Below are 56946 nucleotides of genomic sequence, written 5' to 3'. Positions count from 1 at the left end.
CGAGGATCTTGGGCGGGGACACGCGCAGCCTGGCGTGCATGGCGGCGCGCCCTAAGGCCAGGCCGTAGACCGTGAAACCGACCGCGCCGACCAGCCCGCCGACGAAGCCGCCGCCGGGTTCGTTGTGGCCGCGCCAGAGCAGGTACAGCGACACGGCGAGCGCGATCGGCAGGATCATGCGCGCGCCGATGCGAAAGATCGGCGAGGACAGGTTGGCGCCAGCCCGGCTGGACACCTCGTCGATGTGGTGTTTCATGGGGTGCCTCCGGGCGCGGGGGCCTGGGCTGCCGCAGCTTTGGCGGCGGGTTTGCGCCGGCGCAGCGGCGCGCTTGCCACGATGGCCGCGGCCGACAGCGCGGCCAGGGCCAGCACCGTGATCTCGCCCAGGGTGTCCAGGGCACGGAAGTCCACGATGATGACGTTGACCAGGTTGCGCCCGTGCGCGAGCGGCACGCTGGCCTCGCGGAAAAAGTCGGACAATCGCCCGTCGAAGGGTGCCGCGACGATGGTGGTGAGCACGAGGGCGAACGCGGTGCCCAGCCCGGCCGCGATGATGGCGTCGCGGCGCTTCTGGGCCGGCGTGCGCTTGTCGCGCTGACGGAACGGCATGTGCCCGATGATGGCGAGCAGGATCACGATGGACAGCGCCTCGACCGCGAACTGGGTGAACGCGAGATCCGGCGCGCCGTTGAAGAGGAACACGATGGCCAGCCCGAAACCCACCATGCCGGCGGCGACGATGCCCTTGATGAAGCTGTCGGCGCGCAGCACGGCATACGCAGCCAGCATCAGCAGCGGCGGCAGGACGGCCGCCGGCTGCAGCACCTCGCCCCAGGACGGCCAGGCGAAACCGCCGGTGGAGAACAGGGTGACGAGGATCGCCAGCGCGCTGAAGCCCAGGCTGAAGCCCGTGTAGCGGCGCAGGCTGCCGGACTGGATGGCGCGCGTCTGCCAGGCGGCGAACCGCATCATGCCGTCCAGCGCGCGGTCATAGGCAAGATCGGTGCTGCAGGCGTCGACCAGCCGATTGCGCGCCATCGCCTCGCGCAGCGGGTGCCAGCGCCACAGGCCGTAGACACCCAGGGCGAGGGTGAGGGCGGACAAGGCCAGCATGGGCGTGAAGCCGTGCCACAAAGTCAAAGAGAGTTCGACCGGCGCAGCGCGCAGCGCGCTCGCCGACGGCGCGAGCAGCGCGGCGGTGTGGCCGGGGGCCAGGCCGAAGTACAGGCCCAGGGCGGCGAGCACCAGCGGCCCGGCGAGCATGGCGGGCGCCGGGTCGTGCGGCTGCCCGTGCGGAGCGTCGCGCCAGTCGCGGGGCGCACCGAAAAAGCAGCGCACCGCCACCACGCCTGCAACCACCACCATGCACGCATTGGCGAGCAGCGCCACGGCCAGCATCAGCCAGGCATAGGAGGAACCGCCCAGCCCGGCCTCGTACATCAGTTCCTTGCCGAGGAAGCCGACGAAAGGGGGCAGCCCGCTCATGGACAGGGCCGCGGCCAGCGCCGCGACGCAGGTCACCGGCATCAGCCGGCCCAGCCCGGAGATCTGCGTGGCGTCGCGCGTGCCCGTTGCGTGGTCGATGATGCCGGCCACCATGAAAAGGCAGGCCTTGTAGAGCGCGTGTACCAGCAGGAAGACCACCGTGGCGACGGCGGCCAGCGGGTGCTGCATGCCGATCAGCAGCACCAGGGTGCCGAGCGATACGACGGTGGAATAGGCGAGCACGCGCTTCAGGTCGGTCTGGCGCAGGGCGAGCAAGGTGCCGACCAGCATGGTGGCCATCCCGGCCACGCTCAGCAGGACGACCCACAGGGTGTTCTCGCCGAAGACCGGGTCCAGCCGGCCGAGCAGGTACACGCCGAGCTTGACCATCGTCGCCGAGTGCAGGAACGCGGACACGGGCGTCGGCGCCACCATGGCGTTGGGCAGCCAGGCATGCAGCGGCGCCTGGGCCGATTTGGCGAAGGCGCCGATGGCGATCAGCACGATGATGGCGGGCGCCTCGGGCAGGGCCGCGATGGCCTCGCGCCGCGCCAGCAGTTCCGAGACGCTGTAGGTGCCGGCTGCGCTGCCGAGCAGGATCGCGCCGGCGAGCATGGCCAGGCCGCCGGCGACGGTGACGAGCAGGCCCTGCTGCGCCGAGCGGCGCGCCGGCGCACCCGTCGGGTCGTAGCCGATCAGCAGGAACGAGGTGAGGCTGGTCAGTTCCCAGAACACCAGCAGCGCGATCAGGTCGTCGGCCAGCACGGCGCCCAGCATGGCGCCCATGAAGAGCGTCAGGACGGCGTAGAAGCGCGGCAGGTCGCGCTCGCCCGCGAGGTAGCGCGAGGCGTAGAGGAAGATCCCGGTGCCAATGCCGGTGATGAGCAGGGCGAACAGCAGGGACCAGCCGTCCACCCGGAAGCCCAGGGCGATGCCGAGCGTGGGTATCCAGGGATGCGTTTCGAGCAGCGCACCCTGCGCCGCAACCTGCGGCAGCAGGAGCGCGAAGCCCGCAAAGAGGGCCGCGGGCGCGAGTGCGGCGAACGCCGGCAGCCGCGCGCGGGCACAGGCGTAGGTCGCGGGCGCCGCGCAAAACGCCAGCGCAACGAGAAGGGCAGCGGACATGTTCCGGACTCGTGTTCAGGGGGCCGGGCGGTGAGAGCCCGCCGGCAGCGACTTGTGACAAAGCTTTGTATTGTGAGCCGATACCCGGAGCGCGGGCAAGTCGCGGGAGTGGCCAGCACGCCGCATGGCCCGCTGCCGGCGCGTGTGCTTGCTGGCGACGCCAAAGGTGTGGGAAGCCGTCGTCCTCGCTGTTGGCACGGAGGTGCTGCTCCTCCGCGGGGCAACGCCCGCCTCGGGAGACTGCCCGGCAGCAAAAAAACAGCCCCGCGAAAGCGGGGCTGAGCGGGGCGCGGGGCAGTTCAGCGATGCTGATGAGACGAGCGCGAGGTCATGGACTGCGACCCGGGCGCGGTATCGGTCATGGCCGACTTGCTCGTGCTTCCCCGCATGCCGCCTGGCTGGCTGCTCGCCGCAGCCTGTTGCTGGGCCTGGCGCGCATGGCTGCGCGCGCCGGCGGCGCGGGCTTCTTCCGGGGTGAACTGGTGCGCGTTGCCGCTGGCGTGCGCCGCACGCCCCCCCATGCTTGCGATTTCTCGCTGGCGCTGCGGGTCCATCGACGCGAAACCGCGCTTGGAACCGGTCTTGGTTTCAGCCATCTCCATCTCCTGGTCAAGTGATACCGCGAGGATGCCGATGCTCTGGCGAACCGGACCGCGCAACTGTTGTGCCCATGCCCTTGGCCCCTGAGCGCTGGCGCTGCGCGTGCAGTTTCGTCCATCGCAGGTCAGCGAATGACTCATCCATATGCGCAGGCCGCAGGGGCGCCCGGAGGGCAGTGGGATAATGTCGCGGCCTGCGCGCGTCGATGTCGGCGCCCGGGGCGCTGTATTGACCTGGATCAAACAGCGTGTAGCATGGGTTTCAGAGCGCCTGCACGGCGCTACACTTTGGAGTTGCTTCATGCCCAATCCCGCAACAATCCGTGTCGCGTCGGAGCCGTTCGGCCTGGCGCAGGCGCGAGTGGCATGCTCGCAGTGCAATCTGCGCGAGCTGTGCATGCCGGTGGGCTTGAGCGAGGCGGAATCCAGCCAGCTCGACCGTCTCGTGGCGACGCGGCGCACGCTGCGCAAGGGCGAAGCTCTGTTCCGCCTCAACGATCCCTTCACTTCGCTCTACGCCATCCGGCTGGGCACCTTCAAGACGCGCGTGGGCACGTCGGACGGCCGGGATCAGGTCACGGGCTTTCAGGTGACTGGCGAACTGGTCGGGCTGGACGGTATCGGCAGCGGCCGCCACGCCTGCGACGCCGTTGCCCTGGAAGATGCCGAGGTCTGCGAGATCCCGTACGTCCGCCTGGACAAGATCGCGCGTGAACTGCCCGCCTTGCAGCGGCACTTCCACCAGTTGATGAGCCGCGAAATCGTGCGCGAGCATGGTGTCATGCTGCTGCTGGGCAGCATGCGGGCCGACGAGCGGGTGGCCGCCTTCCTGCTCAACCTGCTGCAGCGCATGCACACCCGGGGCTACTCCGGGCGCGAGATCGTGCTGCGCATGACCCGCGAGGAAATCGGCAGCTACCTCGGCTTGAAGCTCGAGACGGTCAGCCGCACGCTCTCGCGCATGGCCGACGAAGGGCTGATTTCGGTGAACCAGCGGCGCGTGCGCATCGAAGCGCTCGACCGCCTGCGCGCCATGGTCCAGGCCGGCGACGCCCAGAGCTGAAGCCAGCGCGCCGTGGGCTTCAGCGTGCCCGCTTGCCGGACAGTTCCTTAAAGACGCCCAGCCGTTGCAAGAGGGCCTTCTCGATTTCCAGGATCACCATGAACGCCACGCCCACGCAGATCAGCACCAGGCCGTCGGCCAGGGCGACCGCGCGCGTATCGAACAGCAATTGCATCCACGGCAGGTAGGTGAAGGCGAACTGAGCCAGTGCCACGAACGCGATGGCCAGCAGCACCGCCGGCGTACCGCGGGCGCCGTGCGGGGTGATCGAGCGGCCATAGAGATAGCGTACGTTGAACAGATAGAAGATCTCGAGCACGCAGATCACGTTGACCACCAGGGTGCGCGCCGCGGCCTCGTCCAGCCCGCGCATGTCGCGGGCCCACGCGAACACGCCGAGGGCGGCGATCACGAACAGGATCGAGACGAACACCACCCGCCACAGCATGAACGGCGAGAGCAGGGGCGCATCGGGCGCGCGTGGCTGGCGCTGCATGACGCCGGGCTCGGCCGGCTCGAAGGCGAGCGACAGGCCCAGGCTCACGGCGAGCACCATGTTGATCCAGAGGATCTGCACCGCCGTCACCGGCAGCGTCATGCCGAGCACCAGGGCCGCCGCGATGGCCAGCGTCTGGCCGCCGTTGGTGGGCAGCGTCCAGGCGATCACCTTGCGGATGTTGTCGTAGACCGTGCGGCCTTCGCGCACGGCGGCGACGATGGTGGCGAAGTTGTCGTCGGTGAGCACCACCTGGGCGGCTTCCTTGGCCGCCTCGGTGCCCTTGTTGCCCATGGCGATGCCGACATCGGCCTGCTTCAGCGAGGGCGCGTCGTTGACGCCGTCGCCGGTCATCGCGACCACCGACCCGTCGGACTGCAGCGCCCGGACGATGCGCAGCTTGTGTTCCGGCGTGGTCCGCGCAAAGACCGTGGTGCGCTCGGCCAGCGCCGGCAGGTCCGCGTCGCTGGTGGCCTGCACGTCGGCGCCCGTGACCACTGCGGGACGCTCGGCCATGCCGAGCTGGGCGGCGATCGCACCCGCGGTGGCGGCGTGATCGCCCGTGATCATCTTCACGTCGATGCCGGCCGAACGGCACTCGGCGACGGCGTCGATGGCCTCGGCGCGGGGCGGGTCGATGAAGCCGATCAGCCCGGCGAACACCAGGTCGGCCACGAGGGTGGCATCCAGCCTTTCGGGGGCCGTCTCGAAGCGTTGCCAGGCAAAGCCGAGCACGCGCTCGCCGTCGGCGCCCGCGGTGTCGATCGCGGCCTGCCACACCTCGGGCGCCAGCGGTTCGGCGTTGTCGTTGGGGCCCGCCTGGCGGCTGCACATGGCCAGCACGCGTTCCGGCGCACCCTTGACGAACAGCACGGCGCCGCCGTGCGGCGCAGCGTGCAGGGTCGCCATGTAGCGCGTTTCGGTGTCGAACGGGATCTCGTCGAGGCGGCGATACAGCCGGGCATCCGTCTGGCCGTCCAGGGCGCCGCGCGCTGCCAGGGCAAGCAGGGCCCCTTCCATCGGGTCGCCGTCCACCCGCCATTCGCCGGGGGCGGCCTCGTGCAGGCGGGCGTCGTTGCAGAGCAGGCCCACGCGCATGAGTTCGGCCGCGAGCGTGTCCGCCATGGCCGGCTGGCCGGCCGCATCGACCAGCCGGCCGGTCGGAGCGTAGCCCGTGCCTTCGGCGAACAGCACGCCGCTGCGCGTGATCAGCCGGCGTGCCGACATTTCGTTGCGGGTGAGCGTGCCGGTCTTGTCCGAGCAGATCACCGAAGTGGCGCCGAGCGTTTCGACCGCGGGCAGGCGGCGCACGATGGCGTGACGGCTGGCCATGCGGCGCACGCCGATCGCCAGGGTGATGGTGATGACGGCGGGCAGGCCTTCGGGCACGATGCTGACGGCGAGCGCCACCACGATCATCAGCCCTTCGGCCCAGCCGTAGCCGCGGCCATAGACCGCCACCAGCAGGAGGACGAGGGCGCCGCCGAGCGCGGCCCCGGTGAACCAGCGGGCGAAGCGGTTGATCTGGCGCAGCAGCGGCGTGGTCAGACTGTCCACCGAGCCGATCAGGCCGCTGATGGCGCCGATCTCGGTCCGGGCGCCGGTGGCCACCACGACGCCGCGGCCCTGGCCGGCCGCGACCAGGGTCCCCGACCATGCCATGGCGTGGCGATCGGCGAGCGCGGCGTCGGGTGCGACCGGTTCGCTGCGCTTTTCGACCGCCATCGACTCGCCGGTGAGCACCGATTCGTCGACGAGCAGGCCGCGGACCCGGGTCAGGCGCAGATCGGCCGGTACTTTGTCGCCGGCCTCGAGCAAGACGATGTCGCCGGGAACGACGGCTTCGACCGGCACGGTCACGCGCCTGCCGTCGCGCCATACGTGTGCCTGCGGCGCGAGCATGGCGTGCAGTGCCGACAGGGCGTCCTCGGCACGGCCTTCCTGTACGAAACCGACCACGGCATTGACGCCGACCACCAGCAGGATGACCACCGCATCGACGCGGTGGCCCAGGGCGAAGGCCAGGACGGCCGAACCCAGGAGGAAATAGATCAGTGCGTTGTCGAACTGGGCCAGAAAGCGCAGCAGCGGCCCGCGCCGCGTCGGCGCGGGCAGGGCGTTGGGGCCGTATTCCGAGAGCCGGTCGCGCACGGCCGCTTCATCGAGGCCGGCCTCGCCGCTGCGCAGCGTCGCCACTGCCTCGTCGGCCGACAGCGCGTGCCATGGGTTGCTCGGCGGTACGGGGGGCGCTGCCATGAGGGCTATCTCCTGTGTCGGGGTCACGTCATCGGATTGCAACGCATCGGTCTGGGCCGCGTATTGTCCGGAATCAACGCGGGGCATGGGCGGGCGGCATGCCGCCCGGCGCGGTCACGGACGCAACTGCAGCACGTGGCCTGCCCAGCCGGGACGGTCGGCGCGCGGCGGCTCGCGCAGGCGCAGCGGCCGGTATTCGAGGGCGGCCCATTCGTCGCGCATGTCACGATAGCGCGAGGAGAACACGACGCCGCTCTGGCCGGTCTGATAAATGAACAGCGAGGCGTCGGGGTCGCCCAGGTCGTAGATCGCGCGCAGCGAAGCGGCGTGGCGGTTGGCGAAGGGTTCGCCGTCCGCCAGGTTGTACTGCCCCACGTTGACCGTGTAGGAATCGCCGCCGGTGGGCACCCGCACGTCGAACACGCGATCCAGCGGCGGCACGTTGCCGAACGGGCGGTGGCTGCTGATCGCCACGTGCGCCTCGCCCCAGCGCCACTCGTCGACGCTGCCGCCATAGCGGTTGCGCAGGCGATCCAGGGCGCGCTCGAAGGCCTCGCGGACGTGTTCCCGGCAGTCGAGCGCGCCGCACCAGCCGGGCGTGCGGCCTTCCAGGGTGCTTTCCACCGTCGCGCGAAAGCTGCGCCGCCCGTACAGCATGTCGAAACGCGCCTGGCCGAGGTGGGGTCCGACCAGCCCGCGCGCCAGCTCGTCGGCCCAGGCAGCGAAGATCAGCGGCGCCGGGCTGTTCGCGCCCATGGTGCCGTCAAAGCCCGCCAGGGCGGCCAGCGCCTCGGCCGCGAGGGGGTGGCCGGATTGCACGTCGAGCAGAAAGGGCAGCAGCCGGGCCGTGGCCGGCGACCAGATGTCGCCCTGGATCTCGCGCATGCTCGCCACGTCGTGCTTGGGCAGGCGCTCGAGCAGTTCGGCGATGCGTTCGTAGCGATAGGGAACCACCCAGTCCTGGCCCAGGAAGTGCGGGTAGTCCGCCGGCATCACGCGCTGGTTGGCGGTGGCGAACCAGCCGTCGGGCACGTCGCTCTGCGGCGTGTCCTCATAGGGCAGCCAGCCGGCCCAGTCGTAGCGCGCCTCCCAGCCGGGCGCCGGCGCCACGCCGCGGATGTCGTTGTGCGTGCCGCGCAATGGAACCTTGCCCAGGGCCTTGAAGCCGACATTGCCCTGGCTGTCCGCCATCACCACGCTCTGCATGGGCGAGTGATAGTAGCGTCCGGCCTCGCGCAGCTCGGCCACGGTCTGCGCCTGGTTCATGAGCAGGCCGGCGAGGGCGGTGTGGTTGTCCGCGTCGAGCGCGCTCCAGCGCAGTGCGAGCACGTGGCGCGACAGGTCGAGCACGCGGGCATGCTGCGGCTGCGCGTCGCTCAGCACGGGCCCGTGGCGTGTGCTGCGCACGACATGGGTGACCGGATCGGCGCCGCGCACACGGATGATCTCGGTGCGCTTGGTGAATGCGGCCCAGCCGTCGGGCGTCCGGTAGCGGTCGGGGTCGCCGGGGTCGATCCGTTCCAGGTAGAGGTCCTGGACGTCGGGCCCGGTATTGGTGAAGCCCCAGGCGGCGCCCCGGGTACGGCCCAGCACGACGAAGGGCAGCCCGGGCAGGCTCGCGCCGATCACGTCCAGGCCGGGCGCGTGCAGGCGGGCGAAGTACCACAGGGCGGGTGCGCCCAGGCCCAGGTGCGGATCGTTGGCGAGCAGCGGCTTGCCGCTGGCGGTGCGGGTGCCGGCCACCACCCAGTTGTTGCTGCCCTTGCCGTCGACATTGCCGGCCGAGTCGGCCAGCGCGCGCGCCCAGGCGAGCAGGGGCTGGGCGGCCGGCTCGCGCAGGCTGGCGGCGGGACGCTGCGGCCCGGTGTCGGCCGCGACCCCTGACGGGGTGGACTGCGGCGCCGGCGTGTTCCGGTAGACGCCGAGTTCGCGGTAGAGGCTGGCGAAATCCACGTCCGAGGCGGGCGGCTCGCCCGGGTAGGGCGGGAACAGCTCCCACAACGCGCCGGTGTCGAGCACCTCGGCGGCGGTCAGGCGTGCGAACTCGGTGCCCCAGTTGCCGCCCAGGTCGAGCGCCATCATGAGCAGCCAGCCCACGCTGTCTTCCGGCAGCCAGGGCCCGGGCTGCACGCCCAGGATCAGGAACTCGGGCGGCAGGGCCTGGCCGCCGTTGGCGTGGAAGTCGTTGATGCCCTGGGCGTAGGCCTCGAGCGCGGCGCGGGCCTCGGCGGGCAGGCCCTGGTATTGCCGGCGCGCGGCCTGGACGATGCCCAGGGTGCGCATCAGCCGGTCCAGATCCAGCGTGGCGCCGCCCAGCACTTCCGACAGCTCGCCGCGCATGACGCGGCGCTGGGTCTCGAGTTGCCAGCCGCGCTCCTGGGCATGGGTCCAGCCCAGCGCGTACCAGGCGTCGCGCGGGCTGGCGGCGAAAATGTGCGCAATGTCGGCCTCGTCGCGAGCCACGGTGACGGCCGCCTGCAGGCCCGGCGCGCGTATCGCGCCGTCAAGCACCGGCAGGCTGCGCCAGATCCGGATGCCCGCGGCAATGCCCGCCAGCAGCACCAGGACGAGCACCAGCCAACCCAATCGCTTGATCCACTTCATGCCTGCCCTCGCCATGATCGCCCGGCAAGCCTGGCAAGCCGCCATCGTAGGGCACTGCGGGCGGCGTGCCTATACTGGACAATACGGGGGGCGACGCCGCCGCCCCGCGCGACCACCAGCGCGCACGCTCACTTTTCGGGTTTTCGACCATGACCTCCTCGCCTGCGCACGATTTCCATTTCTACGAACCCGCCCACGGCCACGGCCTGCCGCACGACCCGTTCAACGCCATCGTCGGGCCGCGCCCCATCGGCTGGGTCGGTTCGCGCAGCGCGGACGGCATCGACAACCTCGCGCCTTACAGCTTTTTCAATGGGTTCAACTATCGTCCACCCATCGTCGGCTTCGCGAGCCTGGGCTGGAAGGACAGCGTGCGCAACATCGAGGCGACGCGCGAATTCACCTGGAACCTCGTGACCCGGCCCCTGGCCGAAGCCATGAACCTCTCGTGCGCGGACGTCCCGCCCGACACCGACGAGTTTGCGCTGGCCGGGCTGGAGAAGGCCGCCTCGCGCCTGATCGCGGCGCCGCGCGTGGCGGCCAGTCCGGTCAGCTTCGAGTGCCGGCTCGCCCAGCTCGTGCAGTTGCAGTCGGCGGCCGGCGCTGCCGTGGACAGTTGGCTGGTGCTGGGCGAGGTGGTTGGCGTGCACATCGCCCGCAGCGCCCTGGCGGCGGGCGTCTACGATCCCGCGGCCACGCACACGGTGCTGCGCGCGGGCGGGCCGGCAGACTACTTCGAGGTGGTGCCGGAAACGCGCTTTCGCATGCATCGCCCGAAGCGCTGAGCCAGGGCCCTAGGCGGGGCCGGGCATCTACGCTAGAATCAATTGGTGGCTGCATCTGCCGATGCAGCCACGAGTACGTCTTCAGGGCGGGGTGAAAGTCCCCACCGGCGGTGGTCCATGCATTGCATGGCAAGCCCGCGAGCGCCCGCACCGGCCACGGTGCGGGGTCAGCAGATCTGGTAGCCAAGCCAGAGCCGACGGTCATAGTCCGGATGAGAGAAGATGTGCCACGCACGCTTGGCAATGCGCTCTTGCGCGTCCGTCCGCCGTGCACGGCTGTCGCTTAGCCCTGGAACGTTTTTCGCCCATTATCATTGCGAGAGCGTTTCCATGTCCTTCACGCCCAATACCCATTCCCGTTACCCGAGCATCACGGCCGCGCCGTTCGAGGCCCGTCTGCAGCGCGCCCTGCACCAGTTGCGCCTGGGCCGCCCCATCATCCTGATGGACGACTTCGACCGCGAGAACGAGGCCGACCTGATCGTCGCCGCCGACAAGCTCACCGTGCCCGTGATGGCCCAACTGATCCGCGACTGCAGCGGGATCGTCTGCCTGTGCCTGCCCGGCGAGGCGCTCGACGCGCTCGGCCTGCCGCAGATGGCGCAACGCAACGGCAGCCGCTTCAGCACGGCGTTCACGGTGTCCATCGAGGCGCGTGAAGGCGTGTCCACCGGCGTCTCGGCCGCCGACCGCGTGACCACCATCCGGGCCGCCATCGCCGCCAATGCCGCGCCGGCCGACCTCGTCAGCCCGGGCCACGTATTTCCGCTGCGCGCGCAGCCGGGCGGCGTGCTCACGCGGCGCGGCCACACCGAAGGCTCGGTGGACCTGGCCCGCCTGGCCGGCCTGAACCCTGCCGCCGTGCTGTGCGAGCTCATGAACCCGGACGGCAGCATGATGCGCGGCGAGCAGCTCGATCGCTACGCAGCGGTCCACGGGCTGAGCGCGTTGTCCATCGCCGAACTGGCCGACCATCTGCAGGCGCAGCGCGGCGAGCCGCTCGAGGCATGGGCGCGCGCGGCGTGATACCTTCCGGCGCATGACTGCTGATTCCAACCTGCCGGGCACCCCCGCGCCCGGCTTCACCGAAGACGACATCGCCCTGCTCGAGCGCACGGCGGACGCCCTGAGCGCCTGGTGGGGCAAGCCCGTCATGGCCGAACAGGGTGCAACCGACGGCGTACCCTGGGTCGTGTTCGGCCTCCCCTTGGGTACCGACGAGACCCCGGGCGAATACACTGTCTGGCAGATGGGCGGCGGCGGTGCGCACCGCCTGGGCAACGCCGGCGGCCTCGCCCCGGCGCCCGACGACGTGCACGACTGCCGCCTGCTCTGGGCGATCCAGGTCACGCCCACGCCGGGCGAGCGCTACCTCAAGCTGGATGACCATGGCCAGGTCGTGGCCTGGTCCGATCTTCTCGAAGAGCTGCTGCCGTTCGAGGTCGACCTGGCGGACGAGGACGACGAGGACTGGGAAGACGACGAAGACGACGCCGCCGATGACGACCGGCCTGGTGCATCGTCGCGCGGCGGCGGCTGAGCTTTCACCACCCCGGAAGATGCGCGGCACGGGCGCCCGAAGCGCCGCGCCGGCTGCGCGTGAACCGATCCCGTCGCTCGGACCCTGTTTGCTGAAACGAACGTCGGCCGGGTGCGCCGCTTGCTGAAACAACCGTCGCCCCCGGGCGCGGGCACTTCGGCGCGCCGCATTTGTCTTTCTCCCATGAGCGTACGATCGCATGCCGGCCGCGGTTCGCGGCTTTCCCCCTGGCTGTTGCCCGCGACGGTGCTGCTGTTGTTCGTGGCCATCGCCGCCGCCGTGTGGATGGGCACGCCGCTGCACGACATGACGATCGACGATTTCGTCGATGAGGCCGAACGGCTCGCCGAGGCGCCGCTGGCGCCTTTCGTGGTGCTCGGCATCTACGTCGTCGGCGTCTTTCTGCTCGTGCCGCTCACCGCCATCATTGCGGCCACCGGGGTCGTCTTCGGCGCCTGGCCCGGCGTGGCCTACGCCTTCATCGGCAGCATGCTGGCGGCGATCCTGAGCTTCGGCGTAGGCACGCTGCTGGGCGGCGACAAGCTGCGCCGGATCGCCGGCAGGCGCGTGGATGACCTGAGCCGCAAGGTGGCGCGCACGGGCGTGCGCGCCGTGCTGGCCATACGCCTGGTGCCGGTCGCGCCGTTCATCGTGGTCAACCTGGTGGCCGGCGCCTCGGCGATCCGTCTGCGCGACTACGCCATCGGCACGGCGATCGGTCTGACCCCCGGCATCCTCATCAAGGTGGTTTTCGCCGACCAGTTGGCGCAGGCGTTCGAGACTTCGGACGACGCCCTGCTCACTCAGCTCGGCATCGCCGCGGTGGCGTTGATCGCGCTGGGCTGGCTCCTGAAGCGGGGGCTGCGGCGCTGGGCCGCGCGGCAATCGGACGACGAGGGCGGCGAGCAGGAGGTTCGCGCGCTGGAGCGCGGCGAGCCTCGCCCGCCGGGGTGACGACAGGCCGGGCTCCGGCCTTCGCCCTTCGTGGGCAATCTTGAATAGACAAGGCGGCCCCAGGGGGCCGCCTTGGCGCGTGCGTCAGATCATTTCGGCGCCCGTGCGTTTCGCCTCGCGCCAGTCGCGCCACAGAGCGACGCAGAGCAGGGCGAGGATGCCGGCCGACAAGGCCGGCCAGACGAGGATGTACAACAGCAGCAGGGTCGTATTCATCGATTTTTCCTTGCAAGCCCCGGCCTGGGCCGGGGGGACGTAGGGTCAGCGGATCAGCGGGCCTGCGCGGCGGGCTGCGTGTGGTAGGACGTGACGCGCTGCGCCAGTTCGCGGAAGTCGAAGCGCGGCGCCCGGCTCGCGAGGCTCATGCCGATGCAGATCGCGGTGCTCACGCCATACGCGGTGAGCGAAGCCAGGAGGACCAGGTAGTCGCGCAGGAAGCCCACGCACAGGGGCAGCAGGACGACGGCGGCGACCACGGCGAGGACCACCGACACGCGCTTGGAGAAGAAGGCGAAAGCCATGAGGCCGGCCACCACGCCGCCGCCCACGGCCGCGCAGATCTCCAGCACCGTGCCGGCAAAGCCGTCCAGCGGCACCCAGCCGAAACGCACGCACACGAACACCAGCACCGCGACGGCCACGGAAGTGGTGAAAGCCGCATTGGTGACGCGATCCCAGTAGAAGCTCGCGATCACGGGGAACACGATGGCGCCCCAGAGCGCGCCCACGAACACCAGCATCACCAGGATGTCGAGCTGCAGGCTCGCCAGGATCACGCCGATCATGGTGGCCACGATCATGGTCATGCGGCCGATCCACAGCATCTTGCGCGGGTCGGGCTTGCCGCGCGCGAGGTTCTTGCCGTAGATGTCGGCCATGACGATGGCGGACAGGGCGGACAGGTCGGAATCGGCGGTGGACGAGAGCGAGCCCACGACCAGGATGAAGAACAGACCGATGGCGAACGGCGGCAGATAGGTGGAAGCCATCTGCGGGATGATGTTGTTCATGTCGCCATCGAGCGGCTGCAGGCCGGTGAACAGGGCGAGCAGACCCAGCATGCCCAGGCCGATCACCACGGCGCCGTAGCCCAGCGTGGCGGTGATGAAGGTGGGCTTGATGAGGTCCTGGCGCACGGCGAACAGGCGCTGCGCGATCGTCTGGTTGCCGATCGCATAGGCGAGCACCGCCACGAAGAAGGGCGCGCCCTGCTCCAGGATGGCCTGGCCGGAGAAGAAGTTGGCCTGCTCGGGCGTCAGGCGCTGCATGCCCTCGACCAGCAGCGTGGTGCCGCCGGCGTTGAAGAACACCAGCGGAATGATGATGGCCGCCGAGGCGATCATGGCGAAGAGCTGGGCGAAGTCGGTCATCACCGACGCGCGAAAGCCCGACCACAGGGTGTAGGACAGCACGCCCAGGCCGGCGATCAGCACGCCCTGCGTGAAACTGAGCGGGGTGAGCACGGCCACCAGGGCGCCGGCGGCGGTGAAGTTCACCATGAGGCTGATGCAGCTACCCACCAGGTTGGATACGGCCAGGATCATCTGGCTGGACGTGCCATGACGGGCGTGCAGCACTTCGGCCAGCGTGTGCGCATCGGGCGCGAGCGCGCGAAAGCGCCGACCGTAGGGGTAGATGAACAGAATCATCAGCGCGCCCCAGAGGCCGTAGTGGATGGGGCCGGACAGACCATAGGTGTAGCCCGAGGTGGCGCTGGCGTAGAACGACGCTGCCCAGATCCAGGTGGCGATCATGCTGGCGGCGGACATGCCGAAGCCCACGGCGCCGTTGGAGACCATGTAGCCGTCAGCGTTCTCGTGCTTCTTCCGGATGGTGAGCGACATCAGGAAGGTGAGACCGTAGAAGCCGACCAGCAGCAGCAAGGTCGCGGTAGTGGATAACTGGAACAGAGGTGTATCGGACATATGACGTTGGATTCTCCAGATAGGCGCGCCAGCGCGCCTCGCAGGCGGCGAGGCGGCATTGGGTGCGCGAGGCTCGCGCAGTGCCATGTCGCTCATCGGGATGGATGAAGCGGCAGCCCCGGCGCACGTTGGCCGGGCTGTTGACGGGCGTGCGGATGAGTTGTTCTGGGGCGCGCCAGGGCCGAAAGTCTATAGAAAATCGTTAGAGTTATAAATACTTTTATAGAAATGATGTGAGTCGATAGCTTCGCGGTGCGGTTGCGGAGGGCGCACGACAGCAGGCGAATGTCTGGGGCGAGGGGGCGTGCCGGCGCCTGAATGCGCACGCCCGAACGGCGTGGCAGAAAACTACCCAGGTATATTTGGCGGGGCATGTCCCGAGGCTGTCCGGCCGGACGAGCCAGGACGAGCGTCGAAGGCGCTTCATGGCCGAAGGCCGGGCCGTCAGCGCGAGAGCGGCGGCGGCTTGGTGCCGGGCGGGATGTCCATGATCAGCTCCACCCGCCGGTTGGTGGCGCGTCCCTCGGCCGTGCCGTTGTCGGCGATGGGGCGGGTATGGGCATAGCCGATCGCCCGCAGGCGATCCGAGGCGACGCCGCCGTGCATGAGCTGGCGCAGCACGCTGGTCGCCCGTGCGGTGGACAGTTCCCAGTTGGACGGGAAGCGGTTGGTCTGGATCGGGATCACGTCGGTATGGCCCTCCACCGAGACGGGATAGGGGTGCCGCGCCAGCGCATGGGAGAGCCGACCGATGACCTCGGGGCCGGCACCGGCGAGATCGGCCTGGCCGGAAGGGAACAGCAGCTCGTTGCTGATGCGAAAGCTCACCGAGCGTTCGTTGAGGATGACGTCGATGCCTTCGCCCAGGCCGTCCAGGCCGAGCTGTGCGAGGTCGGGCAGGGGCTCGGGCGCCATCGCAGCGGGCGCCGGCGCGGCCGGCTCGCCGGTGGCCAGGGCCGGACCAGGTGGCGCGCGCCTGCCTGCCAGCCGTTCGGCAAAGTCCGCAAAGCCCGGCAGGGTCCAGCGTTGCGGCGCGTCAGGCGCCTCGGGGGCGATGCTGCCCGCCAGTGCGACCGTATGCGGCAAGGTGTCGGGCAGGTCCATGGCCGCTGCGAGCGGTGCGCCGGCGTCGTCCGAATCGGCCGGCAGGCTCGCACCGTCAGCCGTGGCCAGGGCGGGCAGCGGCGCCTCGGCATGGCTTGCGACGGTCGGCAGGCCCGCGCCTTGGTCCGTGGCCTGGGTGACCACCGGCGCCCAGGCACCGTCCGCGTAGGCCAGCAGGCTCGTCGCGTCCTCGCCCGCAGCTTGCGCGGCTGGCGTGGCCACGTCGGGCGTTGCGGCATCCGCGCGGGACGAATCGCCGGCCACGTCGGCTGGCGCCGCCGCGGGCTCCAGTTGCGGGGGGCCGACGGCGCGCACGGCCGCCATGGCGGACGGATCGCCGGACAGCGTGGGAAGAAGTGCGGCCGCGCCGCCCTGCGCGCGGGCCAGGGCGACCAGGACCACCAGCAGCACGAGCATCAGCGTGACCAGGTCCAGATAGCTCAGCATCCAGCCGCCGCTTTCGTCGTCACCCACCGGTCCGGCCAGGCGCCAGCGTGCGCGCCGCGCGCGCTGTGCACCGCGTTCGAGCTGCTCGAGCCGCTTCAGGCGCTCGCGAAGCTCCGGGTGCAGCGAGCGCAGCGGGGCCGAGGGGTTGGCGCTCATCGCGGCGTGGCGGCCGGCCGGGCCGGCGCGCCCGCGGGGGTGCCGGCGTCGCGCTGCGCGAGGCGGCTGTCGTGCATTTCGTCTTCGTAGTCGGCCATGAAGGCCTGCAGCGTTTCGCGCAGCACGGCCGGGCTGCGGCGCTCGGCCATCAGGCCGATGCCGTACATGAGGGTGTTCATGGCGAGCACGCGCTGCTCGGTGCGGCGTTCCAGCTTGACGGCAATCGGCTTGCACACCAGGTTGGCGAGCAGGATGCCGTAGAACGTGGTCATCAGCGCGATGGCCATCTGCTGGCCAATGGCCTGGATGTCGCCATCGCCCAGCATGGTGAGCATGTTGACGAGCCCGACCAGGGTGCCGATCATGCCGAAGGCCGGCGCAAAGCCCGCCATGACGCGAAAGAGCTGGGCTTCGGCCTGCTCGCGGGCGCGCAGGCGGGCGATGCGCCATTGCAGGAAGTCGGCGACTTCATCGTCGGGCGTGTTGTCGATGACCAGTTGCACGCCGCTGCGCAGATAGGGGTTGTGCACCTCCTGCAGGGCTTGCTCGGCCTGGTGCACGTCGTGCCGGCTCCAGATCTGGGCGATGTGCGTGAGATCCTCGATGTCGCGGCCGGTCGTGCTGCGCTCGCGGCTGAACACCGTGCGCACCAGCGCGAAGATCCGCAGCACTTCGCGCAGCGGATAGGCGATGAAGGTCGCGGCGAACGTTCCCCCGAGCACGATGGCCAGCCCCGGCAGGTTGACGTACATGCTGGGGTCGTTGCTGGCGAACATCAGCACGATGGCCAGCAGCAGCAGGCTGGCGAAGATGCCGATCAGGGTGGAGGGGTTGAGGCGGGAGAGTTTCATGGCGACCGGCGGCGCGCGGGCCGAGGCAGGCGATCGGAGAAAAGCATCGGCCATTGTAGGTGTCGCCCGCGGCCCTCAAAGGCCGGGAAACAGGCGGGAAAACCGGCCAAAACCGGTGATCGGGCGGTGCGCCGGCCTGCGTCCATCCCGCGGTCAGTCCGCGGCGAGCCCGCGGTTCAGGCCGGCACCGGCCGCATGCCCGCCGGCGGCCGGGCCGCCAGGAACATCAGCGAGCCCAGCAGGGCCAGGCTGGCCAGCACGGTGAAGCCGGGGCGATAGTCGCCCATGCGGTCGGCCAGGACGCCGGCGACCAGCGGGCCGGCGATCTGCCCGATCGACACCACGATCAGCGACAACCCCAGGATCTTGCCGATGGCGAGCCGGCCGAAGTAGTCCGCCCGCACGGCCTGCATCAGCGGACCGCGCAGCCCCCAGGCCATGCCGTGCAGCAGGGCGAAGGCCGCGATGTGCAGCGGCGACTGGGCGTGAGCCAGCAGCAGCATGCCGCTGGCGTGCATCAGCATGCAGCCGGCGCACAGATAGCGCTTCTCGAAGACGTCGCCGATCAGCCAGCCCAGGCCGACCCCGGCGATCTGCGCGATGGTCATGAAGGTGATCGCCAGCGCGGCCTGGGCCAGGGTATAGCCCAGCCCGTGGTGGATGTGCGAGATCGCGTGGACGTTGACCGCGGTCACGATCAGCAGCGCGCTGCCGTGGCCGCCGGCCAGCAGCCAGAAGGCGCTGGTGCGCAGGGCCTGCCGGGCGGTCAGGCCCTGTCGGGCGGCAGCCTCGCCGTCCGCGGTCGGCTTGCCGGCGTCGGGCACCGGCGGCGGCAGGCCGTCCAGGGTCTGGCCGACGTCCTCGGGGCGGCGCTTGAAGAGCGAGGCCAGAGGCAAGCCCGCCGCAATGATCAACACGCCCGAGGCGAAGGCGGTCGGGCGCCACCCCCAGGTCTGGATCGACCAGGCGACCAGAGGCACGCAGGTGCCGCCCAGGGCGAGCCCGAAGCCGACCGTGGACAGCGCGCGAGCCCGCTTGCGCTCGAACCAGTTGATGACGCCCACGGTGACCGGGAAGAAGCCGGACAGGCTGGAGCCGATGGCGATGACGATGATGGCCCCGTAGAACGTGCCCAGCGATTGGATCGTGCTCAACAGCATGAAGCCCAGGCCGAGAATGGCGACGCCCAGCCTGATCAGCCCGCGCGAGCCGAAGCGGTCGACCAGCCAGCCCAGCAGCGGTCCGAGCAGGGCCGCCTCGGCGGACTGCAGCGCGGCCGCGCCGGACAGCGAAGTCTTGCTCCAGCCGCGCTCGTCGGAAAGCACCGATACGTAGGCCCCGAACGCCTGGTGCAGCAGGCCGGCCTGCAGGAACTGTATGGCGCAGCCCGCGCCGACGATCTTCCACCCGTAGAACTTGCGCATCACGCTGTCATCTTGGAACGCGGCGCTCCAGGAAGACCGCGACCGCCGCGCGGGCGGGCCGCGCTGCCAGGCCGGTCGTGCCGGCGCGCGGTGACGGGGTCGTGGATGGCCGGCAGGCGCCGGCATGGGGGGGAAGGCAAAGCTGCAGTGAGCGCTAGCATGCCAGCGATGGTAGCACCGGGTAACCGTCGAGCGCCAGGGGACGGGGCCTGACAACAGCTCACGCAGCCATTGTGCGTCCATTCCGGGCGACGGTAGCCGCCTGCCGCGCTATCCGCGATAACTGATGCGCCATGCGCGCCTGGCTCAGCTTGCCTGATCGACTGCGAGACCGTTTTCCTCGATCTCGCTCACCACAGTTGCTCAACCGTCTTGCGCGTCGACGCAGCCTCGTTGAGAAGCCAGTCGCAGAACACGTCACGCATTCCGTGTTTCTGACCTGACCGCGGACGAAGAAGTCTGTACGCCGCGTCACGCTTCATCGGCCGTCCGAATGGGCGAATCAGGTCGCCTCTATCGATTTCCTCCGTCAGCATCGCAAGTTGACCCATGGCAATGCCCAGGTTCTGCGATGCGGCGCGCCATGCGAGTAGCGAGATGCTGTAGCTACTGCGGTCCGCCTGTTCCATGCGGCGAGCCAGCGATGGGTCCGAGCGTGCGAGCCAGTCCTCCCAGTCCGCGTGGCTGTACCGCGCGAACAGCAATCTCAGTCTTTCGTTCGAACCTTCCGACAGATGGTCTGCACAGTAGGAGGGTGCGCAGACCGGATCGATCACGTCGTGGAAAAGTGTGGTGCAGATCTCGTCCTCGGGCACTTCGCCGATGCCGGATTGAATGGACACGTGTACGTTGTCCCGGGTGAAGTCCACGTCACGCATGCCGGTGACGATGTCGATCTGCACGCCAGGCTGAGCCTGCTCGAATTTCGCGAGCCGAGGCAGCAGCCACTGGGTTGCGAACGTGGTGTAGGTGCGCACGCGCAATGCCCCATCGGTAGGTCCCGAGACCAGATCGTTGGTCGCACTGGAAATGTCGAGGAACGCCGGCAGAATCCGCTCGGCATATCGCGCGCCGGCGGGAGTGAGCTTTACGCCGTGCCGGCTACGTCTGAACAGTTCCACGCCCAGATAGGACTCCAGCACAGCAATCTGCCGGCTGACCGCTGATTGGGTGACGTTCAACTCCCGGGCGGCGGTCGTGAGGTTGTGAGTCCGTGCCACGACATCGAAGAAACGCAGTGGGTTGAGCGGTGGAATGAAGCGCTCGCGGGTATCGGCCATGGCTCGTGGCGTGCGGCCCGCTCCCGCCTTCTTCTGCGTGTCCAGGCCATATGGATATGGAGCCGTCAGCCTATCAGAGCAGCCCCACGCTCGTCCAGCAACTGCTCACGGCCCACGCGCCTGCACCGCATTCGTTCGAGGTCTGACTATTTGTGATGTCGACCCCAAGCAATTGGAAGTATTCAGCCCTTCTCTGTTTCCCTATATTGAGCGCCAACTTATGGGAGACAGCTATGACGACGAGTCACGCCACGATGGTGGACAAAGTGGTGATCGTAACCGGGGGCGGAGGCGCGCTCGGCAAGGCCATCGCGGCTGCGATGGCGGCCGAAGGCGCCAGTGTCGTGGTCAATGACCTCGGGGTCAGCCTGAAGGGGGAAGGCGGTTCATCGACCGTTGCGGACATGGTCGCGGCGGAGATTACTTCTGCCGGGGGCCGCGCCATCGGCGACGCCACCAGCATAACCACATTCGACAACGCCCAGCAGATCGTGCAGCGTGCCGTGGACACCTTCGGCCGTGTGGATGCCGTCGTCAATAGCGCTGGCATCCTGCGCGATGCGATCTTTCACAAAATGGAGGAAGCCGAATTCGATGCGGTGATGAAGGTCCACCTTTATGGCGCGTGGAACATGAGCCGCGCCGCCGCCCCGCATTTTCGCCAGCAAGGCAGCGGCGCTTTCGTGCACATGACTTCCGCCGCGGGTCTCATCGGGTCTATCGGTCAGGCGAACTACGCCGCAGCCAAGATGGGCATCGTGGGGCTGTCCCGCTCCATCGCCATGGAGATGCAACGCTTTGGCGTGCGTTCGAACTGCATCGCGCCGCATGCCTTCGGCCGGATGATCGAAAGCGTACCTGGCTTGTCGCCCGAGCAGCAGGAGGCGTACATGGCAAAGCGTCGAGCAACGACGCGAGCAGATCAGGTGGCACCGCTCGCGGTTTTCCTGTGCTCCGACGGGGCCAAGGACATCAGTGGTCAGATCTTCGGTGCGCGTGGCAACGAGGTTTATTTGTACAGCCAGCCCCGGCCAATACGCGTTCTCCAGAGAGGGGACGGCTGGACGTCGCAATCGCTCGCATCGACCTTGCCGGGCGCATGGAGGTCCTCGCTGACGCCGCTTGAGCGCACGCGGGATGTCTTCCCATGGGATGCGGTCTGACAGCTTCAGGAGCAATCATGCCCCTAGATCCGCAGGCCCTTGCCAGTTGGCGGTTTCCCGAGGTCACGCAGGACTATAGCGATCGCGATTCTCTGCTGTACGCATTGTCGGTGGGGTTCGGTGCCGTTCCGACGCATCCGGGCGAGATCGACTTCGTCTATGAGAAGCAGCAGCGGACGGTTCCCACAATGGCGGCTGTCCTGTGCCACCCCGGCGTATGGCTACACAACCCGGCGTTCGGGGTCACGCGAAACAAAGTGGTGCATGGCGAGCAGCGCATGCGCTTTCATCGTCCCTTGCCGCCCGCCGGTCGCCTGCGCGGTACGGCGCGGGTGCTGGCCGTCGAGGACAAGGGTATCGACAAAGGCGCGGTGGTGCATCTGGAGCGATCCATCGCCGAGCGCGACAGCGGCGAGCTTTACGCCACCATAGTGCATTCGACGTTCTGCCGTGCCGACGGAGGATTCGGCTCGGGATTCGGCGAGGCGCCGGCGCTCCATGTCGTGCCGGAGCGGCCCGCCGACGTGGTCGTGCGCCTGCCCACGCGGGCCGATGCGGCGCTGCTGTACCGGTTGAACGTGGACCGCAACCCTCTGCACGTGGACCCGACGTTCGCCTCGAAGGCGGGCTTTCCTCGCCCGATCCTGCACGGGCTCTGTCTCTACGGCATTGCCGCGCGCGGGCTTGTCCAGGCACTTCTGGGCTGGGACTGCGCACGGCTCGCGTCGCTCGATGTGCGCTTCTCCGGCGTGTTCTACCCCGGCGAGACGCTGGAACTTTCACTTTGGCAGGACAAAGAAAACATCAGCTTCGTCGGCCGTTCGGCCGAGCGCGAGGTGGTGGTATTGAACAACGGCCTGGCCGTGACGAGGAGACAAACAGAATGAAGAGATTTCTGGCTTTCACGATTTCACTGACGCTCGCGGCGACGGCGGTGGCGGCAGACACGTGGCCGTCGCGATCCATCAGGTACATCGTGCCATTTGGCGCGGGAGGATCCACCGACACCCTGAGCCGCGTCATCGCGGAACGGCTGCAGCAGCGGCTCGGGCAGCCGGTGGTCATCGAGAACATCGGCGGCGTGGGCGGCTCCATCGGCATGGCGCGCCTGAGCCGGGCCGTACCGGACGGCTACACCATCGGGCTGGGCAATACGGCCAGCCACGCCATCACGCCCGTCATCCAGCCTGTGAAACCCTATGACCCCATAGAAGGCTTCACCCCCATAACGCTGCTGGCGGAGTACCACAACGTGCTGGTGGTCAATGCCGCCCTGCCCGCGAAGGACCTGTCCGAGTTCATCGCGCTTGCCCAGCGTTCCGACACGCCCCTCGCCTATGGCTCCTCCGGCGTCGGTTCCAGCAACCATCTCACCAGCGAACTGCTGGCCAGGGGCGCCGGAGCGAACTTCACGCACATTCCGTACAAGGGCAACAACGAGGCGATGACAGCGGTCGCGGCCGGCCATGTGGACTGGATGTTCGCCACCGCTTCCGAGGTTCAACCCTTCGTGGCTGCGGGCAAGGTGCGTGCGCTGGCCACCTCGGGCCAGGACACCGAGCCGTTGCTGCCGGACGTGCCGCCTATCGCGAGCGTGTTGCCCGGGTTCAGCGTCGTCGGATGGATGGCGTTGTTCGGGCCTTCCCATCTGCCAAAGGCGATAGCCGACCGGATCAACAAGGAGGTGGTCGACATCCTCGCCGACCCGCAGGTGGCGGCGCGCTACGAGGCTCTGGGCCTGCGGGTCGTCGCCAGCACGCAGGCCGAGGCCACGCGGCGCGTGGCAGAGGATTACGAATCATGGAAGGCGGTCTCCGAGGCCGCCGGCGTCGGAGGACGGCCATGACCGGAACCACTGGCTCCATCTCGCTGCGGCGGCGTGCGGTACTGTCGGCAATGGCGACCGCTGTGCTGCCCGGATTTGCTGCGGCAGCGGCTGGCGGAGAGGTTATCCGCCTGGTCATCCCCTATCCGGTCGGCGGCGGAACGGACATCATCGGCCGCTTGCTGGCGGCCACGGGCTCTGAGCGTCTGGGCCGAGCGGTGGTGCCGGAGAACCGCGGCGGCGCGGACGGACTGATCGGCATCAGGGTGGTTGCACAGGCCCGGCCCGACGGCAGCGTGCTGGGCATCAGCGGCATCGGTACCAGCGTGACGCTGGCGTTGACCCAGAAGAACATGCCTTTTCTGATGGGGCGGGACCTGGAGCCGATCGCCCACCTTGGGGCATTCGGCAACCTGATCGTAGTGCATACGCAGTCGCCCTACCCCGACCTGCCTGCTCTCCTGGCCGCGGCGCGCGGCCGATCCGAACCCTTCTTCTGCGGCACCCCGGCCCAAGGATCGCCGAGCTACATCACTCTGCGCTACCTGTGCACCGCTGCGCAGGTGGATATCTCGTCCGTCTCCTATCAAGGCCACGGCCAGATCCTGAATGATCTGTTGGGGGGACAGCTCGACATGGCGCTGCTGTCCGTGCCCATCGCCCGAGCGGCCATCGAGGCCGGCCAACTGCGGGCGCTGGCCGTGACCAGCGCGGAACGCTCCAGCGTGCTGCCGGATGTCCCCACGGTGCGCGAGGGGGGAATCGACGATTTCGACGCTTCGCTGTGGAACGTGCTGGTCACGGCCAAGGGGGCGCCCGAGCCTGTCATCGAACAGCTCAACGAAGCGGCGAACGCTTCTTTCGCATCGGCTCATGCGCGCGAGGTTCTGCACACCGCGGGCGTGGAATTCCGCCCCTACACGGTTGCCGAGACCCGGGCTTTCGTCGCTCAGGAGGGGGAGCGCTGGCGACGCATCACTCGAGCGGCCGGCATCGAGCCTGCCTGAATCGGCAGTCGCGGCAGAAGCTGAACAATGACCAAGGAATCGAAACTCATGAATGAACGCATAGCGCAGTCTCCACTGGCCACGTATACCGCGCATCTGCAGCGTGGAGCGTTGGCCTACCAGTACGACAAGGAACGTGACCACGCTGTTTTCTTTCCGCGGGTGATTCCGGAGAATGGCAGCGTCGAGTGGCGGGTGAGCCAGGGCCGTGGCACGGTGTATTCGAGCACCGTTGTGTTCCCGCGCGGGGCGGCGCCCTACAACGTGGCGCTGATCGATCTGGACGAGGGCTTTCGCATGATGAGCCGTGTCGAATGTCCGGATCCGATGCAAGTGACCATAGGCCAGAGGGTATCGGCACGCATCGTCCGCGCGGAAGGCGAGGAGCTTCCCCTGGTGGTTTTCGACCGGGTGGACGCATGAGCGCAGCCAGCATCGAACGCGGCAGTTGCGCCATCGTCGGCGTGGCCGAATCCGACCTCGGCGAGGTCGCTCCGGGGTTGTCCGCGATGGACTTGGCCGCGCAGGCCACGCACCGTGCACTGGCCGATGCCGGTATCGGCCTGTCGGAGGTGGACGGGTTGTTCGGCGCGGCCACGCAGAGCCGCATGTTCACGCTGGCACTGGGCGAATACCTGGGCATCCAGCCGCGCTATACGGACTCCAGCTACACCGGCGGCTCCAGCTTCATGAGCCACGTTGCGCATGCCGTTGCCGCTATCGAGACCGGCTTGTGCAAGGTGGCCGTGGTGGCGTATGGCAGCACCTTGCGCACTGCCGGACGCAGCGGCAACGTTGTCCGTGAATACAACCCCTGGGAGGCTCCCTACAAGCCTTTCCTGCCTTCATCGGGCTATGCGCTGGCGGCAGCCCGCCATATGCACGTGTACGGCACCCGGCGCGAGCACCTGGCAGAAGTGGCCGTGGCCGCGCGCCAATGGGCGCAGCTCAACCCGCTCGCCTGGGCGCGTGGCGAACTGACCGCCGAACAGGTCCTGGCCTCGCCGATGGTGAGCTATCCGCTTACCGTGCGCGACTGCTGCCTGGTCACGGACGGCGGTGCCGCCCTGGTATTGACGTCGGCGCAGCGGGCGGCGCATCTGGCCAAGCCCCCGGCCTATGTCCTGGGCTGCGGCGAGGCGCAGACCCACCAGAGCATCTCGCAGATGCCGGACCTCGTCGCCACCGGCGCCAGGCAGTCGGGCGAGACTGCATATCGCATGGCGGGTCTGGGACCGTCGGATGTGGATGTGCGCGGGCTCTATGACGCGTTCACGATCAATCCCATCCTTTTTCTGGAGGACCTGGGGTTCTGCCCGAAGGGCGAGGGCGGCGCCTTCGTGTCCGACGGCAGGCTGCGCCCGGGCGGCTCGCTGCCCACCAATACCAACGGCGGCGGCCTTTCCTATGCCCATCCCGGCATGTACGGGCTGTTTCTGCTCGTGGAGGCTACCCGCCAGTTGCGCGGCGAATGCGGCCCTCGGCAGGTGGCCGGATGTGAAGTAGCGCTGGCACACGGAAACGGCGGTGTGCTGGCAAGCCAGAGCACGGTGATCCTGGGCTCGGCGGCAACCGTTTGAAGGTAGGACATCTCCATGGCACGTTTTGACAGCCGCGATGAGACGTCGATCCTCCTGGAGGACTCTGCGGATGAATTTCTTTCCCATCGCTTCGATCCACAGCGCCTTCGGGCGCAATACCAGGCCCGAAGCGGCTATGACCGAACCTTCTGGGCAGAGCTGGCCGGCCAGGGCTGGTTGGCGCTGCGGCTTCCCGAGGCGATGGGAGGCAGCGAACTGGGCATCGAGCATGTTGCGGTCCTCGCCCACGCCCTGGGTCGGCATGCGGCGCCGGACCCCTTCGTCGCGTGTGCCGTGATGCCTGCCGTACTGGCGACTGCCGCGGGTTCGGCGGACACGTCCTCCTGGCGGAGAATCGCGGCAGGCCAGGTGACGGGCAAGGCCGTCAGTACCGTCGCCTGGCAGGAAGGGCCGTTCGCACTCGATGTCGGTTTGCCCACTACCCGTGCGCAGCGTCGCCAGGAAGGCGGTTTCCTGCTCTCGGGATGCAAATGCCAGGTCGTGGCCGGAGATTGGGCCGACATCCTCCTCGTTAGCGCTTCGCTGGACGGCGAGGCCGCACTGTTCGCCGTGCAGCGCACGGCCCCGGGTGTGCACGTCGAAGGCCGCCTGACGAGCGACGGCGGCACCATCGCCACGATCGAGTTCCGGGATCTCGAACTGCCGCCAGATGCACTCTTGGCGAGCGGTGCGCCGTGTCTCGCCTCACTGCAACAGGCGGTGGACGAGGCCATGCTGGCGACGGCTGCGCAACTGTTGGGGCTCGCGGATCGTGCCTTCGAAATCACGCTGGAGTATCTTCGCACCCGCGTGCAGTTCGGTCATCCGATAGGCAGCTTTCAGGCGTTGCAGCACATGGCGGTGGATGTCCGGATCGGTCTGGCGCTGGCTGCTGCCGCCTGCGGTGCGGCGGTCCGGTTGCAATCCGGGCAACCCGGCAGCACCGCTGCTCGGGCAGCCGTGGCCGCGGCCAAGGCGCGTACCTCCGACACAGCGCTCCTGGCCGGCCGTTTCGGCGTCCAGGCACATGGCGCCATCGGCTTCGCTGCCGAGGCCGACATCGGTTGCTATCTCAAATCCGCCATCAGGCTTGCCGCGTGGCTGGGCAACGGCACCCAGCAGCGGCTCCGAGTCGCCAGGATCACGGACGCCAAAGCAGAACACCTGAAGGATGGGGCATGAATCCAATGTTGCAACACAGCCCTGCCGCGGAGCAGGACGACGAGGCCTTTCGATCCAGTTGGCGCGCCTGGATTGCCGCGCACTATGACTCCAAGCTGCGCAATCCATTGGAAAAGCTCACTGGCGAAGAGGCTCGCAAGTGGCTGCGGGCCCAGTACCGGGACGGTTGGCGCGCTCCTGGTCTGGCTGCGGCATACGGTGGCATGGGCCTTTCCCTGAAGCGGCAACTCATCTATCAGGAGGAGCTGGATCGCTTCGGTGTGGCGCGTCCGCTGGATCATGGGGTGCGCATGCTCGCACCCATCCTCCTGCGCTATGGCACCGAGGCACAGAAGAACTACTTCATTCCTCGAATATTGTCGTGCGAAGACGTATGGTGCCAGGGCTATTCCGAACCGAACGCCGGGTCCGATCTGGCCAACCTGCGTACCGCAGCCGTGGCCGACGGCGACAGCTTCATAGTCAATGGGCAAAAGATATGGACCACGTTGGCTACCGACGCCAACATGATGTACATGCTGGTGCGCACCGACGGCAGCGGGCGCAAACAAGAGGGCATCACCTTCCTGCTCGTGTCCCTGGACACTCCCGGCATCCGCGTGCGGCCCATACGTACCCTGGCCGGCGAGGAGCATCTCTGCGAGGTGTTTTTCGACGACGTTCGTGTGCCACGAGAGAACGTGGTCGGGGCGGTTGGCGATGGCTGGAAGGTCGGCAAGGTGCTTTTGGGTTTCGAGCGCTACAGCCATGGGGCGCCCGAATTGATCGGATTCGCATTGAGCGTGTTCGAGCGGACCGCCGCAGCGCTGCCTTGCGAAGTCCAGGCGAGTTTTCGCGAGCTGGCGGCCCGGTTTCGATGCGACGTGCGAGACGCGGCCGCGCTGTATGAGCGCCTGTGCGCAGACGCCTTGATCGGCACGGCCGACGAATCCGAGTTCTCCCTGTTGAAGCTCTTCAATGCCGAGCTATTGCAGGAGATTGCGCAGGCGAGCACTGAAATGGTCGGCGCGAATGGAGGAGTGTTGGGCGCGCATCCCGAATTGGGAATGCCCGAAGATCTGCAATGGCTCTACATGATCACGCGGCCGGTGACCATATTCGGCGGCACGTCCCAGATCCAGCGCAATCTGATTGCAACGCGAATCCTTGGCCTGCCCAAGGCGTAGGACGACGCAAGCGAGCGGGCAATGGGGCCAGGGCAGCCGCCCCGCAGAGCAACAACGAGTGGAGAGACATGAGTTCAGAACTTCAACTTCAAAGACAGGAGCCCGTCGTTCAACGCGTTGGCATCGGCGCCCTGATGGAGGCTCGGACCATCGCTGTGGTGGGAGCCTCGTCCGATCCTCGCAAGATCGGCGGACGCCCGATCGCCTACATGTTGGCACACGGCTTTGTTGGCGACATTTATCCGGTGAATCCGACGCAAAGCGAGGTGCAGGGGCTGCCGGCCTATGCCGCGCTGGCCGCCATAGGAAAGCCGGTCGATCAAGTGATCATTGCCATTCCCGGCGCCAAGGTTGAAGCGGCGGTGGAGGAGGCCCTGGCGTTGCCGGTGAAGTCCATCGTCATTCTGAGTTCGGGATTCGGCGAGATCGATCACGCAGGCTTGCTGCGGCAGCAGCGAATCGCGGAACGATGCGCCGCCGCGGGTGTGGCGCTGCTGGGGCCGAACTGCATCGGCATGGTCAATGCGCGCAGGGGGCAGTTCTCCACGTTCATGAGCGCACTGGAGCACCAGGTCTATCCTCCAGGAGACGTTGCCATCGTCAGCCAAAGCGGTGCCATCGGGTCCTACCTCTACGGCATGGCGGGCGAACGTGGCATTCGCTTTAGTCACTTCCTCGCGACCGGGAACGAAGCGGGCGCGGACGTGGCCGACTGTATCGCCTGGCTGGCCACGGATCCAGGTACGCGGGTAGTGATGGCCTATATCGAAGGCTGCCGCGACGGCGATCGCCTGCGCGCCGCGCTGGAGGCGGCGCGCCGCGCCCGCAAGCCCGTGATCGTGATGAAGGCCGGAGCCTCGGAGCAAGGTGCCGCCGCCGCGACTTCCCACACCGGTTCGCTTGCGGGCAGCGATGCCGTGTACGAAACCATCTTTCGCAGCCACAACGCCCGGCGAGTGCATTCAATGCAAGAGATGTGCGACCTGGCCTATGCCTGCTCGGTCGCGGGGCTGCCCCTGGGAAACCGGCTGGGCGTCATCACGCCGTCGGGTGGCGTGGGGGTCATCGTGGCCGATACAGCCGCCACCTGCGGTCTGGTACTGCCGCCGCTGTCGGTCGAGGCTCAGGAACACATACGCGCGATCGTGCCCTTCAGCAGCCCCGTGAACCCCGTCGACACGACCGGGCAGACGCTGGGCGACCGCAGTCTGCTGACAAGAATCATGGATGTCGTCTTCGAGCATGAAGGCTACGATGCCATCCTCTGCTTCAACGCCAACATGGGGCAGAGCGAGCAGGAGTTCGGCAAGATCAAGACCGAGTTCTTCCGCATGCGGGCACAGCATCCCACGCGGATCGTGATCTTCGGCTCGCGGGCGATTGCGCCGGTAGTGCAGGAACTCGAGGCGCATCGCATCCTGTACTTCGACGATCCGACCCGCGCGACCGCGGTACTCGGGGCGCTTGTCGCGATTGCGGCCGGTTTCGACAATGCAGCGGCGCCGGCACCGGCCGGGCGCGCTGGCTTCTTGTTGCCCCCCGGACCCATCAACGAGGCGCGTGCCCGCGAGCTGCTGGAATCCGCCGGCATCCCTTTCGTCCCGCAACGGGTCGTCACCGATGTGGAGGAATGCGTCACCGCGGGGGCGGCCCTGGGATTTCCGCTGGCGGCCAAGGTTCTCTCGCCCGACATTCTGCACAAGAGCGACGCCGGCGGCGTCCGTATCAACATTTCCGATGAGGCCGGCCTGCGCGAGGCCTGGACGGCAATCATGACCAACGTCGCCCGCCACAGCCCGCAGGCCCGCGTCGAGGGATTGCTGCTTTCGCCGATGGTGCAGGGCGGCGTGGAGATCGTACTTGGCGTTGCGCGCGACCCGGTGTTCGGGCCGGTGGTGATGTGCGGCTTGGGCGGTGTCTTCGTGGAGATTTTCAAGGATGTCGCCTTCCTGCCCGCGCCGGTCAGCCACGCTCAGGCCCTGGGCATGGTCAAAAGTCTGAAAGCGCTGCCGCTGTTGCAGGGTGCGCGCGGCAGACCTCCAGCGGACATGGAAACCATAGCTGCCGCCATCGTCGACCTTTCCGATTTCGCGTTGGCCTGCGGCGAAAGTCTCGCAAGCGTCGAGATCAACCCTTTCATTTCCCTGCCCACGGGCGGCTGGGCGGTGGACGCCCTGATCGTGCGACCGGAGACGGCTGCCGCCGCTGTCGTTCAACCCAAAACAGAAGAGCCTTGCGCATGACCACACCCCAGCTCAAGACACGGGTCGTTGCGAACGACCTATGGTTTCCGGAAGGGCCGGTGGCGCTGCCGGATGGCAGTGTGCTCGTGGTGGAGATCCGCCGCCGCACCCTGACCCGCGTGACCCCGGGCGGGCGCAAGCACATCGTCTCCACACTCGGCGGCGGCCCCAACGGCGCGGCGCTCGGACCGGATGGCGCCTGCTACGTCACGAACAATGGCGGGCTGAAATTCCATCGCCGCGCCGATGGTGTCATGGTCAATGCCGGGCAGTCGGACGACTACGTCACCGGCCGTATCGAACGGGTGAATATCGAGACGGGCAAGGCGGAGGTGCTCTATGACCGCGTCGATGGCGTGCCGTTGAAGGGGCCCAACGACCTGGTCTTCGATGCGCACGGTGGCTTTTACTTCACAGACCTGGGCAAAGCCCGCGCGACCGACACCGACTTGGGAAGCGTCTGCTATGCACGAGCCGACGGTTCGCTCATCAAGCGCCTGGTATTTCCCATCAGCAAGCCCAACGGCATCGGCCTGTCCCCCGATGGCAGCACGCTATACGTGGCGGAGACCGAGACCGCGCGCGTCTGGGCCTGGGACCTCAAGGGGCCGGGCGAACTGGCGCATCCGGTCGTGGCGTCCAATAGTTCACCGCATGGCAGCCGGCTCATCGGCATTTCACCCACCTTTGCGCGCTTCGACTCGCTGGCCGTCGAAGCTAGCGGCAATGTCTGCGTGGGAACGCTCCATCGGGGCGGTGTCACGGTCTTCGCCCCGGAAGGCGGCATCGTCGAGTTCCTGCCCGTCGACATAGACACGCACATCACGAACCTCTGCTTCGGCGGCGATGACATGAAGCGGGCATGGCTTACCGGCTCGTGGAGCGGCACGCTGATCGAGACCGAGTGGCCCCGTGCGGGCCTGAGATTGCATTGCCAATAATGGTCGAGCCGCGTGCCGACGACATTACCAGGGAGACAGATCTTGCTACGTCGCTTTTTGGGTTCCTTCATGGTTGCCGCCCTGGCGGTCGCGCTGAGCAGTACCGCATCGGCCGCAGAAGAAGCATTCCCTTCCAAACCTATCCGCCTGATCGTTCCATTTCCTGCCGGCGGGCCTACGGATCTGGCCGCTCGTGCCATTGGCCAGGGGCTCTCGTCCTCGCTCGGAACCCCGGTGATGGTCGACAACAGGCCCGGCGGCAATGGGATCATCGGAGCCATGGCCTTGAAGTCCGCCCCGGCCGACGGCTATACATTGATGATCTCCAGTCTGGGAATTGCCATCAATTCCTATCTGTTCGACCAGGTACCTTACGATATCAACAAGGACTTCGACCCTTTGTCGCTCGTGTTGACGGTTCCCATGGTCGTCGTGGTCAACCCAAGCGTGCTGCCGGTGGATAACCTTGCCGATCTGGTCACCTATCTCAAGGAACATCCAACGACGGTGAATTACGGGTCGGCTGGAAGCGGTGGCTCTTCGCACTTGATCGCCGAATACTTCAAATATCGCACGGGTACGGCTATCACGCACATCCCCTACAAGGGCTCCGCACCGGCAATAATCGACCTCGTGGGCGGACAAGTGCAAGTGATGTTCGACACTTTGACCACGAGCGGGCCCTTCATCAACGCAGGCAAGCTGCGCCTGCTGGCAGTCACTACCGCCCAGCGTCTACCGCAGTATCCGGATGTCCCGACGATGGGGGAGGCGCTTGGCGCGGACGATTTCGAGGCTTCTTCCTGGTATGGCATGTATGCGCCGGCCGGCACGCCGAAGCCGATCGTCGAGCAGCTATCCCAGCGCATAAACGAATTGTTGAAGCAGCCTGAAGTCATTGCCAGATTGAACGAGATTGGCGCTCTTGCTCTGGGCAGCTCGCCGGAAGAGTTGGTTCGTTATCAATTGGCTGAGCAGGACAAGTGGAGAAAAGTGATAAAGGCCGCAGGGATCAAGGGCGACTGAATGTACCTGCAAAATAGATGTTGAATGCCGGCCCGTCGTCACACACTTGAAAGGTTGCCATGATCAAGAGCCTGTCGTTGCTATCGCGCAGAGAAGGAATCACGCACGAGGAATTCCTCGAACACTGGACGCAGGTCCACGCGCCGCTGGCGCACGAAGTTCCGGGGCTGCGCCGCTATGTGCTGACGCACATACTGGCCACACGCGAGCGACCCGACATTCCTTCGATGGATGTCGAAGTGGACGGGATAGCCGAGCTTTGGTACGACGACCAGGCCGCTCTCCAGGCCGCCAATGCTTCGTCGCAGGCCAAGCGTCTGCATGACGACGGTGCGACCTTTATCGGCCGCATTCAGACGTTCACCACCTACGAACAGACCATCATCCCCAAGCGGGTCAAGACCGACTGACGAAAACCCGGTCCTGCGCAAGGACCGGGACGTGCTTCGGGGCAGTTCCTCGGCAGTAAAGACGACCGCGAGGAATGGCGACATCGTCTGCCTTTCGTCTTGGGGACCAACACCAATCACTTCTCTTATGACAGCCAGCCCCCTGCAACATACTCGCGTGCTCGACCTGACCAACGTACTTGCCGGGCCCTTCGCCTGCCATCAGTTGGCCCACATGGGCGCGCAGGTGATCAAGGTCGAGAATCGCGCCGGTGGCGACCTGGCCCGCCAGCTCGGCGCCGATCCGGACCTCAACCGCCGCCATATGGGCGTGTCGTTCCTGGCGCAGAACGCCGGCAAGCGCTCCATCACGCTGGACCTCAAGCATGCCCGCGGCAAGGAGGTCTTTCGCAAACTGGTGGCGACCGCTGACGTGTTGGTAGAAAACTTCCGTCCCGGCGTGATGCGTCGGCTGGGGCTGGGGTACGAAGAATTGCTCAAGGTTCAACCGAAGCTCATCTATTGCGCCATCTCCGGTTTTGGCCAGGATGGCCCGCTGCGCGACCTGCCGGCCTACGACCAGATCATCCAGGGCATGTCCGGCATCATGAGCATCACCGGCGATCCGGCCACCGGGCCCTATCGCGTGGGTTATCCGGTGGCCGACACCATCGGTGGCCTGACGGCTGCCATGGCGGTGGCCGGGGCGCTGGCACAGCGTGACCGCACCGGCGGTAGTTTCATCGACGTCTCCATGCTCGAAGCCGCCATGGCCACCATGGGGTGGGCGGTGTCCAACTATCTGGTGGCGCACAAGGCGCCGCAGCCCATGGGCAACGACAACGTCACGGCCAGCCCATCGGGCACCTTCCGCACGGTCGACGGCTTGATCAACATTGCCGCCAACAAGCAGGAGCAGTTCGAGGCCGTGTGCCGCGTGGTCGGCCGTCCCGAGTTGGTCAACGACCCGCGCTTCGCCGAGCGCCAGGGCCGGCTGCAGCACCGCCACGAGTTGACAGCCGTGCTGGAGGAGGCGCTGGCCACGGGCAGCACTGAGCACTGGTGGACGGCGCTCAACCAGGCCGGCGTGCCCGCGGGTCCGGTCTACACCGTGCCGCAGGTGCTGGACCATCCCCAGATCGCCGGCCGCGGCATGGTGGCTGAATTCGCCGATGTGCCTGGTGTAGACCGCAAGGTGCGCGTGCTGCGCACCGGCTTCAAGCTCGACGGCCGGGCGCCGGCCGTCGACGCGCCGCCGCCGCGCCTGGGCGAGCACGGGGACGCCATCCTGGCCGAACTGGGCTACACGCCCGAGGACATCGCCGCTTTGAAAGAGGACAAGGCCGTATGAGTGAGAACATCGACAAGAGTCCCGACCGCCAGGCCGCCGAAGCCTGGTGGAGCACCGACATCATCGATATGCAGCCGGGCGTGATCCGCTACCGTGGCTATGCCATCGAGGAACTCATCGACCATGGCGTGAGCCTCGTCCAGATGATCTGGCTGATGACCCGCGGCGAGCTGCCCACGGCCGCCCAGGCACGGCTGCTCGACGCGGTGCTCATGTCCGCCGTCGACCATGGCCCGCAGGCGCCGTCGATCGCCATTGCCCGTATGGCCTCGACCTGCGGCGTGGGCCTGAATGGCGCTATGGCCAGCGCGCTCAACGTGCTGGGCGACGTGCATGGCGGCGCGGGCGAACAGGCCGTGGGCCTCTACCAGGACATCGCCGCGCGCGAGCGTGCCGGAATCCCCTTCGCACTGGCCGTGGAAGAGGGGCTCGACGCCTGCATCGCGCAGTATGGCAAGTTCATCCCCGGCTTCGGCCACCGTTTTCATCCCACGGACCCGCGCAGCGGCCCGCTGCTGGCGCTGGTGGATGCAGCGGCTGGACGTGGCGAGATTTCCGGCCGCTTCGCCAGGATCGGCCGCGCCGTGGAAGCCGCGCTGGCCGCGCGCAAGGGCGGCCGGAAGATTCCCATGAACATCGACGGTGCCACGGCCGTCATCTACGCCGAGCTGGGCTTTCCGGCACCGCTGGCGCGCGGGCTCTTCTGCCTGTCGCGCTCGGTAGGGATTCTGGCGCATGCGTGGGAGCAGACCCTGCAGGGCGGCCGCAACAAGGGGCCCATGCCGCGCAGTTTTCTGCCGAGGTATACCGGCGCGAAAGCCAGGCATGTCTACGACTGACATTGCCTTTCATGTGCACTTGCGAACCGAGAGACGCAAGCACCAAGGTGATCGACAGGCTCGCCGAAGCCCTCCGCCGGAGTACCTGGAAAAACGCCCGGCAGATGCCGGGCGGGTCAACGCCAATAGGGGGTACTGCCGGTTATCCGGTCGGCGTCAGCCGGCCACGGCCTCCGCGGCCTCGGCGAGGGCCGGGGCCGGCGTGCGGATCAGGTAGTCAAAGGCCGACAGCGCGGCCTTGGTGCCTTCGCCCATGGCCACCACGATCTGCTTGTACGGCACGGTGGTGACGTCGCCGGCGGCGAACACGCCCGGCACCGAGGTTTCGCCACGCGCGTTGGTGACGATCTCGCCATAGGGCGTGAGCTCGACCGTGTCCTTCAGGAAGCCGGTGTTGGGCACCAGGCCGATCTGCACGAACACGCCGGCGAGTTCCACCGTGTGGCTTGCGCCCGTCGCGCGGTCCTTGTAGACCAGGCCGTTCACCTTGTTGCCGTCGCCCGTGATTTCGGTGGTCTGGGCGCTGGTGACGACGCGCACGTTGGGCAGGGAAGCGAGCTTGTCCTGCAGCACGGCGTCGGCGCGCAACTGGTCGGCGAACTCGATCAGGGTGACGTGCTCGACGATGCCGGCCAGGTCGATGGCTGCTTCCACGCCCGAATTGCCGCCGCCGATCACCGCCACGCGCTTGCCCTTGAAGAGCGGGCCATCGCAGTGCGGGCAGTAGGCCACGCCGCGGTTGCGGTATTCCTGTTCGCCGGGCACGTTGATCTCGCGCCAGCGGGCGCCGGTGGCGAGCACGATGGCGCGCGCGCGCAGCACGCCGCCATCGGCCAGGCGGATCTCGCTGTAGTCGCCCGGGACGAGCGCTTCGGCGCGCTGCTCGTTGATGATGTCCACGCCATAGCTGCGCACGTGGCGCTCGAGATCGGCGGCTAGCTTGGGCCCTTCGGTGTGCTCGACCGAGATGAAGTTCTCGATCGCCAGCGTGTCCAGCACCTGGCCGCCGAAACGCTCGGCCACCACGCCCGTACGGATGCCCTTGCGGGCGGCGTAGATGGCGGCGGCCGCACCGGCCGGGCCGCCGCCGACGATCAGCATGTCGTACGGGGCAAGCGCGTTGATCTTCTCGGTCGCACGGGCGCTGGCGCCGCTGTCGAGCTTCTTCAGGATCTGCTCGATGGTGACGCGGCCCTGCTCGAAGGGTGAGCCGTTCAGGAACACCGAAGGCACGGCCATGACCTGGCGCGACTCCACTTCCTGCTGGAACAGCGCGCCGTCGATGGCGACGTGCTTGATGCGCGGGTTGATCACCGACATCAGATTGAGCGCCTGCACCACGTCGGGGCAGTTCTGGCAGGACAGCGAGAAATAGGTTTCGAACGAGAACTCGCCCTCGAGCGCGCGGATCTGCTCGATCACCTCGGGCTCGACCTTGGGCGGGTGGCCACCGACTTGCAGCAGGGCCAGGATGAGCGACGTGAATTCATGGCCCATCGGGATGCCGGCGAAGCGCACGGCGATGTCCGTGCCGTCGCGGCTGATCGCGAACGAGGGCTTGCGCGCGTCGTCGCCGTCTTCCTTGAACGATACCCGGTCCGACAGGCTCGCGATGTCGACGAGCAGCGAGCGCAGCTCCGCCGATTTCGCGCCATCGTCCAGCGAGGCGACCAGCGTGATCGGCTGGGTCACCTTCTCCAGGTAGGCTTGCAACTGGGTCTTGATGTTCGCGTCTAGCATGGCGTTGGGTTTCCTGTGGTGTCCGGATGGGTCGTGAGCGGGGAAGAACGCAGATGGACGAACGGCGCGGTCCAGGACCTTCGCAGGCCCTGGGTCCGCGCCGTCAGGCTGCGGATGCCGCGCGGAAAGATCGCTTAGATCTTGCCGACCAGGTCCAGCGAAGGCTTCAGCGTTTCGCCGCCTTCTTCCCACTTGGCGGGGCAGACTTCGTTCGGGTGGGCCGCGATGTACTGGGCGGCGCGCACCTTGCGCAGCAGCTCGTCGGCGTTGCGGCCGATGCCGTTGTCATTCACTTCGACCAGCTTGATCAGGCCTTCGGGGTTGATCACGAAGGTGCCGCGCAGGGCCAGGCCTTCTTCTTCGATCAGCACTTCGAAGTTGCGGGCCAGGGTGGCGGTGGGGTCGCCGACCAGCGGGTATTGCACCTTGCCGATGGCGGGGGAGGTGTCGTGCCAGGCCTTGTGGGTGAAGTGGGTGTCGGTCGAGACGCCATAGACTTCGACGCCGAGCTTCTTGAATTCTTCGTACTTGTTGGCCAGGTCTTCCAGCTCCGTCGGGCACACGAAGGTGAAGTCGGCGGGGTAGAACACGAAGACGGACCACTTGCCCTTCAGGTCGGCGTCGGACACCGGGACGAACTTGCCGTTGTGGTAAGCGGTGGCTTTGAACGGCTTGACTTGGGTATTGACGAGAGACATGAAGTAGAACTCCTGTGGAAAGGGGCTGGCGGGTAACTGCCGATCATGATGCCGGCAATCTCTATATTAATCAAATCAATTGATTCTATGGTAGCGATTGTTTTTGTATATTGCAATCGCTGCGTGGCGCACGCGGGCGTCTGTCCTGATCTGCAATTGGCGTCATGATCGCAGAAATTCAAGTCTGTTTTGCGGCGGCATCCGGCCCCGGTGCAGGGGATGGCTGCCCAGCGGTGTCCTCGGCGATGCGGCCGTCGACCAGGGTGATGCGCCGGTCGGATCGATCCGACAGACGCGGGTCGTGGGTCACGATGAGTACCGCGCAGCCCAGCGTTTCGTGAAAGCGCCGGAACAGCGCGAACACGCCGTCCGCCGTCTGCGTATCCAGATTGCCGGTCGGCTCGTCGGCCACCAGCAGCGGCGGGTGCGCGATCAGCGCGCGGGCGATGGCCACGCGCTGCTGCTGGCCGCCCGACAGTTCGGCCGGCTTCTTGTGCGCGTGCTCGCCCAGGCCGACGTCGTCGAGCAGCGTCTGCGCGCGCTCGCGATCGTCCGGCCGCGGCTTGCCGTGGCCGATCATCAGCGGCATGAGCACGTTCTCCAGCGCCGTGAAGGCCGGCACCAGATGGTGGAACTGGAACACGAAGCCCAGGGCGCGCCGGCGTAGCAGCGTGCGCTCGTCGTCGTGCAGGCCGCTGGTGGGCACGCCGAGCAGGGTGATCTCGCCCGAGGTCGGCGAATCCAGTTGGCCGATCAGGTTGAGCAGCGTGCTCTTGCCCGAGCCCGAGGGGCCGATCAAGGCGCAGAAGTCGCTGCGCGAGAGTTGCAGGTCGATGCCGTGCAGCACTTCGGTTTCGGTCGGCGTGCCGACGTTGTACGACTTGCGTACGCCCTCGAGCGCGAGCACGGCGCCGGACGGGCGCGCGTCAGACATAGCGGATCGCCTCCGCGGGGTCCATGCTGGCGGCGCGCCAGGCCGGCGCCGACGCGGCGAGCACACCGCTCAGCGTGGCGATGGCCATGGCGGCCGGAATCAGCCCGGGCGGCAGGGGAATGTAGAACAGCCTGGGGCCGAAGGTGTTGAAGGCCCAGGTCAGGCCCAGCCCGACCAGGCTGCCGGCGAGCGAGCCGATCAGCCCCAGCACGGCGCCCTGCAGCAGGAAGACGCCCAGCATCTGGCGCCGGGTGGTGCCCATGGCGCGCAGGATGCCGATCTCTCGGGTGCGCTGTGTGACGCTCACGGCCAGCACCGAGGCGATGCCGATGGCCACCGACAAGGCGACGAACACGCTGATCATGGTGGTGGCCAGCGTCTGCGAACGCAGGGCGTTGAGCAGCTCGGCATTGGTCTGCATCCAGCTCTCGGCCTTGAGGCCCGCCAGGCGCTCGATGCGCTGCGCGATCTCGCGCGCCATGAAGATGTCATCGACCGTGGCGTCGAAGCGGGTCACGCCGCCGGGCAGGCCGAGCAGGGCCTGGGCCTGTTTCATGTCCAGGTAGACGTAGCGGCTGTCGAGTTCGCGCACGCCCAGCTCGAAGATGCCGGTAACCGTAAGCACGGCGTCGCGGCCGTCGCCGGCCTCGACACGCAGTTTTCCGCCCAGGCGCAGGCCGAGATCCTGGGCGAGCTGGCTGCCGATCGCTACCTCGCCGGGGGCGGGGCGGAACACGCCTTCGCGCAGGTGCCGATGCACCGGAATGATGTGCTGGTAGCGCTCCGGCTGCACGCCCAGGATGGCGACCGATGCGCGTGCCTCGCCGCGGCGGCCGAAGCCCGGGCCGGAAACCAGCGGCGAGACGGCACGGATACCGGACAGGGCCTCGAGTGCGGGCTGCAGCCTTTGCCAGTCGTCGATGGAGCGCAGGCGCTGTGCGCGCTTGTCCTCCAGCAGCAGCCGCCAGGCGCCCGGCGGCGCCGCGGCCGGGCGATTGATTTCGTCCGCGGGAGAGATCGCGATGTGCGCCTGGGTGCCCAGCGTGCGCTCGATGATATTGGCCTGCAGGCCGCCGATGAGCGCGCGGATGAACACGATCACCGAGACGCCGACCGCGATGCCGACCAGGATGACGAGCGTCTGTGCCCGGCTTTGCCGCAGAAAGCGGATGGCGATGGTGCCGGCCAGCCAGGCGGCGGCGTTCATGGGTGTGCCCTCCTGTCGCTACGCGACATCCTCCCCGCGGGAGGAATCGCGCCCCCTTCGGGCGGCCGGGCGGGGGCGCTCATGGGTGTGCCCTCCTGTCGCTGCGTGACATCCTCCCCGCGGGAGGCGTCGCGCCCCCTTCGGGCGGCCGGGCGGGGGCGCTCATGGGTGTGCCCTCCTGTCGCTGCGCGACATCCTCCCCGCGGGAGGCGTCGCGCCCCCTTCGGGCGGCCGGGCGGGGGCGTTCATGGGTGTGCCCTCCTGTCGCTGCGCGACATCCTCCCCGCGGGAGGCGTCGCGCCCCTTCGGGCGGCCGGGCGGGGCGCTCACTGCTCGTCCCCCCACGCCTGCTCGACCGGGCGCACGCGGGTACCGACGGGCAGCGGGGCGGCCAGCACGCGCTCGCCCGCCTGCAACCCTTCGATCACTTCGCTGGCGAGCAGGCCGCGCAGGCCCAGGCGCACGGCGAGGTCGGCGACGCGGCCGTCGCGCACCACCTGGACGGTGGCACGACCGTTTGCGACGTTGCCGAGCGCGTCGTGGGGAACCGCCAGTGCTGCCGCCTTGCGCGCCGTGTGGATGGTGGCCGACACGGTCATGTCCTCGCGCAGGAAGTCGGGCACCGGCGTGGGGACGAGGTGCGCGTCCACCGTGCCGCGCTGTGGGTCCACACCCGGGGCGAGCCGTTCGAGCCGGGCCGTGAAGGGGCGATCGTCATAGGCGTCGGCGATCACCGTGGCGGACTGGCCGGCGGCGAGACGGCCCAGGAACTTCTCGTCGATGGGGACCACGATCTCGGTGGCGGCGTCGCGCACGAGGTCGAACACCGCCGTGCCGGGCTGGACGGCGTCGCCGGCTTCCACGAGGCGGGCAATCAGGGTGCCGGCGAAAGGCGCGCGTATCTCGGTGCGGGCCAGGGCGGCCTGGGCCACGGCGATGCGTTCCTGCAGCACGCGTTCTTCTGCGCCGTGTGCGGCAAGATCGGCCAGCGCCAGGCTGGCGCGCTCGCGCCGGCGGCCCGCGGCGTCCGCTGCCTGCTCAGCCTGCTCCAGCGCTTCGCGCGCGATCGCGCCGGCACGCGCCAGATCGCGGCGGCGCAAGGCCTCTCGCCCCGCCTGGCGCGCGGCGATCTCGGCCTCGCGCAGCTCGGCGGCGGCCTGCGGCCGACGCACATCGCGCAACTGGCGCAACGCGGCCTGCGCCTCGCCCAGCCGTGCCTGCCATTCGTCGTTGCGCAGGCGCAGGAGCAACTGGCCGCTCTGCACGTGCTCGCCCTCGCGCACCGGGCGCTCGATCACCACGCCGGCGATCTCGCTGCCGACGCGCGCCCGTTCGCGCGCAGCGACGCGCCCGCTGGCCACGACGTCCTGCACCAGCGGGCGCATCTGCACCGCATATACCGGCGCGGGCGTCCCGCGCCAGGCCCGCACGGCGAGCAGCGCAACCACGGCGAGCACGAGGAGCAGCAAGAGCCAGCGCGGACGGAGCCAGGAGCGTGGGGCCAAACGGGACAACCGGAAAAAAGGTGGGACGGACGGCAGGCGCGTAGCGGGTCCGCGCATTGTAGAGTGTGCGCCAGGCGACAGCGCGACGGACGAACCCCATGACGAATCTCATTACCGACCTGCCCGACGCCCGCACGGGCGAAGTTTTCGAGGACCTGGCGAAGCTGCCCGGCGGCGCGCGCATCGAACGCATCGTCTCCCTGGGCCAGGCCAGCCCGCCCGGCTTCTGGTACGACCAGGCCTGGGACGAGTGGGTCGTCGTGCTCGACGGCTGGGCCCGGCTGCGCCTGGCCGGCGAAGCCGAGGCGCGCCTGCTGGCGCCGGGCGATCACGTCCACCTGCCGGCGCATTGCCGCCACCGCGTCGACGCGACCGCACCCGATCGGCCCACGGTATGGGTGGCGGTGCATGCGCCGCCTGCCCGGGGGAAATGATGGTACAAGTGCTTTCGGCGAGGTCTGCTGCGATGCGTCATGTGTGCAAACGAAACCCGGTCCCGCGCCTTGCCGGGCTGGCGCCGCGCGCGTGCCAGAATTCCTTGCAATTGGTGGCAGGCGGAGCGTGTCGGAGCACCGTTTCGCGCGTAATGTAGGAACTGTGGCTAGCGCCACGACATGACGATTCCACGGAGACCGAAATGGCCAACCAACAGAACCAGCAGGGACAGAACCAGCGTCCCGCCGGTCAGCAGGATCAGCAGAATCAGCAGCGCAACCAGCCCAACCAGCAGGACAACAAAACCGGGCAGCAGCACCAGCAGAATCAGCAGAACAAGCAGCCAGGTCAGGGCGGCAAGATGCCCGGCCAGCAGCACAAGTAACCCGCCAAGGGGTCCCCTCCAGCAGGCGCCCACGCGGGGGCAACAAACCCTCCGCGACGGCTGTGCCGCTGAGCCCGCGCACCGCAAGGTGCGCGGGTTTTTTAATGCCCGGGACGTCCTGAAGCAAATGCCCTGGGCGCCGGCCGTCGGCCGGTGCCGGACCGGCACGTCCCGGTCCGCCGAGCCCGCTCGATATGCCGTTTCGTAGGAAGGAAATAAGCAAAAGGTCTTGGACGCCGGAGGGTGGGATAGCCGATGATGCGGCCATCATTCCTTGCTGTCGCCCCGAGACCGCCATGAGCAGCACCGCCCGCTATCTCCTCTTCATCGCCGCCGCCGCCATCCTCAGTGTGGTCGCTGCCGCGCCGGCGCTCTCGGCTGCTGACTTCTCCGGCGACCCGTCCTTCACGCTGCCGTTCGAACGCAACTGAGCCTGCGCGCGAGAGCCTTCTGCTGGGCTGCGCGCGGCGTCTTGCTGCCACCGAGCGGGTCGCGGCGGTTCGACGTCGCTGCGCATCGCGTGGCGTCCCGCCGTCGGCGCGACGGCCCGCAAAGCCTTCCCCCCGCCGCCATGCCCGCGCTGCCGCCTGCATAGCTAGCCCCTGGCGCTTGCCAGGGCCGCGACGCCAGCGTAGCCGCCCAGGTGCGAGATTACTTCGCGGCAGGACGTCTCGGCGATCCGGCGGGCGATCTCGGCCGCCTCGCCGGCCCGCCCGCCGCGCATGCAGGCGACCAGCGCGGTGTAGTCGTCGGCTGCCTGCCGGCGGCGTTCCGGGCGCCCATAGTCGGGCGGTTCGGGCTGCATCCAGATCAGTTGCCAGATGGCGTCGTGGGGCAGGTCGCGATACGTCACGGCGAGCTGGCGGCTGCCGCTGGCCTGCACCACCCCCGTACCCAACCGTCCCACGGCCTTCACGAAGTCCACGTGCGGGAAAGGCCGTGCGGCGAGCAGCCTCGGCAGCTCCGCGCGCAGCGCCTCGACCGTGGCGAGCGGCGCGTCCTCGCCGCGTTCGGCCAGAAAGCGCGCCGCCAGCCCGAGCAGGGCGCCGCGGATGGCGAACATGTCCTCCACGTCGCGCAGCGACACGGCGCGCACGAAGGTACCCCGGCGCGGCGAGATCTCGACCAGGCTTTGCTGTTCCAGCAGGCGCAGCGCGTCGCGCACCGGGCCGCGGCTGACCCGGAAAACGTCGGCCACCGCCTGCTCGACAACACGTTCGCCGTCGGCGTAGTCGCCGCGCACGATCGCGCGGCCCAGTTCCCGGGCGATCTGCTCGGCCGGGCTCAGCGTATGCCCGCGCGCCCGGCGCAATGGATGAAAGGCCGGCGCGGCCGGCGATGAGGGCGAGTGCGTATCCGTCATGGTTCCCCTGTGCGTTGCCGCCGGCCCGCGCAGACAGGCGCGCGGCTTGAGCCTAAGGACTAACCCCTATGGGCGGTAGTGCAATGACTGCTTATATTGTTAACAATTAACAGTTCACAACATCAGGAATTTCCCCAGGAAGGGCGGAGACCATACCGGCATGAAGAAACTGCTCGTCGCCAATCGGGGCGAAATCGCCGTGCGCCTCATTCGCGCCGCCCGCGAATGCGGTCTGGCCACCGTGGCCATCTATGCCGAGGACGACGCCAGCGCGCCGCATCGGCAGCTTGCCGACGAGGCCGTCGCGCTGCGCGCCAGCGGGCCCGCCGCCTACCTGGACGTGGCCGCAGTGATCGAGGCTGGCCGGCGCACGGGCTGCGACGCCGTGCACCCCGGCTACGGCTTTCTCAGCGAACGCGCGGATTTCGCCACGGCCTGCGCCGCTGCCGGCCTGATCTTCGTCGGCCCCACGCCCGAGCAGCTCGAACTGTTCGGCGACAAGGCGCGCGCGCTGGCGCTGGCCGTGCGTTGCCAGGTGCCGGTGATGCCGGCCACGCACGGCGATGCCACGCTGGAGGAGATCACGCGCTTCTTCGACGCGCAGGACGGCGCCGGCGTCGTCATCAAGGCGGTGGGCGGCGGCGGCGGGCGCGGCATGCGCGTGGTCGGCGAACGCGCGGCGCTCGCCGAGGCCTATGCGCGCTGCCGCTCCGAGGCACGCTCGGCATTCGGCGTGGATGCGGTCTATGCCGAACGCCTGGTCGTGCGCGCGCGGCACATCGAAGTCCAGGTCGTGGGCGACGGCCGCGATGCGCTAGCGCTGGGCGAGCGCGATTGCAGCGTGCAGCGCCGCTTCCAGAAGCTGATCGAGATCGCGCCCAGCCCGGCGCTGGCGCCTGCGCTGCGCACCCAGATCGTCGACGCCGCGCTGCGCATGGCGCGCGAGACCGGCTATCGCAGCCTGGGCACCTTCGAGTTCCTGGTCGACGAAGCCGCGGCCGAGCCCACCTTCATCTTCATCGAGGCCAACCCGCGCCTGCAGGTCGAGCACACCATTACCGAGCAGGTCACGGGCGTGGACCTGGTGGCCGCCCAGTTGGGTATCGCGGCAGGGCGCTCGCTGGCCGATCTCGGTCTGGATGTGGCGGCCCAGGCGCAGCCGCGCGGCTACGCCATCCAGTTGCGCATCAACGCCGAGACCCTGGACGCCAAGGGCCAGGCGATGAGCGCGGGCGGCCGTCTGAGCCGCTTCGAGATGCCGGCCGGGCCGGGCGTGCGCGTGGACACCCACGGCTATCCCGGCTACGCGCCCTCGGCCAGCTACGACACACTGCTGGCCAAGCTGATCGTCACCCATCCGGCGCCGGATTTCGACGCCGCGGTGCGGCGCGCCCGGCGCGCGCTGGCCGAGGCCCGCATCGCGGGGCTGGGCACCAATCTGCACGTGCTGCAAGCCTTGGTCGAGCGCGACGACTTCGCCCGGCAGCGCGTGCACACGCGGTACCTGGAAGGCGCGCTGCCCGAGGTGCTGGCACGGGCGGCCGCGCTCGCGCAAGCCGAGGCTGCGCACGATCTCGCCAGCGGGCGCGAGAGCGTCGAGCATGCCGCGGCCGTGCCGTCCGCACCCGTGCCGCAGGAAGCGATCGAGGCCGGCCTGGACGCCGTGCGCGCGCCCATGGCCGGCAAGATCATCGAGGTGCCGGTGGCGGAGGGCGCGATGGTGCGCGCCGGCCAGACCGTGCTGGTGCTCGAAGCCATGAAGATGGAAGCCGCGATCGCGGCCGAGCGCGACGGCCGGGTGATCGAGGTGCGCATCGCGCCGGGCGAGCAGGCCGGCGCCGGCCAGGTGCTGGTGGTGATCGAGCCCATGGCGCTCGACGGGGTCGCCGAGGACGCCGTCGAGAAGGCCGACCCGCGCGGCGTGCGCGCCGACCTGCAGCGCCTCTTCGATCGCGAAGTCTTCCTGCGCGACGAGTCGCGCCCAGAGGCCGTGGCCAAGCGCCATGCGCGCGGCCAGCGCATGGCGCGCGAGAACATTGCCGACCTGTGCGACGAGGGCTCTTTCGTCGAATACGGCGCCCTGGCCGTCGCCTCGCAGAGCAGCCGGCGCACCAAGGAAGATCTGGTGCGCAATACCCCGGCCGACGGCATCGTGACCGGCATCGGCACCATCAACGCGGCGCTGTTCGGCCGCGAGAAGTCGCAGTGCGCCGTGCTGTCCTACGACGCCACCGTGCTCGCCGGCACCCAGGGCAAGCGCAACCACGTCAAGACCGACCGCATGCTGGAGGTCGCTCTGCACAACCGGCTGCCCACCATCCTCTTTGCCGAGGGCGGGGGCGGGCGGCCCGGCGATGTCGACGTGAAATCCGTGGCGGGGCTGATCGTGCCCACCTTCGCCGCGTTCGCCCGGCTGAGCGGCGAGGTACCCGTGGTGGGCATCGTGTCCGGCCGGTGTTTCGCGGGCAATGCGGCGCTGCTGGGCTGCAGCGACGTCATCATCGCCACGCGCGACGCCAACATCGGCATGGCCGGACCGGCCATGATCGAAGGCGGCGGCCTGGGCCGCTATCGTCCCGAAGACATCGGCCCGGCCGACGTGCAGTACCGCAACGGCGTGGTGGACCTGCTGGTCGACAACGAAGCCGAGGCGGTGGCGCAGGCCAAGCACTACCTGTCGATGTTCCAGGGGAGGGTCGCCGAATGGGACGCCCCCGATCCCTATCTGCTGCGCGCGGTGGTGCCCGAGAACCGCCTGCGCGTGTACGACACGCGGGCGGCCGTGCAGGGCATTGCCGACGTGGGCAGCGTGCTCGAACTGCGCGCGGGCTTCGGCGTGGGCATCCACACCGCGCTCGCCCGCATCGAGGGGCGGCCCGTGGGCATACTCGCCAGCAACCCGCGCCACCTCGGCGGCGCCATCGACGCCGACGCGGCGGACAAGGCCGCCCGCTTCATGCAGTTGTGCGACGCGCACGGGCTGCCCATCGTCTCGCTCATCGACACCCCGGGGTTCATGGTCGGCCCCGAGCACGAGAAGCTCGCCCAGGTGCGCCACGTCTGCCGCATGTTCGTCGTCGCCGCCAAGCTGCGCGTGCCCTTCCTGTCTGTGGTGCTGCGCAAAAGCTACGGCCTGGGCGCGATGGCCATGGGGGCGGGCGGCTACCGCGAGCCCAGTCTGCTGGCGTCGTGGCCGACCGGCGAATACGGCGGCATGGGGCTGGAAGGCGCGGTGCGCCTGGGCTTCAGCAAGGAGCTGGCGGCCGCCGCCGAGGGTGGGGAGCGCGATGCGCTGTACCAGCGGCTGGTCGCGCAGATGTACGAACAGGGGCAGGCGCTCAATGCGGCCGAGTTCCTGGAGATCGATGCGGTGATCGACCCGGCGCAGACGCGGCACTGGCTGAGCATCGGCCTGGCGGCCGCCGAACCCGGAGCGCGGCACCGGCTGGCCCAGCCGGCCAGCCGGTTCGTCGACACCTGGTGATGGCGGGCGGCGCCGGTCGTCGCGCCGTCGGCGCGGCCTGCGGCATGTCCCCAACGAATCCGACAAGAACACCCGAGGAGGCATCGACCCCACCATGAGCGACAAGACCCACGACGAAACCGCGTTCCTGGCCGACATCGCCCGGCGCCAGCAGCGCAACTGGCCGGCGCAGGTGCCCCGCGACGTGGCGTTTCCTTACGGCGAGGCGCCGGTCAGCGAGTACCTGCGCGCGCGGGCGCGCGAGCAGCGCGACGCGACCGCCATCGTCTTCTACGGGCGTCGCGTCACCTACGGCGAACTGGACGACTGGAGCGATCGCTGCGCCGCGCTGCTGCACGCGCGCGGGGTGCGGGCCGGCGATCGGGTCGGGATGATGCTCGGCAACTGCCCGCAGGTGCACATCGTCTTCTACGGCATCCTCAAGCTGGGTGCCGTGTACGTGCCGGTCAATCCGCTCTTCAAGGAGGCCGAGCTGCTGCACGAGCTGAACGATGCCGGCGTGCAGACCCTGATCGTGCAGGACAGTCTGGTACCGCTGGTGCGTTCGGTCGAGCCCGTGCAGCCGGTGCGCGCGCTGTTCTCCACGCATCTGGGCGCCTGGCTGCCGGCGCGGCCCGAGATCGCCCTGCCGGCGGGCCTGGATGCGCCCTACCAGCCGGCCGAGGGCGTGGAGAACCTGCTGGATCTGCTGGCCGCGCAGGCCAGTCCGGCGCCGCGCATCGACCCCGACCCCGACGCCCCGGCAGCGCTCAACTACACCGGCGGCACTACCGGCCTGCCCAAGGGCTGCATCCACACTCAGCGCGACATGGTCTACACCCTGGCCGCCGCTGCCACCATGAACGGCGTGCTCGGCGCCGACGGCAGGCCGGTCGATCCGAACGACGTGTCGCTCAACTTTCTGCCCATGTTCTGGATCGCCGGCGAGAACGCCGGGCTGCTCATGCCCATCGTGTCCGGCACGCCGCTGGTGCTGCTCGCGCGCTGGGACCCGCTCGCCTTCCTGCAGGCGGTCGAACGCTACCGGGTGGCGCATGTCTTTCTGGTCGTGGACAACGCTCTGGAACTCATGGCACGCCCGGATTTCGGCAGTTTCGATCTGCGTTCGCTCAAGAGCGCCCGGGTGGCCTCGTTCGTGCGCAAGCTCACGCCGGAGATCCGCGCGCAGTGGCTGGAGCGCACGGGCACCGTGATGGCCGAGGGCGCCTGGGGCATGACCGAAACCCATACCAGCGACACCTTCACCAACGGCATGCAGGAGGGCGACCGCGACCTGCTCGGCCGCCCCGGTTTCGTCGGCCTGCCCATGCCCGGCACGCACTTCAAGATCTGCGACTTCGACACCGGCGAACTGCTGCCGCTGGGCGCCGAGGGCGAGATCGTGGTCCGTACGCCCTCGCTGTTCAAGGGCTACTGGAACCGGCCCGACGCCACCGCCGAGGCCGTCCGCGACGGCTGGTTCCATACCGGGGACATTGGCGCCTACGACGAAGAGGGCTGCCTGCATTACCTGGGCCGGCGCAAGGAGATGCTCAAGGTTAAGGGCATGAGCGTGTTCCCCTCTGAGATCGAGGCGCTGCTGGGCTTTCATCCCGAGGTGCTGGGTTCGGCCGTGGTCGGCCGTGCCGACGCCGACAAGGGCCAGGTGCCGGTGGCCTTCGTGCGCCTGCAGCCCGGCGCGCAGGTCGATGCCGAGGCACTGCGCGCCTGGTGCAAGGCGCAGATGGCGACCTACAAGGTGCCCGAGATCCGCATCGTCGACGCCTGGCCCATGACCGCCACGGGCAAGGTGCAGAAGCACAAGCTGCAGGAGGAGGTGGCCCAAGGGTAGCCGCCCCGGGAGGCGGCGTCAGTCCCGCGTCGCTGTCTCTGCCCGCGGCCCCCAGTACGGCTGCCCGCGCCTGACTTCCGGCACCCGCAACGGCGAGCTGTCGACGCACTCGACGAATCGCCACCGGCTGGGTCGATCACTTCGACGCCTTCCGGATCCTGCAGCCACTGCGCGATCGAGGTGTCCATCGGGCCGAGTTCCCCTGCGCGCAGCGCGGTGGACAGGGTCACGTAGCGCGCTCGTTCCTGTGCGGACGCGGCCGGCCGGCCCGGGCCCGGGATCGCCGCTACATTGCCCAGAGGACCAGGCCACCGGCGAGCACGGCGGCCAGGACCATCATCAGCACGGCGGCTGCGGCCGCGCCGTTGGCACCGACTATCATGATGCCTTCGACCGGGAGGCGGGCCGCTTCGGTGCCGCCGGACGCAGGCGGCGGTGAGGGCATTGGCACGGCTCGTGCATGACCCGCGGGGTGCCGGCCTTGCGCGGCGTGACGATAGCAACGATCAAGATAGGATCCGTTCATCCATGCAGTTCGATCTCGACGTGATGACGACACTCGTGGCAGCCATCGTGGTGCTGCTGGTCGGCCGGGCGTTGATCGCCCGGGTCGGCTTCCTGCAGCGCTACAGCATCCCGGAGCCCGTGGTGGGCGGCCTGGTAGCGGCGGGCCTGGTGACCGCCTTGCGCTTCGGTGCCGACGTGCAGGTTTCGTTCGACCTGGCCCTGCAGGCGCCGCTGATGCTCGCCTTCTTCGCCACCGTCGGGCTCGGTGCCGATGTGCGCACGCTGCTCAAGGGAGGGCGCAAGCTGCTGCTGTTCTGGGCTCTGCTCGCCGGCATGCTGGTGCTGCAGAACGCCGCGGGCCTGGCCGCGGCCTGGGCCATGGACCTGCATCCGCTGGTGGGCCTGCTGACCGGCTCGATCACCCTGATGGGCGGGCACGGCACCGGCGCGGCGTATGCCGGCACCTTCGTCGACGTGGACAACCTGCAGGGCGCAATGGAGCTGGCCATGGCCTGCGCCACCTTCGGCCTGGTCCTGGGCGGGCTGCTGGGCGGCCCCGTCACGCAGCGCCTGATCCGCCGCCACGGGCTGACCGGGTCCGCAGGCGCCGGGGCGACCGGCCAGGCGCATGCCGGCCCCGGGCCGGCGCCGGCGTCCGAGGTGTCCCGCCTGTCGCCGCAGGCCTTCATCGAAGCGCTGCTGCTCGTCGCCTTCTGCGTGGTCGTGGGCAGTTGGTTGAGCGTCGCCATGCAGAACGATGTCATCACGCTGCCCGCCTTCGTCTGGACGCTGTTCACGGGCGTGCTGGTGCGCAACGGCCTCACGCTGAGCGGGCTGCGCCAGGTCGACGACGACACGGTGTCCCTGATCGGCGGCGTGTCGCTGTCGCTGTTCCTGTCGATGGCGCTGATCTCGCTGCGCCTGTGGGAGCTGGTCTCGCTGGCCCTGCCGATCCTTTCGATCCTGGCGATCCAGACCGTGATCGCCGCGTTCTACATCACCTTCCTGACCTACCGCGTGATGGGCGCCGACTACGATGCCGCGGTGATCTCGGCCGGGCATTGCGGCCTCGCGCTGGGGGCAACGCCCACCGCCATCGCCAACATGCAGGCCATCACCAACCGCTACGGCCCGTCACCCACGGCATTCCTCATCATTCCCATCGTGGGCGCTTTCCTGATCGACATCACGAACGCCTTGTTCCTCCAGGGCTTTCTGACACTGCCCATGTTCGGATTCTGAGCCATGGCCACGACTGCATTCTCTCGCGTCCATCCCCCGGTCCTCGCGCCTGCCTGGCTGTCCGCGCTGCGGCTGCTGTTCATGCTCCTGTGCCTGTGTCTGTTGGCCGCATGTTCGCGTGCGCCCGACGAAACCGCCGTGCGCGAGGCGGTGCAGGACCGCCTGCAGGCCACCTTTGCCGATCCGCTGCTCGAGATCGCCAGCCTGCGCCGGCTGGGCAGCGCGCCGCTGGGCACTGCCAGCGACGGCGCGCCGCGCCACATCGTCTACTACAACGCCACACTGGCGTTGCAGCGCGATTACCAGTTCTCGGATTGGGAGTCGCTCACACCGGCCGCCCTGGCCTCGCTGCTGGGCGCCACCGAGCCGGGTATCGGCGGCATCGACAGCGACGGCAACGCCGCGGGCGACGAGTTGCGCGTGCGCGGCTCGGTGACCTTTCGCCAGGGCGCCGATGGCTGGGAGCCGACCCTGTACGTTCCGCCGGCGGGAGAGGCCAGCGGGCCCGAGGATACGGCCGGATCATTGGCACGCGGCCTCGTCGAGCAGATCCGCGCCATCGTCGACCGCACCCCGGCGCGCCAGGGCGCCGAAGCACGCGCGATCGTCGCCGAGGAGCTTCAGGCCGCCATCCAGCAGATCAATCTGCGCCTGGAGCAGTTGCATCGTGCATTCGTCATCGCCGGCGGACCCACCGCGGGCGAATACGACCTGATCGCACGCACCGTCGCCGCCTTCGGCAGGACGCATGGCGTACAGGCGGCTTCCGTGACCACCGATGGCAGCGCACAGAACGTCGAGATGCTGCGGCGTGGGCTGGCGAGCGCGGCGCTGGTGCAGAGCGACATCGCCGCCATGGCCTACCGGGGCACGGGCACCTTCGCCGCGCGTCCGCAAGACACCGCGCTGCGCGCGCTGGGTACGCTGTTCCCCGAGCCCGTGCAGGTGATCGTGCGTGCCGACGGAGCGGAGTCGCTGGACGAGTTGCGCGGCCGGCGTGTCGATCTCGGCCTGCCCGCGTCGGGCTCGCGCGCCACCGCGCTCGCCGTGCTGCGGGCGCACGGGATCGAGGAGGCCGATCTTGCCGGGATCACCGCCCTTGGCCCCGAGGCTGCCGCGCAAGCCCTGGCACGCGGCGAGATCGACGCATTCTTCGCCGTCATCCATGCCCCTGCCCGCCAACTGCAGCGGCTGTGGGCCGACGGCGCCATCCGCATGCTGCCGCTGGCGGCCGACGCCGTGGACGCCATGGCGCGGACCGATCCCGAGCTGGTGCCCGTCACGCTCGCGCCGGGCACCTATCCGGGCCAGGCGCTGCCCCTGCGCACCGTCGCCGTCACCGCCTTGCTGGTCGGCCGCGAGGACCTGACCGATGCCGAGGTGCACGGCCTGCTGGAGACCTTCTTCGGCGGCGCCGATTTCCTGGCCGCCGGCAGCAGCGCGGGCGCGATGATCTCGCCGCGCCGGGCGCGTGTCGGGCTGACGATTCCGATGCATCCGGCGGCCGAGGCGTACTTCGCGCAGCGGACGCCGTGATTGCTCTGCACTTGGCGGGGCGCGCCCGGCGGTGACTTGGGCGGCCGGCCAACGGCGTTTGCGCTCAATCTGCCATTCGTAGTTGCTCATACCGGAGTCGCCGGTCGGAAACAGGGCTGCGTGCCAGCCAAGCAGGCGCTCGGGTGGTCAGCGCGGCATGCGCATGGAAAGCCGCGTCGAGCACCATCTCCGCGACGCCTTCGTACCGGTCTATCGGGGCCACCCCGCCGATGTCCACGCCCAAGCGCCGGGCGATGGTCAAGGCGAGGGCCAGCCGCTTGCCGGCTGGCAGACGCGCATCGACGTCGCGCTGCGAGAATGGCTGCAATCGCACCCCAACCTGTAGGGCAACACTATGCCCGAAGCCGCCAGGCGCGCTGATCCCGGCGCACCAAAAGAAAGGCCGCCTCGAGGGCGGCCCAACCGACTGGTGTGAATCTCGTGTGAAACGGGAGACGGTTCTAGACGGTCCGGGACGACTTTGCGGGTGTCGCCCCTCTGGCTGGACCTGTCTAGCGCTGTCTAAAGTGGTGGAGCCGGGGGGAATTGAACCCCCGTCCGCAAGCCCTCCGCAGGCAGTTCTACATGTTTAGTCTGCTGGTTCTGTTTTAACCATGGGGTTTGGTCAGCCGACGCACCGGCCCATGGCGATTCACGTGATTTAAGACCAGGACGTGTGACCCCATCCTGACCCGATCCTTTGTGAATGACGCTGCTGTGGGTTGCCCCACCCGGCCCAAAGGCAAACCGGTGCAGCGCGCATTACCGGTTTTTAAGCGGCGATAGCGAAACGCTCATCGTTGGCGTTTATTGGTGTTCCAGTGGATTTACGAGCTTACTGGTGCTCGACATGCCCTGCACTGTTTCGCGACCCACGTCGAATCCGGATCGGCCCCAGGTACTGCCATTGTAGTCCATATATGGGGCGAAGGCGGGTGGCTTCAAGGGGCGTGCCGGGAAGCGTGCCGCCTGTTGCCGCAACGCGACGCCGTGCCCGCCCAACTGGCGGGCGCGGCGCCCGTCGGCCCGCTCGAGCGTAACGTCCTGGCGGTGGCCGGGGCCTGTTGTGCCCGGGGGCTGTTCAGCGCTCGGCGACGAGCGACTGGATGGCGGCCCAGACGCCTTGCGGATCGTCGGCGATGCGGTCGGCGGCCCACTCGGTGACGGGCTGGTCCTCGCCGCAATAGCCCCAGGCGGCGGCCACCGTCGGCATGCCTGCCGCCTTGCCGGCCAGCACGTCGCGCAGGTCGTCGCCGACGTAGATGCAGGCGTCGGGCGCCTTGTCCAGCATGCGCGCTGCGTGCAGCAACGGCTCGGGGTGTGGCTTGGCGTGGGGCGTCGTATCGCCGCACACGACCACGCCCGCGTTCAGCTCGAGGCTGGCGATCAGGGGCTCGGCGAGCCAGGCTACCTTGTTGGTGACGATGCCCCATTGCATGCCCGCGGATTCGATCTGCGCCAGCAGCTCGAGCACGCCCGGGAAAAGCCGTGACTGCTGATCCTTGGTGGCGGCGTAGTCCTGCAGGAAGGCGTCGCGCGCCTCGGGGTAGGCCGGGTCGTCGGTGGCCAGGCCCAGGGCCACGCGCAGCAGGCCGCGCGCGCCCTGCGAGGCGACCGGACGCAGTTGCTCGTAGGCCAGCGCAGGCAGGTTGCGCTTGGTGCGCTGCAGGTTGGCTGCGCCGGCGAGATCCGGCGCGGTGTCGGCAAGCGTGCCGTCGAAGTCGAACAGGATGGCGGTGATGGACATGCTCATGCAGTGGCGGCGACAGGCAGCGGGCGGCGGGTCGCCATCAGATAGTTGACGCCGGTATCGGCGGTGAGGCTGTACACGTCGGTCAGCGGGTTGTAGGTGAAGCCCTGCAGACGGGTGATCTCCAGGCCCGCGCCACGGCATGCCATGGCGAGTTCGCTGGGCTTGAGGAAGTTGGCGTAGTCGTGGGTGCCGCGCGGCAGCATGCGCAGGACGAACTCCGCCGCGACGATGGCCTGCAGGAACGACTTGAGATTGCGGTTGATCGTGGACAGAAAGACGTGGCCGCCGGGCTTGACCAGGGTCGCGCACGCGCGCACCACGGAGGCCGGGTCGGGGACGTGCTCCAGCATTTCCATGCACGTGACGATGTCGTAGGTACCGGGGTGGTCCCGCGCCAGGTCCTCGACGGCGATGCAGCGATAGTCGACCTTCACGCCGGACTCCAGGCTGTGCAGGCGAGCCACCGTCAGAGGCTTCTCGGCGAGGTCGATCCCGGTGACAGTGGCGCCGCGCTTGGCCATGCTCTCGGCCAGGATGCCGCCGCCGCAGCCCACGTCGACGATGCGCTTGCCCTGCAAGGCGCTGGGCGCCGTCGGCGCCGGCGCGGCCGTGGCGCTGACGGGCACGAGGGCGCGCCCGGACGAGCTGTCCGCCTGTGCGACGATGTCCTCGATCCAGCCCAGGCGCAGCGGATTGATGGCGTGCAGGGGCTTGAACTCGCTGGTCGGGTCCCACCAGCGCGACGCGAGCGCACTGAACTTGGCGAGTTCGGCTGCGCTGGCGTTGGTGGTCGATGGCGTGGCGGTCATGGGGTCGTCCGGAAAAAGAGGATGGCGCGTGCGCGCCGCCGCGGCGGCAAAAAAAGCCCCCACGCTGCGCCTTCGGCTTGCTGCCCCCCAGGGGGCGCTTTTGCCTTGGGAGCGGCCCGGCGGCAAAAAAAAACCTGGCAGATGTCTCTGCCAGGTTTCATTCTACCCACTCGGATCGTACTGCAACCGGGCGGCCGGGCCGCCCGGTACACCGCGGGATTACTTGCGGCGGGTGCCGACGACTTCCAGTTCCACGCGACGGTTCTGAGCGCGGCCCTCGCGGGTGGCGTTGCTGGCGACCGGCTGGCTTTCGCCCTTGCCTTCCGTGTAGATACGGTTCGGGTCGATGCCACGGCCGACCAGGTATTGCTTGACGGCGTTGGCGCGACGCTCGGACAGGCCTTGGTTGTAGGCGTCCGTACCGATCGAGTCGGTGTGGCCGACAGCGATGATGACTTCAAGCTCGAGGTTGTTGACCTGGCGGACCAGTTCGTCGAGCATCTGACGGCCGTCCGGCTTGATGTCGGTCTTGTCGAAGTCGAAGAACGTGTCGGCGTCGTAGACGACCTTTTCAGCCACGGGAGCAACAGCCGGGGGCGGCGCGGGCGGCGCGGCCTGGGCGATGATCGTGCCGTCGCAGCCCATCAGGCCGGTGGCCGGCGTCCAGAACGCATTGCGCCAGCAATGTTCGTTCGTGCCGTTCATCCAGGGCAGACCGCTGACGTTCACCCAGTTGTTCTCGCCGGTGCCAATGTTCTGGGCGATGACAGCGGGATCAGCAACCGCACGCACTTGCTGGGCCATGGCAACGCCGCTGACTGTGGTGGCGGCGAACGCAAGCGCCAGTGCGATTTTTGAGGGCTTGTTCATGTTTCTCCTCGTGAGCTTGAAGCAGAAATTGTGAGTTTCGCAGCGAACCCCCGCCGCAGAAGGTAAGTACTGGCGTCCCGAAAAATGAGGGGGACATACGCTGGCCAGTATATCAATCAGGGTATGTGTTTCAAAGGATTTTCAGGACCTCCCGGCCAGTGCGGCAGGCGTGTCATGCATTGTTCAGACCACGAAGACGGCGGGCTAAACCCGTGACTTCATTGTGGAATGTTCGTATTTGACGGCGCAAGCAAAGCACGGGCCTGGCGCAGGTTGGTGTTGGTTTTTGCCCACATGTCATCGGGGTTAGCCCGCAGTTTATTGGCCAGGCCCGGCGCCTCGCCGCCGCATCCGAGTCAACGCTCGTGTCTGGCGCGAAACGCAATCTGTCTAAATATTTCCGCGGCCGGCGAGTCACTATCGCCACGGGGCGCGGCCCGGGGCGGCAGGATGATAAACTCGTCCGCTTGGCCTGAACGCCCAATTTGGTACCGCTCCTATGGATTCCTTTGCCAAGGAAACACTTCCGGTTTCGCTGGAAGAAGAAATGCGTCGCAGTTATCTCGATTACGCGATGAGCGTGATCGTGGGGCGCGCACTGCCGGACGTCCGCGATGGCTTGAAACCGGTGCACCGCCGGGTTCTGTATGCCATGCACGAACTCAACAACGACTGGAATCGCGCCTACAAGAAATCGGCGCGTATCGTCGGCGACGTCATCGGTAAATACCATCCCCACGGCGACCAGGCGGTATACGACACCATTGTGCGCATGGCGCAGGATTTTTCGTTGCGCTATACGCTGGTCGACGGCCAGGGCAACTTCGGTTCGGTCGACGGTGACAGCCCGGCGGCCATGCGCTATACCGAAATCCGCCTGGCCAAGATCGCGCATGAAATGCTCGCCGACATCGACCAGGAGACGGTGGATTTCGGCCCCAACTACGACGGCAGCGAAAAAGAGCCTTTGCTGCTGCCGACCCGCCTGCCCAACCTGTTGGTGAACGGTAGCTCCGGCATCGCCGTGGGCATGGCCACCAACATTCCGCCGCACAACCTCGCCGAGGTGATCGACGGCTGCCTTTACGTATTGCGGCAGCCGGATTGCACTGTCGATGACGTCATCGAGCGTATCCCGGCGCCGGATTTCCCCACCGGCGGCATCATCTACGGCATGTCGGGCGTGCGCGAGGGCTATCGCACGGGCCGCGGCCGCGTAGTGATGCGCGCGGTGACGCACTTCGAGGACATGGACAAGGGCGGACGGCAGTCGATCGTCGTCGACGAGATCCCCTACCAGGTCAACAAGAAGACGCTCCAGGAGCGCATGGCCGAGCTGGTCAACGACAAGAAGCTCGAAGGCATATCCGACATCCGCGACGAGTCCGACAAGGACGGCATGCGCCTGGTGATCGAGCTCAAGCGCGGCGAAGTGCCCGAGGTAGTGCTGAACAATCTGTACAAGCACACCCAGCTACAGGACACCTTCGGGATGAACTTCGTGGCGCTGGTCGACGGCCAGCCCCGCCTGCTCAACCTGAAGCAGCTCGTCGAGTATTTCCTCAGCCATCGCCGCGAAGTGGTCACGCGCCGCACGGTGTACCAGTTGCGGCGGGCGCGCGAGCGCGGCCACGTGCTCGAAGGCCTGGCCGTGGCGCTGGCCAACATCGACGACTTCATCGCGATCATCAAGGCCGCGCCGTCCCCCCCCGTGGCTCGCCAGGCGCTGATGGACCGCACCTGGGATTCCTCGCTGGTTCGCGAGATGCTGGCCCGGGCGCAGGACGATACGCCGGGCGGCAGCGCCGCCTATCGGCCCGACGGCCTGCCCGAGATCTACG

At 68.2% G+C, this 56946-nt stretch carries 47 protein-coding genes, 1 other RNA gene, 1 pseudogene and 1 riboswitch (2 of these 50 only partly in view); of the genes and pseudogenes, 27 read left to right on the top strand and 22 right to left on the bottom strand.

What is annotated here, in order from left to right:
* The 3 genes from FOZ76_RS14425 to FOZ76_RS14415 form a co-directional block, all read right to left on the bottom strand.
* A protein-coding gene (locus FOZ76_RS14425; RefSeq protein WP_143948966.1) for an MnhB domain-containing protein crosses the window boundary here: on the bottom strand, positions 1-256 show its 5' portion. 191 nt of this gene lie to the left of the window's left edge; only the first 256 of its 447 coding nucleotides appear in the window; the start codon lies at positions 254-256; its stop codon lies off the left edge, out of view.
* On the bottom strand, positions 253-2610 hold the full coding sequence (gene mbhE, locus FOZ76_RS14420; protein ID WP_143948965.1) for a hydrogen gas-evolving membrane-bound hydrogenase subunit E: 2358 nt from the start codon (positions 2608-2610) through the stop codon (positions 253-255). Before mbhE ends, FOZ76_RS14425 begins: the two co-directional genes overlap by 4 nt.
* 299 nt (positions 2611-2909) lie before the next feature.
* A complete protein-coding gene (locus FOZ76_RS14415; protein WP_143948987.1) occupies positions 2910-3212 on the bottom strand; it encodes a KGG domain-containing protein in 303 nt (100 codons plus the stop codon).
* Between the two features lie 298 nt (positions 3213-3510).
* Between FOZ76_RS14415 and fnr the strand changes: the two genes are divergently transcribed.
* A complete protein-coding gene (gene fnr / locus FOZ76_RS14410; protein ID WP_143948964.1) occupies positions 3511-4272 on the top strand; it encodes a fumarate/nitrate reduction transcriptional regulator Fnr in 762 nt (253 codons plus the stop codon).
* 19 nt (positions 4273-4291) lie between these two features.
* Here fnr and FOZ76_RS14405 read toward each other — a convergent pair whose 3' ends face one another.
* The gene (locus tag FOZ76_RS14405; RefSeq protein ID WP_143948963.1) at positions 4292-7024 is read right to left on the bottom strand and encodes a cation-translocating P-type ATPase; all 2733 of its coding nucleotides are present in this window, start codon (positions 7022-7024) and stop codon (positions 4292-4294) included.
* A gap of 114 nt (positions 7025-7138) precedes the next feature.
* Positions 7139-9628 carry a penicillin acylase family protein gene (locus FOZ76_RS14400; RefSeq protein WP_143948962.1) on the bottom strand — a complete coding sequence of 830 codons (2490 nt, stop codon included), beginning with the start codon at positions 9626-9628 and terminating at the stop codon, positions 7139-7141.
* Positions 9629-9777: 149 nt separating this feature from the next.
* Between FOZ76_RS14400 and FOZ76_RS14395 the strand changes: the two genes are divergently transcribed.
* The 4 genes from FOZ76_RS14395 to FOZ76_RS14380 all read left to right on the top strand — a co-directional run bounded on the left by FOZ76_RS14395 (position 9778) and on the right by FOZ76_RS14380 (position 12907).
* The gene (locus FOZ76_RS14395) at positions 9778-10413 is read left to right on the top strand and encodes a flavin reductase family protein (protein WP_143948961.1); all 636 of its coding nucleotides are present in this window, start codon (positions 9778-9780) and stop codon (positions 10411-10413) included.
* Positions 10414-10486: 73 nt separating this feature from the next.
* A riboswitch (FMN riboswitch) is annotated at positions 10487-10641 on the top strand.
* A 102-nt stretch (positions 10642-10743) separates the two neighbouring features.
* Positions 10744-11439 (top strand): 3,4-dihydroxy-2-butanone-4-phosphate synthase, encoded by a 696-nt coding sequence (gene ribB, locus FOZ76_RS14390; protein WP_143948960.1) that lies wholly within the window; start codon positions 10744-10746, stop codon positions 11437-11439.
* 13 nt (positions 11440-11452) lie between these two features.
* Positions 11453-11953 (top strand): hypothetical protein, encoded by a 501-nt coding sequence (locus FOZ76_RS14385; RefSeq protein WP_143948959.1) that lies wholly within the window; start codon positions 11453-11455, stop codon positions 11951-11953.
* A 183-nt stretch (positions 11954-12136) separates the two neighbouring features.
* Positions 12137-12907 carry a TVP38/TMEM64 family protein gene (locus FOZ76_RS14380; protein WP_143948958.1) on the top strand — a complete coding sequence of 257 codons (771 nt, stop codon included), beginning with the start codon at positions 12137-12139 and terminating at the stop codon, positions 12905-12907.
* Positions 12908-12991: 84 nt separating this feature from the next.
* Here FOZ76_RS14380 and FOZ76_RS27715 read toward each other — a convergent pair whose 3' ends face one another.
* The 6 genes from FOZ76_RS27715 to FOZ76_RS14355 all read right to left on the bottom strand — a co-directional run bounded on the left by FOZ76_RS27715 (position 12992) and on the right by FOZ76_RS14355 (position 20094).
* On the bottom strand, positions 12992-13123 hold the full coding sequence (locus FOZ76_RS27715; RefSeq protein ID WP_211366248.1) for a putative transporter small subunit: 132 nt from the start codon (positions 13121-13123) through the stop codon (positions 12992-12994).
* 53 nt (positions 13124-13176) lie between these two features.
* A complete protein-coding gene (locus FOZ76_RS14375) occupies positions 13177-14832 on the bottom strand; it encodes a sodium:solute symporter family protein (RefSeq protein ID WP_143948957.1) in 1656 nt (551 codons plus the stop codon).
* A gap of 444 nt (positions 14833-15276) precedes the next feature.
* Positions 15277-16539, bottom strand: a complete 1263-nt coding sequence (locus FOZ76_RS14370) for an OmpA family protein (protein ID WP_143948956.1) — start codon at positions 16537-16539, stop codon at positions 15277-15279.
* Positions 16536-17390, bottom strand: a complete 855-nt coding sequence (locus FOZ76_RS14365; RefSeq protein ID WP_143948955.1) for a motility protein A — start codon at positions 17388-17390, stop codon at positions 16536-16538. The genes FOZ76_RS14370 and FOZ76_RS14365 overlap by 4 nt, the downstream gene beginning before the upstream one ends.
* Before the next feature lie 176 nt (positions 17391-17566).
* Positions 17567-18814, bottom strand: coding sequence for an MFS transporter (locus FOZ76_RS14360; protein ID WP_170235453.1), 1248 nt, complete (start codon positions 18812-18814; stop codon positions 17567-17569).
* A 350-nt stretch (positions 18815-19164) separates the two neighbouring features.
* Entirely contained in the window at positions 19165-20094 is a 930-nt protein-coding gene (locus FOZ76_RS14355) for a LysR family transcriptional regulator (RefSeq protein WP_143948953.1), read from the bottom strand.
* Positions 20095-20327: 233 nt separating this feature from the next.
* Between FOZ76_RS14355 and FOZ76_RS14350 the strand changes: the two genes are divergently transcribed.
* The 14 genes from FOZ76_RS14350 (at position 20328) to FOZ76_RS14285 (ending at position 34806) form a co-directional block, all read left to right on the top strand.
* Positions 20328-21257, top strand: coding sequence for an SDR family oxidoreductase (locus FOZ76_RS14350; RefSeq protein ID WP_425473285.1), 930 nt, complete (start codon positions 20328-20330; stop codon positions 21255-21257).
* Between the two features lie 17 nt (positions 21258-21274).
* Positions 21275-22144: a MaoC/PaaZ C-terminal domain-containing protein gene (locus FOZ76_RS14345; RefSeq protein ID WP_143948952.1), complete on the top strand. Its 870-nt coding sequence runs from the start codon at positions 21275-21277 to the stop codon at positions 22142-22144.
* Entirely contained in the window at positions 22141-23103 is a 963-nt protein-coding gene (locus FOZ76_RS14340) for a Bug family tripartite tricarboxylate transporter substrate binding protein (RefSeq protein WP_143948951.1), read from the top strand. Before FOZ76_RS14345 ends, FOZ76_RS14340 begins: the two co-directional genes overlap by 4 nt.
* The gene (locus FOZ76_RS14335; RefSeq protein WP_170235452.1) at positions 23100-24089 is read left to right on the top strand and encodes a Bug family tripartite tricarboxylate transporter substrate binding protein; all 990 of its coding nucleotides are present in this window, start codon (positions 23100-23102) and stop codon (positions 24087-24089) included. Before FOZ76_RS14340 ends, FOZ76_RS14335 begins: the two co-directional genes overlap by 4 nt.
* Before the next feature lie 27 nt (positions 24090-24116).
* Complete coding sequence (locus FOZ76_RS14330; protein WP_143948949.1) at positions 24117-24512, top strand: Zn-ribbon domain-containing OB-fold protein; 396 nt, start codon at positions 24117-24119, stop codon at positions 24510-24512.
* Positions 24509-25669, top strand: a complete 1161-nt coding sequence (locus FOZ76_RS14325; RefSeq protein ID WP_143948948.1) for an acetyl-CoA acetyltransferase — start codon at positions 24509-24511, stop codon at positions 25667-25669. Before FOZ76_RS14330 ends, FOZ76_RS14325 begins: the two co-directional genes overlap by 4 nt.
* A 15-nt stretch (positions 25670-25684) precedes the next feature.
* Positions 25685-26851, top strand: a complete 1167-nt coding sequence (locus FOZ76_RS14320; RefSeq protein WP_143948947.1) for an acyl-CoA dehydrogenase family protein — start codon at positions 25685-25687, stop codon at positions 26849-26851.
* A complete protein-coding gene (locus FOZ76_RS14315; RefSeq protein ID WP_143948946.1) occupies positions 26848-28017 on the top strand; it encodes an acyl-CoA dehydrogenase family protein in 1170 nt (389 codons plus the stop codon). Before FOZ76_RS14320 ends, FOZ76_RS14315 begins: the two co-directional genes overlap by 4 nt.
* A gap of 68 nt (positions 28018-28085) precedes the next feature.
* Positions 28086-30260 carry an acetate--CoA ligase family protein gene (locus FOZ76_RS14310; protein WP_170235451.1) on the top strand — a complete coding sequence of 725 codons (2175 nt, stop codon included), beginning with the start codon at positions 28086-28088 and terminating at the stop codon, positions 30258-30260.
* Positions 30257-31201 (top strand): SMP-30/gluconolactonase/LRE family protein, encoded by a 945-nt coding sequence (locus FOZ76_RS14305; RefSeq protein ID WP_143948944.1) that lies wholly within the window; start codon positions 30257-30259, stop codon positions 31199-31201. The genes FOZ76_RS14310 and FOZ76_RS14305 overlap by 4 nt, the downstream gene beginning before the upstream one ends.
* Before the next feature lie 42 nt (positions 31202-31243).
* A complete protein-coding gene (locus FOZ76_RS14300; RefSeq protein WP_246129512.1) occupies positions 31244-32227 on the top strand; it encodes a Bug family tripartite tricarboxylate transporter substrate binding protein in 984 nt (327 codons plus the stop codon).
* Between the two features lie 59 nt (positions 32228-32286).
* Positions 32287-32637, top strand: coding sequence for an EthD domain-containing protein (locus FOZ76_RS14295; protein WP_143948942.1), 351 nt, complete (start codon positions 32287-32289; stop codon positions 32635-32637).
* A gap of 127 nt (positions 32638-32764) precedes the next feature.
* Complete coding sequence (locus FOZ76_RS14290; RefSeq protein ID WP_143948941.1) at positions 32765-33967, top strand: CaiB/BaiF CoA transferase family protein; 1203 nt, start codon at positions 32765-32767, stop codon at positions 33965-33967.
* Positions 33964-34806: a citryl-CoA lyase gene (locus FOZ76_RS14285; protein ID WP_143948940.1), complete on the top strand. Its 843-nt coding sequence runs from the start codon at positions 33964-33966 to the stop codon at positions 34804-34806. Before FOZ76_RS14290 ends, FOZ76_RS14285 begins: the two co-directional genes overlap by 4 nt.
* A gap of 156 nt (positions 34807-34962) precedes the next feature.
* Here the strand turns inward: FOZ76_RS14285 and ahpF are convergent, their stop codons facing one another.
* From ahpF to FOZ76_RS14260, 5 genes are all read right to left on the bottom strand, one after another.
* Positions 34963-36546, bottom strand: coding sequence for an alkyl hydroperoxide reductase subunit F (ahpF, locus tag FOZ76_RS14280; RefSeq protein WP_143948939.1), 1584 nt, complete (start codon positions 36544-36546; stop codon positions 34963-34965).
* Positions 36547-36680: 134 nt separating this feature from the next.
* Entirely contained in the window at positions 36681-37244 is a 564-nt protein-coding gene (ahpC, locus tag FOZ76_RS14275) for an alkyl hydroperoxide reductase subunit C (protein WP_143948938.1), read from the bottom strand.
* 178 nt (positions 37245-37422) lie between these two features.
* Entirely contained in the window at positions 37423-38178 is a 756-nt protein-coding gene (locus FOZ76_RS14270; protein WP_143948937.1) for an ABC transporter ATP-binding protein, read from the bottom strand.
* A complete protein-coding gene (locus FOZ76_RS14265; protein WP_143948936.1) occupies positions 38171-39385 on the bottom strand; it encodes an ABC transporter permease in 1215 nt (404 codons plus the stop codon). Before FOZ76_RS14265 ends, FOZ76_RS14270 begins: the two co-directional genes overlap by 8 nt.
* Positions 39386-39711: 326 nt before the next feature.
* Positions 39712-40854: an efflux RND transporter periplasmic adaptor subunit gene (locus FOZ76_RS14260; RefSeq protein ID WP_170235450.1), complete on the bottom strand. Its 1143-nt coding sequence runs from the start codon at positions 40852-40854 to the stop codon at positions 39712-39714.
* A gap of 134 nt (positions 40855-40988) precedes the next feature.
* Between FOZ76_RS14260 and FOZ76_RS14255 the strand changes: the two genes are divergently transcribed.
* From FOZ76_RS14255 to FOZ76_RS28185, 3 genes are all read left to right on the top strand, one after another.
* Positions 40989-41324: a cupin domain-containing protein gene (locus tag FOZ76_RS14255; RefSeq protein WP_143948934.1), complete on the top strand. Its 336-nt coding sequence runs from the start codon at positions 40989-40991 to the stop codon at positions 41322-41324.
* A 203-nt stretch (positions 41325-41527) separates the two neighbouring features.
* A complete protein-coding gene (locus FOZ76_RS14250; protein WP_143948933.1) occupies positions 41528-41710 on the top strand; it encodes a hypothetical protein in 183 nt (60 codons plus the stop codon).
* Positions 41711-42006: 296 nt separating this feature from the next.
* Positions 42007-42141 carry a hypothetical protein gene (locus FOZ76_RS28185; protein WP_281283004.1) on the top strand — a complete coding sequence of 45 codons (135 nt, stop codon included), beginning with the start codon at positions 42007-42009 and terminating at the stop codon, positions 42139-42141.
* A 164-nt stretch (positions 42142-42305) separates the two neighbouring features.
* Here the strand turns inward: FOZ76_RS28185 and FOZ76_RS14245 are convergent, their stop codons facing one another.
* Complete coding sequence (locus FOZ76_RS14245) at positions 42306-43073, bottom strand: GntR family transcriptional regulator (protein WP_143948932.1); 768 nt, start codon at positions 43071-43073, stop codon at positions 42306-42308.
* 160 nt (positions 43074-43233) lie between these two features.
* Here FOZ76_RS14245 and FOZ76_RS14240 point away from each other — a divergent pair, with 160 nt between their 5' ends.
* The 4 genes from FOZ76_RS14240 (at position 43234) to FOZ76_RS14225 (ending at position 51673) form a co-directional block, all read left to right on the top strand.
* A complete protein-coding gene (locus tag FOZ76_RS14240; protein WP_143948931.1) occupies positions 43234-46557 on the top strand; it encodes an acetyl-CoA carboxylase family protein in 3324 nt (1107 codons plus the stop codon).
* A gap of 94 nt (positions 46558-46651) precedes the next feature.
* Positions 46652-48388 (top strand): AMP-binding protein, encoded by a 1737-nt coding sequence (locus FOZ76_RS14235; protein WP_143948930.1) that lies wholly within the window; start codon positions 46652-46654, stop codon positions 48386-48388.
* Between the two features lie 528 nt (positions 48389-48916).
* Positions 48917-50137: a sodium/glutamate symporter gene (gene gltS / locus FOZ76_RS14230; RefSeq protein ID WP_143948929.1), complete on the top strand. Its 1221-nt coding sequence runs from the start codon at positions 48917-48919 to the stop codon at positions 50135-50137.
* Positions 50138-50140: 3 nt separating this feature from the next.
* Positions 50141-51673, top strand: a complete 1533-nt coding sequence (locus FOZ76_RS14225) for a TAXI family TRAP transporter solute-binding subunit (protein ID WP_143948928.1) — start codon at positions 50141-50143, stop codon at positions 51671-51673.
* An 83-nt stretch (positions 51674-51756) separates the two neighbouring features.
* Here FOZ76_RS14225 and FOZ76_RS27970 read toward each other — a convergent pair.
* The 5 genes and pseudogenes from FOZ76_RS27970 to ompA all read right to left on the bottom strand — a co-directional run.
* A pseudogene (locus tag FOZ76_RS27970) lies at positions 51757-51932 on the bottom strand (DUF4172 domain-containing protein); the annotation flags it as partial.
* 269 nt (positions 51933-52201) lie between these two features.
* Positions 52202-52569, bottom strand: a transfer-messenger RNA (tmRNA) gene (gene ssrA / locus FOZ76_RS14215).
* A gap of 185 nt (positions 52570-52754) precedes the next feature.
* Positions 52755-53426, bottom strand: a complete 672-nt coding sequence (locus FOZ76_RS14210; protein ID WP_425473284.1) for an HAD-IA family hydrolase — start codon at positions 53424-53426, stop codon at positions 52755-52757.
* On the bottom strand, positions 53423-54235 hold the full coding sequence (gene ubiG / locus FOZ76_RS14205) for a bifunctional 2-polyprenyl-6-hydroxyphenol methylase/3-demethylubiquinol 3-O-methyltransferase UbiG (protein ID WP_143948927.1): 813 nt from the start codon (positions 54233-54235) through the stop codon (positions 53423-53425). Before ubiG ends, FOZ76_RS14210 begins: the two co-directional genes overlap by 4 nt.
* Before the next feature lie 219 nt (positions 54236-54454).
* Complete coding sequence (gene ompA, locus FOZ76_RS14200; RefSeq protein ID WP_143948926.1) at positions 54455-55105, bottom strand: outer membrane protein OmpA; 651 nt, start codon at positions 55103-55105, stop codon at positions 54455-54457.
* A gap of 499 nt (positions 55106-55604) precedes the next feature.
* Here ompA and gyrA point away from each other — a divergent pair, with 499 nt between their 5' ends.
* Positions 55605-56946, top strand: the 5' portion of a protein-coding gene (gene gyrA, locus FOZ76_RS14195) for a DNA gyrase subunit A (protein WP_143948925.1). 1334 nt of this gene lie beyond the right edge of the window; the window shows 1342 of its 2676 coding nt (coding positions 1-1342); the start codon lies at positions 55605-55607; its stop codon lies off the right edge, out of view.

The sequence above is a fragment of the Verticiella sediminum genome (assembly GCF_007558815.1).
Taxonomy (GTDB): Bacteria; Pseudomonadota; Gammaproteobacteria; order Burkholderiales; family Burkholderiaceae_B; genus Verticiella; species Verticiella sediminum.
The sequence above is the reverse complement of the archived record's forward strand: the minus strand, read 5'-3'. Positions and strand labels throughout refer to the sequence as shown.

What these genes read in the sequence shown, in the direction of transcription:
- FOZ76_RS14385 (WP_143948959.1), top strand. Translation starts at nt 11,453, where the DNA reads ATGACTGCTGATTCCAACCTGCCGGGCACCCCCGCGCCCGGCTTCACC.
- FOZ76_RS14305 (WP_143948944.1), top strand. Translation starts at nt 30,257, where the DNA reads ATGACCACACCCCAGCTCAAGACACGGGTCGTTGCGAACGACCTATGG.
- FOZ76_RS27715 (WP_211366248.1), bottom strand. Translation starts at nt 13,123, where the DNA reads ATGAATACGACCCTGCTGCTGTTGTACATCCTCGTCTGGCCGGCCTTG.
- FOZ76_RS14335 (WP_170235452.1), top strand. Translation starts at nt 23,100, where the DNA reads ATGACCGGAACCACTGGCTCCATCTCGCTGCGGCGGCGTGCGGTACTG.
- ahpF (WP_143948939.1), bottom strand. Translation starts at nt 36,546, where the DNA reads ATGCTAGACGCGAACATCAAGACCCAGTTGCAAGCCTACCTGGAGAAG.
- FOZ76_RS14330 (WP_143948949.1), top strand. Translation starts at nt 24,117, where the DNA reads ATGACCAAGGAATCGAAACTCATGAATGAACGCATAGCGCAGTCTCCA.
- FOZ76_RS14250 (WP_143948933.1), top strand. Translation starts at nt 41,528, where the DNA reads ATGGCCAACCAACAGAACCAGCAGGGACAGAACCAGCGTCCCGCCGGT.
- FOZ76_RS14375 (WP_143948957.1), bottom strand. Translation starts at nt 14,832, where the DNA reads ATGTCCGATACACCTCTGTTCCAGTTATCCACTACCGCGACCTTGCTG.
- FOZ76_RS14240 (WP_143948931.1), top strand. Translation starts at nt 43,234, where the DNA reads ATGAAGAAACTGCTCGTCGCCAATCGGGGCGAAATCGCCGTGCGCCTC.
- FOZ76_RS14310 (WP_170235451.1), top strand. Translation starts at nt 28,086, where the DNA reads ATGAGTTCAGAACTTCAACTTCAAAGACAGGAGCCCGTCGTTCAACGC.
- FOZ76_RS14315 (WP_143948946.1), top strand. Translation starts at nt 26,848, where the DNA reads ATGAATCCAATGTTGCAACACAGCCCTGCCGCGGAGCAGGACGACGAG.
- FOZ76_RS14360 (WP_170235453.1), bottom strand. Translation starts at nt 18,814, where the DNA reads ATGCGCAAGTTCTACGGGTGGAAGATCGTCGGCGCGGGCTGCGCCATA.
- FOZ76_RS14405 (WP_143948963.1), bottom strand. Translation starts at nt 7,024, where the DNA reads ATGGCAGCGCCCCCCGTACCGCCGAGCAACCCATGGCACGCGCTGTCG.
- ubiG (WP_143948927.1), bottom strand. Translation starts at nt 54,235, where the DNA reads ATGACCGCCACGCCATCGACCACCAACGCCAGCGCAGCCGAACTCGCC.
- FOZ76_RS14295 (WP_143948942.1), top strand. Translation starts at nt 32,287, where the DNA reads ATGATCAAGAGCCTGTCGTTGCTATCGCGCAGAGAAGGAATCACGCAC.
- FOZ76_RS14340 (WP_143948951.1), top strand. Translation starts at nt 22,141, where the DNA reads ATGAAGAGATTTCTGGCTTTCACGATTTCACTGACGCTCGCGGCGACG.
- FOZ76_RS14325 (WP_143948948.1), top strand. Translation starts at nt 24,509, where the DNA reads ATGAGCGCAGCCAGCATCGAACGCGGCAGTTGCGCCATCGTCGGCGTG.
- FOZ76_RS14355 (WP_143948953.1), bottom strand. Translation starts at nt 20,094, where the DNA reads ATGGCCGATACCCGCGAGCGCTTCATTCCACCGCTCAACCCACTGCGT.
- mbhE (WP_143948965.1), bottom strand. Translation starts at nt 2,610, where the DNA reads ATGTCCGCTGCCCTTCTCGTTGCGCTGGCGTTTTGCGCGGCGCCCGCG.
- FOZ76_RS14345 (WP_143948952.1), top strand. Translation starts at nt 21,275, where the DNA reads ATGCCCCTAGATCCGCAGGCCCTTGCCAGTTGGCGGTTTCCCGAGGTC.
- FOZ76_RS14235 (WP_143948930.1), top strand. Translation starts at nt 46,652, where the DNA reads ATGAGCGACAAGACCCACGACGAAACCGCGTTCCTGGCCGACATCGCC.
- FOZ76_RS14255 (WP_143948934.1), top strand. Translation starts at nt 40,989, where the DNA reads ATGACGAATCTCATTACCGACCTGCCCGACGCCCGCACGGGCGAAGTT.
- FOZ76_RS14245 (WP_143948932.1), bottom strand. Translation starts at nt 43,073, where the DNA reads ATGACGGATACGCACTCGCCCTCATCGCCGGCCGCGCCGGCCTTTCAT.
- FOZ76_RS14225 (WP_143948928.1), top strand. Translation starts at nt 50,141, where the DNA reads ATGGCCACGACTGCATTCTCTCGCGTCCATCCCCCGGTCCTCGCGCCT.
- FOZ76_RS14350 (WP_425473285.1), top strand. Translation starts at nt 20,328, where the DNA reads ATGACGACGAGTCACGCCACGATGGTGGACAAAGTGGTGATCGTAACC.
- FOZ76_RS14415 (WP_143948987.1), bottom strand. Translation starts at nt 3,212, where the DNA reads ATGGAGATGGCTGAAACCAAGACCGGTTCCAAGCGCGGTTTCGCGTCG.
- FOZ76_RS14380 (WP_143948958.1), top strand. Translation starts at nt 12,137, where the DNA reads ATGAGCGTACGATCGCATGCCGGCCGCGGTTCGCGGCTTTCCCCCTGG.
- FOZ76_RS14285 (WP_143948940.1), top strand. Translation starts at nt 33,964, where the DNA reads ATGAGTGAGAACATCGACAAGAGTCCCGACCGCCAGGCCGCCGAAGCC.
- fnr (WP_143948964.1), top strand. Translation starts at nt 3,511, where the DNA reads ATGCCCAATCCCGCAACAATCCGTGTCGCGTCGGAGCCGTTCGGCCTG.
- ompA (WP_143948926.1), bottom strand. Translation starts at nt 55,105, where the DNA reads ATGAACAAGCCCTCAAAAATCGCACTGGCGCTTGCGTTCGCCGCCACC.
- FOZ76_RS14270 (WP_143948937.1), bottom strand. Translation starts at nt 38,178, where the DNA reads ATGTCTGACGCGCGCCCGTCCGGCGCCGTGCTCGCGCTCGAGGGCGTA.
- ribB (WP_143948960.1), top strand. Translation starts at nt 10,744, where the DNA reads ATGTCCTTCACGCCCAATACCCATTCCCGTTACCCGAGCATCACGGCC.
- FOZ76_RS14210 (WP_425473284.1), bottom strand. Translation starts at nt 53,426, where the DNA reads ATGAGCATGTCCATCACCGCCATCCTGTTCGACTTCGACGGCACGCTT.
- FOZ76_RS14290 (WP_143948941.1), top strand. Translation starts at nt 32,765, where the DNA reads ATGACAGCCAGCCCCCTGCAACATACTCGCGTGCTCGACCTGACCAAC.
- FOZ76_RS14395 (WP_143948961.1), top strand. Translation starts at nt 9,778, where the DNA reads ATGACCTCCTCGCCTGCGCACGATTTCCATTTCTACGAACCCGCCCAC.
- FOZ76_RS14265 (WP_143948936.1), bottom strand. Translation starts at nt 39,385, where the DNA reads ATGAACGCCGCCGCCTGGCTGGCCGGCACCATCGCCATCCGCTTTCTG.
- FOZ76_RS14370 (WP_143948956.1), bottom strand. Translation starts at nt 16,539, where the DNA reads ATGAGCGCCAACCCCTCGGCCCCGCTGCGCTCGCTGCACCCGGAGCTT.
- ahpC (WP_143948938.1), bottom strand. Translation starts at nt 37,244, where the DNA reads ATGTCTCTCGTCAATACCCAAGTCAAGCCGTTCAAAGCCACCGCTTAC.
- FOZ76_RS14400 (WP_143948962.1), bottom strand. Translation starts at nt 9,628, where the DNA reads ATGAAGTGGATCAAGCGATTGGGTTGGCTGGTGCTCGTCCTGGTGCTG.
- FOZ76_RS28185 (WP_281283004.1), top strand. Translation starts at nt 42,007, where the DNA reads ATGAGCAGCACCGCCCGCTATCTCCTCTTCATCGCCGCCGCCGCCATC.
- gltS (WP_143948929.1), top strand. Translation starts at nt 48,917, where the DNA reads ATGCAGTTCGATCTCGACGTGATGACGACACTCGTGGCAGCCATCGTG.
- FOZ76_RS14365 (WP_143948955.1), bottom strand. Translation starts at nt 17,390, where the DNA reads ATGAAACTCTCCCGCCTCAACCCCTCCACCCTGATCGGCATCTTCGCC.
- FOZ76_RS14320 (WP_143948947.1), top strand. Translation starts at nt 25,685, where the DNA reads ATGGCACGTTTTGACAGCCGCGATGAGACGTCGATCCTCCTGGAGGAC.